A 54,065-nucleotide genomic window follows, 5' to 3' on the forward strand; every position below is an offset into this window, starting at 1 on the left:
GGCCTTTGCCAGTTCCTGCGATCTGGCCAAGTCGGTGCTGTCCAATGCGGGGGTCAGCTATGAGAATGAGGCGGCTCCGGCCGGCACGCTGGCGCAGGTGCGGATCGGCGATGTGGTCATCCCGTCGGTCGAGGGACGCGGTCTGGAGGGCGAAGCGTTGGCGGCAGCCCGGGCGGATGTCGAGACGCGGGTCAAGGCCGCCCTGGTCGAGGCCGGCTATCCGTCGAAGGCCGATCCGGCGCGGATCAACATGCCGCTGGTGATCGGCATCCTGATGGTCTTCATCGTCGCGGCGACGGCCCTTTATGGTCCGCAGGCCGCCGCCCTGGTCGAGCTATTCCCGACGCGGGTGCGCTATACGGCGATGAGCCTGCCCTACCATATCGGTACGGGCTGGATCGGGGGCCTGTTGCCGGCGGCCAGTTTCGCCCTGGTGGCCTGGTCAGGGAATATCTATTTCGGTCTGTGGTATTCGGTGGTCTTCACCCTGATTGCCGTGATCGTCAGCCTGATCTGGTTGCCCGAGACGAAGGGCCGTGATCTGGATACCATCGGCGACTGACGCGTTTTTCCGCGCATCTCCTCCCCCCGACTGAAAGGCCCTTCCATGTCCCATTCCGCCCGTGACGCCGGTCTGAAACTGCTGCGCGAGCACGCCTTCATCGACGGCAAGGCGGTGACGGGCAGCGGAGCGACGATCGCGGTCGATGATCCCGCGACCGGCGACATCCTCGGGACCGTGCCCGATCTGGGCGAGGCCGAGACGCAGCAGGCGATCGACGCGGCCGACCGTGCCTTTGACGCCTGGTCCGGCAAACGCCCGGACGAGCGCGCGGCCTTCCTGCGCGAGTGGGCCCGCCTGATCGACGAGAATGCCGAGGGGCTCGCAGGGCTGATGGCACTGGAAAACGGCAAGCCGCTGGAGGAGGCGAAGGGCGAGGTCGCCTATGCCAACGGCTTTCTGAAATGGTTCGCGGGTGAGGCCGAGCGCATGCTGGGCGAGACCCAGGACAGCCCTCTGGGCCATGTCATCCTGACCTTCCGCAAGGCCGTGGGCCCCTGCGCCCTCATCACCCCGTGGAATTTCCCGGCCGCCATGCTGACGCGCAAGCTGGGCCCCGCCTTTGCCGCGGGCTGCACCGCCGTGGTCAAGCCGGCCAGCCAGACGCCCTTTACCGCCATCGCGCTCGTCGAACTGGCGCATCAGGCGGGCCTGCCCAAAGGGGTGCTCAATCTGGTGACGGGCGATGCGGCGACCATCGGCGGCGTGCTGACGGCCTCGCCGGTGATCCGCAAGCTCAGCTTCACCGGCTCGACGCCCGTGGGCCGCAAGCTGGCCGAACAGTGCGCGCCGACGCTCAAGCGGGTGTCGATGGAGTTGGGTGGCGCCGCGCCTCTGATCGTGTTCGCCGACGCGGATCTCGACCAGGCCGTGGCCGAGACCATCAAGGGCAAGTTCCGAAATTCGGGCCAGACCTGCGTCTGTCCGAACCGCATCTATGTCGAACGGTCGGTGGCGCGGGACTATGCCGACAAGCTGGCGGCCGAGGTGTCAAAGCTCAAGGTCGGCAATGCCTTCGATGACGGGGTCAAGGTCGGTCCCCTGATCGAGGACAAGGGCATCGACAAGGTCGAGGAGCATGTCCGCAAGGTGAAGGCGGCGGGCGGCGAAGTGCTGACCGGCGGCGCCCGTCACGATCTGGGCGGGCGGTTCTTTACGCCGACCGTGACCTTCGGCGGCGACGACGCCCTGTTCCGCGAGGAAGAGACCTTTGGCCCGCTGGTGCCCGTGTTTGCCTTCGACAGCGAGGACGAGGTGCTGGACAAGGCCAATGACAGCGATCTGGGGCTGGCCTCCTATCTGTTTACGCGCGACCTCGATCGGGCCATCCGCATCGGCCGGCGGATCGAGGCGGGCATGTGCGGCATCAACACCGGCCTGATGTCGACCCCGGTCGCCCCGTTCGGCGGCGTCAAACAGTCCGGCTATGGCCGCGAGGGCTCGACCCACGGCATCGACGACTATCTGGACATCAAGACCCTGACGCTGAAGCTGGGCTAGGTTAGACCGCCCACGCCGACTCACAGTCTTCCGGCGGCGGGGTGCGCAGCCGGATCAGAGTAGTTCTCACGGCACGGCGACCGCGCCGGTACAGGACGCGGATTGGCACCCGTACGCCGAAGCTTTGGACACGGGCCTTGATGGCCTTGAAGCGGGCATTGGCCGCCATCAGGCTGACGGCCACGAGAAGCTCGACATAGGCCAGCACGTCCCCCGCGATCAGCACCGCCAGCTCCAGTCCGACCAGCTGGAAGATCAGCGCAGCGCCGAGGGTGATGAGGCCCGCCCGAAGCACGCCACCGGACACCGCCCAGTGCGCCGTCTCGATAACCCGGTCATGTATCGGGCGATGCACCGCCGCCACCAGGGCTGTCAGCCCGATGAACAGGCCGAGGCCCGATCCCGCCAACGCCGCCGGTGCCGCGATCAGGGCCAGGGTCAACCAGGCCCCTGCGGGGTGCCGAACAGGCATGGGCGTCTCTCCAGTGGTCGAGACGTTTGAGATAGGAAGGCGGGACGGGGCCGCCAGTACCTCAGGGTTCGAGATCGTCCTTCACCTCGGCCAGAAACCCGACGGCCCGGCGGGCATAGTCGCCGATCCAGCGGTCGTGCACCGCCTTGATCGGCAGGGGGTTGAGGTGGTTCCACCGCTCCCGCCCGCGACGTTCCACCATCACCAGATCGGCGGCCTCCAGAACTTTCAGATGCTGCATCACGGTGCAGCGGTCGAGCGGCGCCAGCGCCTCGCACAGCGCCCCTGTGGTCAGCGGCGCGTCCTTGAGCCGGTCCAGCAACTGCCGCCGCGTACCCGACGCCAGCGCCCGAAACACCCGGTCCTGATTCGACTCGCTTGACATGTTATAATATTATAACATTAATGCGATCAGGCAAGGCATGGGAGGATGTCATGGAGCTGAAGTTCAGGGTGTCTGCGCGCATCGCGCGCCCGGTAGAGGAGGTGTTCGAGGCGGTGGCCGATCCGGCGCGACTGTCGAAATATTTCACCACCGGCGGGGCGGTCGGGCGGCTGGAGACCGGCAAGACGGTCCAGTGGGACTTCGCCGACTTTCCCGGCGCCTTTCCGGTCCAGGTGGTCGAGGTCGAGACCAACCGCCGCATCGTCATCCGCTGGGGGGCGAACGACAAGTCGCCCCCGGACGGTCAGCCCTATGAAACCACGACGGTCTTCACCTTCTCCCCGCTGGAGGACGGTCGTACCCTGGTGACGGTCGAGGAGAGCGGCTGGCCCGAGACGGAGACCGGCGTGAAGGCCGCTTTCGGCAACTGTCAGGGCTGGAGCCAGATGCTGGACGCGCTCAAGGCCTGGGTCGAGCACGGCATCAATCTGCGCGAGGGCATGTACGTCTGAGCGGTTACACCGGCAGCGCGCCGCGCTTGACCACGGTGCGCATGGCGACGCTGGACGAGACGCGGGTGACGCCGGGGATGCGGGTCAACTCGTGCGAATGGACCCGTTCCAGATCGTCGACGTCGCGCACCACCAGCCGCAGCAGATAGTCCGACCCGCCGGTCATCAGATAGCATTCGACCACCTCGGGCACGGTGGCCACGGCCGTCTCGAAGGCGGTCAGGGCGCTTTCGGCCTGGGATGACAGGGTGACGGTGACGAACACACTGATCGGCAGCCCCACGGCACGCTCATTGATGATGGCGGCGTAGCGACTGATGACGCCCTCGGTCTCGAGCGCCCGCAGACGCCTGAGGCAGGCGCTCTCGGACAGGTTCACCGTCCGGGCCAGATCGGCGTTCGAGATGCGACCGTTCTCCTGCAGGGCGCGCAACATCTTGCGATCGATGGCATCGAGGGTGACAGCAGAAACGGTCTTCATGGGGGCTCTCAGCGCAATGTTCTGCGACTTTACGCCGTTCACTCAGCAAAATGAACAGGAACCTGCGCCGCCGCCCCCGCTAGATTGCGCGCCGAACCGGGTCCGCACGGGCCCGTCCGCCATACAGAGGAAACGGTCATGCGCGTCGGTGTCCCCCAGGAAATCAAGAAGAACGAACACCGTATCGGCCTGACGCCGACGGCCGTGCGCGAATATGTGGCCCATGGTCATACGGTGCTGGTCCAGACCGGCGCGGGCGACGGCGCGGGCTTCACCGATGCCGAATACAAGCTGGCGGGCGCGAAGATCGCTCCCGACGCCAAAACCGTCTTTGCCGACAGCGACATGATCGTGAAGGTCAAGGAGCCCCAGAAGGTCGAGTGGGAGATGCTGCGCGAGGACCAGATCCTCTACACCTATCTGCACCTGGCGCCCGATCCCGAGCAGACCAAGGGCCTGCTGGCCTCCAAGTGCGCGGCCATCGCCTATGAGACGGTGACTGATCGCAACGGCGGCCTGCCGCTGCTGGCGCCGATGTCGGAAGTCGCCGGCCGGATCGCCGTCTTCTCGGCCGCAGAGACCCTGCTGAAGCACAACGGCGGCATGGGCCTGCTGTTCTGCGGCGTGCCCGGTGTGGCCCCGGCCCGCGTGGCGGTGCTGGGCGGCGGCGTGGTCGGCTTCAACTCGGCCCGCATGGCGCTGGGTCTCGGCGCCGAGGTCGTGGTGCTGGAACGCTCCATCCCCCGCATGCGCGAAATCGATGAACTGACCGACGGTCGGGTCATCACCCGCTATTCCTCGATCAACGCCATCGAGGAAGAAATCGTCAAGGCCGATGTGGTGATCGGCGCGGTTCTGGTGCACGGGGCCGCAGCGCCCAAGCTGGTCAAGCGCGAGCACCTGAAGCAGATGAAGAACGGCTCTGTGCTGGTCGACGTGGCCATCGACCAGGGCGGCTGTTTCGAAACCTCGCGCGCCACCACCCACGAAGATCCCACCTATGAGATCGACGGCGTGGTCCACTATTGCGTGGCCAACATGCCGGGTGCCGCCCCGCGCACGTCTTCGGAAGCCCTGAACAATGCCACCCTGCCGTTCGGCCTGGCGCTGGCCGACCACGGGCTGGACGCGCTGAAGAAGGACCCGCACCTGGCGCGCGGCCTGAATGTCATGGGTGGCCAGATCACCTATCCCGCCGTGGCCGAGGCCATGGGCATGGAATGGTCCGACCCCTACGGCGTCTGGGGCAAGTAGGGCTCTAGACGCGGATCGAGACGGCGGGGCCGGATGCGGCCCTGTCGATCTCGCGCTCAAGGTCGGCCTGATCGCGATCGGCGGCCTTCCAGTCCTCTTCCGTCGGCGGGTTGAGCGCGGTGATGGCCTCGCCCCGAATGTCCTGACGGGCCTTCTTCAGGCCCGCGACAATCCGTTTGACCTCTTCGAAGAAGCCATGGTCGGCCATGGCGTCTTCCTCGCGCAGGCCGAGGTGCTTGAGCTGCGCGTCCATGCTCGTGGTGTCGATGCCGGCCTCCGCGGCGGCATCCCGCGCCTCCAGGGCGTCAGCGGCCTGTTTGCGGATCAGGGCGAGGTCGCCGGTCGAGACGTTGCGCCCGCCCGCCTCGGCATAGGCCTTGACCGCCCCCTTCATTTCCCGCGCCAGCTCGGCCGCCAGTTTCAGGGCCGTCTTCGGGTCGATCTTCGCCATCAGCTTGAGCGCGTCCATGCGCGCCTTGGCCCGCTCCAGCCGCTTCCAGGCCAGATCCCGGGCCTGCGCCTTGCCCGAGTTCGCCTTGATTTCGGGGGGCTTTTCCACCGTATCGGCCGCCCTGGTCGCGCCAGGCGACGACGGGGAGGCTTCAGGCCCGGCACGGGCAAGCCGCAGGGCCGGGGAGGGGGCTTCGGGCAGTCGGAAGGCGGTCGAGATCATTCTGATCCCCTGTGTCGGACGGGCGGAGACTGGCAGCGACCGCTTTCAATCCGCTTAAAGACGCCTGTAATTTGCCGCCCTCATGGGCCATAAGCCGGGCATGAAGTTCCTCGACCAGGCCAAGATCTATATTCGCGCAGGCAACGGCGGGGCGGGCTCCGTCTCGTTCCGGCGCGAGAAATTCATTCCGAACGGCGGCCCCGACGGCGGTGACGGCGGTCGCGGCGGCGACGTCTGGATCGAGGCCGTCGAGGGGCTGAACACCCTGATCGACTATCGCTACCAGCAGCATTTCAAGGCGCAGACCGGCCATCACGGCCAGGGCCGCCAGATGCACGGCGGCAAGGGCGAGGATGTGGTGCTCAAGGTTCCGGTCGGCACCCAGGTGCTGGACGAGGACAAGGAGACGGTCCTGCTTGACATGGACACCGTCGGCATGCGCGAGCGGCTGCTGCGCGGCGGCAACGGCGGCTGGGGCAATGTGCATTTCAAGGGGCCGGTCAATCAGGCCCCGCGCCACGCCAATCCGGGCCAGGAGGGCGGCGAACGCTGGATCTGGCTGCGGCTGAAACTTATCGCCGACATCGGTCTGGCGGGCCTGCCCAACGCCGGAAAGTCGACCTTCCTGGCGGCGGCCTCTGCCGCCCGGCCCAAGATCGCCGACTATCCCTTCACCACCCTGACCCCCAATCTGGGGGTGGTCGACCTCAGCCCCAGCGAGCGGTTCGTCATCGCTGACATCCCCGGACTGATCGAGGGGGCCAGCGAGGGCGCGGGTCTGGGCACGCGGTTCCTCGGCCATGTCGAGCGCTCCGCCAGCCTGATCCATCTGATCGACGGCACCCAGGACGATGTGGTCGGCGCCTATCACACCATCCGCCGAGAGCTGGACGCCTATGGCGAGGGGCTGGAGGACAAGGTCGAACTGGTGGCGCTGAACAAGATCGACGCCCTCTCGCCCGAGCTGCGCGCGGAGAAAACAGCAGAGCTTGCAACCGTTCTTGGCAAAGAGCCGTTCCTTGTGTCAGGCGTGTCCGGAGAGGGCGTGCCCGAACTGCTGCGTGCGGCCTGGGCAGAGGTCCGCCGGACGCGCGGTGAGATCGAGATCGAGGACGACGGCGCCTATGCGCCCCCCACGACGGAGGATTGGACACCTTGACCAAGAAACGGCCTCTCCAGGCCGCGACGACCATTGCCGCAGCGGACCGTATCGTTCTGAAGATCGGCTCGGCCCTGCTGGTAGACCGCAAGACCAATACGGTGGACATGGAGCGCCTCAAGGGGCTGGCCGCCGACATCGCCGACTGGAAGGAAGAGGGCAAGCAGGTGCTGGTCGTCTCGTCCGGGGCGGTGGCGCTGGGGCGTCGGCGATTGGGCTCTCGCGCGCGCGGCGGGGGGCTGGAGAAAAAGCAGGCTTCGGCCGCTGCCGGTCAGTCCATGCTGATGCACGCCTGGGAGTCGGTGTTCGACCCCTATGACATCGTCACGGCCCAGATCCTTCTGACCCGCGACGACACCGAGGTGCGCCGCCGCTGGCTGAATGCGCGTGCCACCGTCGGGGCCCTGCTGGACATGGGCGCGGTGCCGATCGTCAACGAGAATGACACCATCGTCACCGACCAGATTCGCTATGGCGACAACGACCGGCTGGCCGCCCGGGTGGCCCAGCTGATCAGCGCCGACCTGCTGATCCTGCTGTCCGACGTGGACGGGGTCTATACGGCTGACCCGCGACAGAACCCGGATGCCGAGCACATCCCCTTCATCCAGGAACTGACGCCCGAGATCGAGGCCATGGCCACCGGCGCCAATGCGGCGGCGGGCGTGGGCACGGGCGGCATGGCGACCAAGCTGATGGCGGCCCGCATCGCCGGCGAAGCCGGTTGCGCGACCATGATTGCGGCGGGACGGGCCAAGAAACGCGGCGCCCAGACGATCGAGGAGGGGCGCAAATGCACCCTGATCGCGCCCTCGACCACCGTCCGCGCAGCCTACAAGCAGTGGATCGGCGGCTCCCTGGCCGTGCGCGGACAGGTCGTCATCGACTCCGGCTGCCTGAAGGCGCTGGGCCGGGGCAAGTCCCTGCTGGCCGCCGGTGTCGTGACCGCCAACGGCAGTTTCGAAAAGGGCGATCCGGTCGAGGTGCTGGACGAGACCGGGGCCGAGGTGGCCCGGGGTCTGGTCCGCTACGACGCCGCCGATGTGCTGACCATCGCGGGCCTGCGCTCGCCCCAGATCAAGGCGGCGCTTGGCTACGCCGGCGGGCCGGTGGTGATCCACGCCGACGACCTCGCCCTGCGCTGACACAGACCTTCATTGAGCCCGAATACCCCCGTCGGGGGTTGAAACAGACGGAGACGGCCCGACCTTAGAGGAATGACCATGACCCAGACTGCGGAGATCGCACCCGACCGCCCGACCGAAGCCACCCTTGAAGCCGACATGCTGGCTCTGGGCCAAAAGGCCCGCGCTGCTGCCCGCGACCTGGGCCTGGCCTCAGCCGAGACGCGCACGCGCGCCATCGCCGGCATGGCCAAGGCCCTGAAGGCCCGCTCTGCCAAGGTGCTGGAGGCCAATGCCGCCGACCTCGAGGCTGCCAAGGCCAAGGGTATGGCCTCGGCCATGACGGACCGACTGGCGCTCGACGAAAATCGGCTGGACGGCGTCATTGCGGCGCTCGAAAAGATCGCCGCCATCCCTGATCCGGTCGGCGTGGAAACCGCCCGCTGGACGCCGGACAACGGTCTGGACATCGCCCGGGTGCGCACGCCCATCGGGGTGCTGGCCATCATCTATGAAAGCCGCCCCAATGTGACCGCCGATGCCGCAGCGCTGGCGGTCCGGGCCGGCAATGCCGTCATTCTTCGCGGCGGCTCGGAATGCCTGCGCTCGAATCTGGCCATCCACGGCGCCCTTGCCGAAGGTCTGGAGCAGGCGGGCCTCAGCCCCGATTGCGTGCAGATCGTCACCACGCGCGACCGCGCTGCGGTCGGCCATATCCTGCAGGGGCTGAACGGCTCCATCGACCTGCTGATCCCGCGCGGCGGGCGCTCGCTGGTCGAGCGGGTCCAGACCGAGGCGCGTGTCGCCGTGCTGGGCCATCTGGAAGGCGTCAATCACGTCTATGTCGATGCCAGCGCCGATCCCGACATGGCTCGCGACATTGCGGTCAATGCCAAGATGCGCCGGGTGTCGGTCTGCGGCGCGGCCGAGACCCTGCTGGTCGACAAGGCCGGGGCCGAACGGCTGCTGCCCGGTATCGCGGAGGCGCTCAAGGCCGCCGGCTGCGAACTGCGGGCCGATCCCGCGGCCCGCAAGCTGATGCCGGACGCGACCGAAGCGACCGAGGCCGACTGGCCCACCGAGTATCTGGCGGCCATCCTGTCGGTGAAGCTGGTCGACGGCGTCGATGGCGCGCTGGACCACATCGCCCGCTATGGATCGGGCCACACCGAGGCGATCGTGGCGTCGGACGAGGCCGTTCTGGAGCGCTTCCTCGCACAGGCCGACGCCGGCATCGTCCTGGCCAATGCCTCGACCCAGTATGCGGACGGCGGCGAATTCGGCTTTGGCGGCGAGATCGGCATTTCCACCGACCGCCTTCATGCCCGCGGGCCGGTGGGCGCCGAACAGCTGACCAGCTTCAAATACGTCGTGCGCGGCAAGGGCCACGCCCGCCCCTGACGGCTCGGCATTAAATCGAGACAAGCGGGGACGGGGGTGTTAGGGCACGCGTGAGCATAAGCCCTGCCGAGACCCCGTCCTTGCGCTTTTTCCATGCCGGTCCTGCCCCCCGGACCGCCGGGCCCCGTCCCGGCGGACTGAACGACGGGCTGCTGCTGTATCCCGGCATGCGGGTCGGCCTGTTCGGCGGCTCCTTCAATCCGGCCCATGACGGCCACGCCCATGTGGCCGAGACCGCATTGCGCCGCCTGGGTCTGGACCGGGTTGTCTGGCTGGTCTCGCCCCAGAACCCGCTGAAATCCGATGCTGAAACCGCCCCGCTTGCCGAGCGCATGGCCTCGGCCCGGGAGTGGGCCGACCGGGCTGACGGCGCGCGCCACATGGTCATTTCCGACTTCGAGTCCCGCGTCGGCACGACCCGCACCATCGACACCCTGAGGGCCCTGACCGCCCGCTATCCGGGCGTGAAGTTCGTCTGGCTGATGGGGTCCGACAATCTGGCAAGCTTCCACCGCTGGCGCGGCTGGACGGACCTGCTGTCGCTGATGCCGATGGCGGTCGTGGCGCGTCCGGGCAGCCTGCTGGAAAGCCGCTCGGCGCCCGCCGCCCTGCGCTATCGCCAGTATCGTATCCAGGCGCATGAGGCCCATACACTGGCGGATCGACAGGCCCCGGCCTGGGTCTATCTGACGGCGCCGCTCAACCGGACCTCCTCGACCGCCCTGCGCGCCGAGGCCGCCTCCACGCGACAGTGACCGCCGGGCGGGGATGTGCTAGGCTGCTGCCTGACCTTTTGTCGACTGGAGTATTCCGCTGACCCCCTCGCCCGCGCACGATGCGCACGCTGACGACACCCCCCACGTCGATTCCGACGGCCCGGACAGTGCTGACGCCCGATCCGCCGAGCTTCCGACCGGAAGCACCCCTCTCGAAATCGCCCTTCTGGCCAAGCTGGATGAGGACAAGGCGCAGGACATCGTCCTGATCGACCTCAAGGGCAAAAGCCCGATGTCCGACACCATGATCGTGGCCTCGGGCCGCTCGCACCGCCACGTCAGTGCTCTGGCCGACCACCTGCTGCGCACGCTCAAGGAAAACGGCTTCGGCAAGGCCAAGGTCGAGGGTCTGCCCCATTGTGACTGGGTGCTGATCGACGCCGGTGACGTGATCGTCCATCTGTTCCGGCCCGAGGTGCGGACCTTCTACAACATCGAGAAGATCTGGGCCGTGGACGCGGCGCACCGGACCGCCCGCAACTAGGTTTTGCCTGACGGGGGACCCGCTTCGTGAAGCTGTCGATCGTTGCCATCGGCAGGGCCGGACGGGGGCCCGAGGCGGACCTTGCCAGCGACTATGCCCTGCGCGCCGGTCGCACCGGTCGCGGCATCGGCCTGGGCCCGTGCGAGCTGATTGACGTCGAGACCAAAAAGCCCGGCCCCGGCCCCGAGGGCGTAGCCCTTTTGGCTGCCACCACCGGCGCGCGCCTGATCGCCTGTGACGAGCGCGGCAAGACCTTTTCCTCGCGCGCCTTTGCCGATCTGATCCGCGATATCCGGGACGGGGGCGAACGACATCTGGCCTTTGTCATCGGGGGTGCCGACGGGCTGGACGAGATAGTCCGCGACGCCGCCTCGCTCACGCTCGCCTTCGGCCCCCAGACCTGGCCCCATGCCCTGGCCCGCGCCATGCTGGCCGAGCAGATCTATCGCGCCACCACCCTGCTGGCGGGCACGCCCTATCACCGGGACTGAGGCGGATGCGGCGGACCCTGCTGATGGTGGCCTTGATGTTCGGCATGGTCGGGCCCGTCTCCGGCCAGTCTGCCACCCGGCCCGATCCCGAGGCGGTCGCGCAGACCCAGGCTCAGTATCGCGACGCCGTAATCCGCGCCCGCCGGATCGAGACCGACGTCGCCGCGCTGGATCGCCGGATCGCCTCCACCGAGGCCAGTCTGGAACGTCAGCCCGCTGCCGGTGACGAGACCGTCGTGCTGCAACGCCGGCAGCTGGATGCCGCGGGGCGTCTGGAGGCCCGCGCTCTCGAGGAGCTGGCCCTCGCCAAGGGGCCGCTGACGCGGGTGCTGGGGGCCTTGCAGACCCTGACCCGGCATCCGCCTCCGCCGCTGGTGGTTCCGACGCAGGAGGCGATCGATACCGTCCGTGCCGCCGTGTTGATGAAGGCGCTGGTCGAGCCCCTGACCGATCAGGTCGACCGTGCCGACCGCCGCCGCGCCGCCGTCGTCGCCGAGCGTCGCGCCATCGCGCTGCGAAGTGAACGGCTGTTCGTCAGCGAGAGCCAGACCGGCGACCGACAGGCGACCCTGCAGTCGCGGCTGGTCTCGGACCGCGCCCGCCGCGCCACCCTGCGGGCCGAGGCGCAGCGTGCCCGCCGCGAGGTGGCGGCGCTCGAATCCCGGCTGCGCGCCGCCGGGGCGGCTGTGCCGGATGTTCCCGTCAGCCAGACCCCTGCGCTCCGGCTGCCCAATGGACGCGATACCCTTCTGGCTCCGGTCGAGGGGCCGCCCTCGGCCCGGTTCGGCAAGGGCTCGACCGGCTGGCAGTGGCGCGCGCCGGGCCAGGCGGTGGTCGCGCCGCTCGAGGCCGAGGTCATCCATGCGGGGCCGCTGGACGGCTGGGGGCAGGTGGTGATCCTGGATGCCGGACCCGGCTGGCGGGTTGTTCTGTCGGGGCTGGCCGCGCGCGATATCGCCACCGGCGACAGGGTTCAGGCCGGTCAGCGGCTGGGCCTTGGCCATGACAGCTTGCCGGTCATGCTGGAGCTGAGACGCGAAGAACTGGCTGTCGACCCGTCACCATGGCTGGACTGAACGCCGCTGCCCGGGTGAAGCTGACACAGAATTTATATCGTAGCTGGGGTTTCGCCTCGATTTGGTCCTGCCTTCCACTATTTGATAGGGCAGATGACGGATGCGGGCTTGCCCCCTCAAGGGCCGGGCCCGGCCACAAGGAAAGACAAACGTATGCGTAGACTGTTGCTCGTCGGATGTGCGGCCCTGGCGCTCGGGGCGGGGGCTGCGGCCATGGCCCAGCAGAACGTCCGCAACAACGAGACCTTCCGCATGCTGGAGCTGTTCGGCGATGTGCTCGCCGTGGTGAAGCAGGCCTATGTGGTGCCGGTCGATGACCGCAAGCTGATCGAGGCATCCCTCAGCGGCATGATGACCGCGCTCGACCCCCATTCCAGCTACCTGGCTCCGGCGGGCTTCGGCGAGCTGCGCGAGCGGACCGAGGGGCAGTATTCAGGCGTCGGCCTGACCATTTCGGCCGAAGGCGGCTTTGTGAAGGTCATCTCGCCCATGGACGGCGGTCCTGCGGCCCGCGCCGGGGTCCAGGCCGGCGACGTCATCTCGGCCATCGAAGGCGCCACTGCGGCGGGCCTGTCGGTCTCCGAGGTCTCTGAAAAGCTGCGCGGCGCGGCCGGCACCGATGTGCGGGTCACCTTCCTGCGAGACGGCTCTGATCCCCTCGAGGTCACCCTGACGCGCGAGATCATCAAGATCGAATCGGTCACCGGCCGGGTCGAGGGCGACTTCGGCTATGTCCGCATCTCGACCTTCAACGAGAATACCGGCCGCGAGCTGAACGAGGTCATGGCCCGGCTGCAGTCCGAGAACCCCGGCATCAAGGGCTATGTCGTCGACCTGCGCAACAATGGGGGGGGGCTGCTGTCGGCGGCGATCGCCGTGTCGGATGCCTTTCTCGAGCGCGGCGAGATCGTCAGCCAGCGGGGCCGCAAGCCCGATCAGATCGAGCGCTATTCGGCCCGGCCCGGCGACCTGGCCAATGGCCTGCCGATCGTCGTGCTGGTCAACTATGGTTCGGCCTCGGCCTCGGAAATCGTCGCCGGCGCGCTGCAGGATCACGAGCGGGCGACCGTCGTCGGCCTGACCAGCTTCGGCAAGGGCTCGGTCCAGACCGTCATTCCGCTGCGCGGGGGCGAGGACGGGGCCCTGTCGATCACCACGGCCCGCTACTACACGCCGTCCGGAGCCTCGATCCAGAAGATCGGCATCGAGCCGGATCTCGAGGTCTCGCGCTCCTTCGCCGAGGCCGGCATCGTCGCGCGGTCGAACTTCATCTATTCCGAAGCCGCCTACTCCACGGCGCTGGACGCCTCGATCGGGGCCGAGCGCAAGGGTCCCCACGTGCCGTTCGAGGCGCCGGGCGAGGACTATCCCGAGGACACCGACTATCAGCTGGAGCGCGCGTTCGACGTGCTGCGCGCCGGTGGCGACCTGACCGAACTGGCCGCGGCTCCCGAAGGTATCGTCGTCACGCCGCCGGGCACCGAGCCGGCCGAAATGGCGGCCACGAGCGATCCCGAATAGGGCGCATTCCCGCCCCGGTCGTCATGGTGAATGCGGCGTTAGGCTTTCTTAACCGGCGCCGGGCATTCTGCGTCCAAATGGCCTGAACCGCATGGGCGGCCGGGCCGTGACGCCGTCCGGGTCTGCATGTCCGAGTCCAGTTTCGCCAAACGCCAGTCGCGTCTCGCCGCCAAGGCCGGGTCTCCGCCGCGCCGCGTCGACCTGAGCGCTGTCCGCAAACAGGTCGTGGCCTTCTTCCGCAAGCCGCCGGTCGCCGTGGCCTCGGCCGGTCTGCTGGTGTTGCTCAGCGCCGGTCTGTTCATCGCTGTGCTGGGCGATCCACGCGCCGGCCTGCCGTCGGCCCGCGTGGATCTGAAGCGCGAGGTTGTGGCCGAGCGCGTCCCGACCGGCATGGAGGCCTTCTCCATGGGGGCCGAGGATGCCTGGCTGACCCTCGGCGCCGATCCGGAGGCCGTGGGCGCCGAGGCCATCATCACCCTGCCCGACGGCGCCAGTGTCTCGGGCTCGGGCGAGGGGATCACCGCCCCGCGCATCGCTGCCTCCACCCCCCTGCCGCGCGCGCCGATCGACGGCCTGAGTCGCCCGGGTCCGGCGGGTCCCCTGCCGATCATCGCCAGCGACGGTCGCACGCCCGCCGAGGCCTATGCCCGGCCGTTCCGCCCGAATGGCAAGCCGCGCGTGGCCCTGATCGTCGGCGGACTGGGCCTGAATGCCACCACCACCCGGGCCGCCATCGAACGCCTGCCCCCTGAAATCACCCTCAGCTTCGTGCCCTATGCTGACGACCTGCAGGCCTGGATCGATCTGGCCCGGGCCCATGGGCATGAGGTGATGATCGAGATCCCGATGGAGCCGACCGGCTATCCCGACAATGACCCTGGTCCCTACACCCTGCTGGCCGACGGCGGGGCCGAGGATGTCGGCGGCAAGCTTCCCTGGCTGCTGGGCCGGGCGACCGGCTATTTCGGCGTGACCAACTATCTGGGCGACCGCTTCATGACCTCTGACGCCGCCTTCGGCGCCATGCTGGGCACCCTGCGCACCCATGGCCTGGCCTTCATCGACGACGGTCAGGCGCGCCGCCGCCCCGGCGCCTGGTCGCGCGCCACGGCCGACCGGGTGATCGACGAGACCCAGACCCCCGTCGCCATCATGGGCCAGCTGAACGCGATCGAGGCCATGGCCAAACAGCGCGGCGACGCGCTCGGCACCGGCTTCAGCTATCCGGTGACGGTCGAGGCCGTGGCCCGCTGGGCCGCCGGACTGGACGCGCGCGGCCTGCAACTGGCACCCGCCAGTGCCATGACCCGTCGGCCAGGGCGGTAGGTCGCTCATGAGCGCAGGCGACCTCTCCCTCTATCGGCCCAATGTCGGTGTCGTCCTGTTCAACGAGGAGGGCCGCGTCTGGCTGGGCCGCCGCATCGGGACGCCCGATCCCTGGAACTGGCAGTTCCCGCAAGGGGGGGTCGACAAGGGCGAGGATCTGGAAGCCGCCGCCCGCCGCGAACTGTTCGAGGAAACCGGCGTGCGCTCTGTCGAGCTGCTGGGCCAGACCGACGACTGGCTGACCTACGACTTCCCGCCCGAAATCCTGAAGGGTCCCCTCAAGCGCCGGGGCAACATCGGCCAGAAGCAGATGTGGTTCGCCTACAGGTTCACCGGACGGGATGAAGAAGTCGACCTGACGGCCCACGGTGAGCAGGAATTCGACGTCTGGCGCTGGGCCGACCTGTCCGAAGCGCCCGGCCTGATCGTGCCCTTCAAGCGCGGGGTCTATGATCGCGTCTGCGCCGCGTTCGCCCGGTTCGCGGTTTAGGGCTTTGCGCGTAGCGTCAGGATAACGATCTCGGGCGGCGCACGAAACCGCACGGGCAGGATCGAGACGCCCACGCCTCCGGTGACGAACAACTGGCGGCCGCCCTCGTTGTAGAGGCCGCACGGCCAGCGTTCTGACAGGCGCGAGGCATGGATCAGCCGCCCGACGACCGGAAACACCACCTGACCACAATGGGTATGCCCCGCCAGTGTCAGGGCGACCCTGTCGGGCACCTCGGCGAACGGGTCCGGCCAGTGGGTCATCATCAGGACCGGGGCGTCGTCGGTCACCTGCCGCAGGGTATCGCCGATGAGGGGCGGCTGGTCGGAGGCGTGCATGTCGGCAAGCCCCGTGACCCAGAAAGCTCCATCGGGCCGGTCGATCCGTCTCGCCCGATTGTCCATGACCGGAATGCCGGCCTGCTGCAGCGCAGCGGCTACCGTCGCGTCATCGAACCAGGAGTCGTGATTGCCCAGCACCGCCCAGGTGCCGTGCGTGCTGTCCAGCCCTGAGAAGGCGGCCACGCCGGCGAGGATCTTCGCATTCTCTGTCGACGAGCGTTCGCCCTGCGCCAGATGGCCTCCGGCATAGTCCCCCAGCAGCAGGACGATGTCGGGGCGCTCGTCGTTCATGCGGGCAACCAGCCGCTCTACGCGGGCCACGTCCGTATGCGGGGCCGCGACATGGGTGTCCGAGATGATGCCGATCCGCAGCGGCGCCCCTGTCCATTCGGCGCTTTCCACGGTGACGTGCCGCACGGTCAGGGTCGCGGGCTCGACCAGAAAGGCCCAGACGCCCAAGGCCCAGAACAGCAGGCTGATCGTCGCCAGCCCCCAGCCCATACGAAAACGGCGGCTCACGAAGAGCCGCCGGATCGCGATAAAACAGATCAGCGGACCGAAGATCGCTCCGCACCAGGCCAGGACCATGATCAGGTCCGGACCGGTCATGCCCTAGCCAACCGCCACTTCCGCAGCGCGTTCGGCCAGGATGGTCAGGCCGGCGGGGGTGACGTCGGCAAACCCGCCCTCGACCTGGAACTGGCGCCGGCTGCTGCCGTCCATGACGGTGATCACGCCTTCGCGCAGGGCCGTCATGAAGGGGGCGTGATCGGCCAGCACGCCGAAGTCACCTTCGACGCCGGGCGCATCCACCTGATCCACGAGGCCCGAAAAGACCTCGCGTTCCGGCGAGACGAGGGAGAAGGACAGTTTGCCAGCCATGATTACGCGGCGTCCGCGGCCAGCTTCTGGGCCTTCTCGACGGCTTCCTCGATGGTGCCGACCATGTAGAAGGCGGCTTCGGGCAGGTGATCGTATTCACCGGCGACGATGCCCTTGAAGCTGCGGATGGTGTCTTCCAGCGCGACGAACTTGCCCGGCGCGTTGGTGAACTGCTCGGCCACGAAGAAGGGCTGCGACAGGAAGCGCTGGATCTTGCGGGCGCGCGAAACGACCAGCTTGTCCTCTTCCGACAGCTCGTCCATGCCGAGGATGGCGATGATGTCCTTCAGGCCCTTGTACTGCTGCAGGACTTCCTGAACCGAGCGGGCGACCTGGTAGTGTTCGTCGCCGATCACCAGCGGGTCCATGATCCGGCTGGTGGAGTCCAGCGGGTCCACGGCCGGATAGATGCCCTTTTCGGCGATGGAGCGGTTCAGAACCGTCGTCGCGTCGAGGTGGGCAAAGGTGGTGGCCGGGGCCGGGTCGGTCAGGTCGTCGGCAGGCACGTAGATGGCCTGGACCGAGGTGATCGAGCCCTTCTTGGTCGAGGTGATGCGCTCCTGCAGATTGCCCATCTCGGTGGCCAGCGTCGGCTGATAGCCCACGGCCGAGGGGATGCGGCCCAGCAGGGCGGACACTTCCGAACCGGCCTGCGTGAAGCGGAAGATGTTGTCGACGAACAGCAGCACGTCCTTGCCTTCCTCGTCGCGGAAGTACTCGGCCTGGGCCAGGCCGGTCAGGGCGACGCGGGCGCGGGCGCCGGGAGGCTCGTTCATCTGGCCGTAGACGAGGGCGCACTTGGAGCCTTCGGTCGACCCACCGTTCTTGGCCGGGTCGACGTTCACGTTCGACTCGATCATCTCGTGATACAGGTCGTTGCCTTCGCGGGTGCGCTCACCCACGCCGGCCAGAACCGAATAGCCGCCGTAGGCCTTGGCGATGTTGTTGATCAGTTCCTGCATGGTCACGGTCTTGCCGACGCCGGCGCCGCCGAACAGGCCGATCTTGCCGCCCTTGGTGTAGGGGCACATCAGGTCGATGACCTTGATGCCCGTGACCAGGATTTCCGAGCTGGTCGACTGATCCTCGAAGCTGGGGGCCTCGCGGTGGATCGGGCGATACATGGTGGTCTTGATCGGGCCCTGTTCGTCGATCGGCGCACCGACCACGTTCATGATCCGGCCGAGCGTGCCCGGTCCGACCGGCGCCTGGATGGAGCCGCCGGTGTCGCTGACGGCCTGGCCGCGGGTCAGACCCTCGGTGGTGTCCATCGAGATGGTGCGGACCATGTTCTCACCCAGGTGCTGGGCGACTTCGAGAACCAGGGTGAAGGGCTCGCCCGTCTTCTGGTCGACGTTCTGGGTTTCCAGCGCGTTCAGGATGGCCGGCAGCTGGCCTTCGAACTCCACGTCGACCACGGCGCCGATGACCTGGGCGATCTTGCCCGTGCCGGTTCCGGCAACGATCTTCGGCGCAGCCGTGGTGGCAGCGGCGCGCGGGGCGGCCGGCTTTTTGGCGGCGGGGGCCTTCTTGGCGGCGGGCTTCTTGGGGGCGGTGGTGTCGGTCATGGGTCGGTCCGTATCGGAAAGGGCGTTCAGGGGCAGATCAGAGGGCTTCCGCGCCCGCGATGATCTCGATCAGTTCGGTGGTGATCTGGGCCTGGCGTTTGCGGTTGTACTGCAGGGTCAGGCTGTTGATCAGGTCACCGGCGTTGCGGGTGGCGTTGTCCATGGCGCCCATCTGGGCCCCGAAGAAGCTGGCCTGGTTCTCGTACAGGGCGGCCAGGATCTGGGTGGTGATGTTGCGCGGCAGAAGCGTCTCGAGGATTTCCTCCTCCGAGGGCTCATACTCATAGACGGCGCCGTTCAGATTGACGGGCGGCGCGTCCTCGGCAACCTCGGCCGGGATCAGCTTCTTCGGCGTCGGCACCTGCGAGATGACCGACTGGAAGCGGCTGTAGAACAGGGTCACGACGTCGGCGCGGCCGGCCTCGAACTCTTCGGCGACCAGGTCGGCGATCGGCTCGGCAACCGGCAGGCCAATCACCTTGTGACCCCCCATTTCGAAGGTGTGCACCAGCTTGTCGCCATACAGGCGGGCCAGACCGTCACGCGACTTCTTGCCGACGGCGATGATGCGCACATCCTTGCCGCCCTTGATCAGGGTGTTGATCCGCTCGCGCGCGGCGCGGATGACGTTGGTGTTGAACCCCCCCGCCAGACCCTTGTCGCCGGTGGCGACGATGATCAGGTGCTTTTGCTCCGAGCCGGTGCCGGCCAGCAGCTTGGGCGCGTCGTCACCCGACACCCCGGCCGCCAGATTGGCGATCACCGAGGCCATCTTCTGCGCATAGGGACGGGCGCTTTCGGCCTGGTCCTGGGCACGCTTCAGCTTGGCCGCCGCGACCATGTTCAGGGCTTTCGTGATCTTCTGCGTGGACTTCACGCTTCCGATCCGATTGCGCATTTCCTTGAGGCTGGCCATGGACCTAGGTTCCTTCGACTGGCGAAGCGGCGCAGAGCTTGATGGCAGCGTCCACGGCAAGCGCAACTCTGATGCGGCGCAGGTTCTCGTCGTGTTGTTCTCTGGCCGGTCCGGCAGGCGGGCGAGGCCCGACCGTCATCAACGGCACATTCGGATGTTCCTGCACGGCCCGATCAACGACGCATGCACGATCTGCATCCTCCGGAAGACCGCGCTCATCGACAAAGGTCTCGATCTGAGCGCGCAGGCTGGCGTCCTGGCTCGCGGCCACGGGGACCGCGAAACCGATAACAGCACAGAGCGTCAGAAGAAGAACGGAAATCTTCATGGCGATCAGGCGAAGGTCTTGGCGAAGGATTCGATGGCGTCCTTCAGTTCGGCTTCCAGTTCCGGCGACAGGGCCTTCTTGGTGCGGATGGCGTCGAGGATGCCGGCATGCTTGGAGTGCATGCGCGCCAGCAGTTCGCGTTCGAAGCGACCCACGTCCGAAACGGCGATGGCATCCAGATAGCCGCGCGTCCCGGCGTAGATGGAGACGACCTGCTCCTCGACCGCCAGCGGCGAATACTGCGGCTGCTTCAGCAGCTCGGTCAGACGGGCGCCGCGGGCCAGCAGCTTCTGGGTCGAGGCGTCCAGGTCCGAACCGAACTTGGCGAAGGCGGCCATTTCCCGGTACTGGGCCAGCTCGCCCTTGATGGAACCGGCCACCTGCTTCATCGCCTTGATCTGGGCCGAAGAGCCCACGCGCGACACCGAGATGCCGACGTTCACGGCCGGGCGGATGCCCTGGTAGAACAGGTCCGATTCCAGGAAGATCTGGCCGTCGGTGATCGAGATCACGTTCGTCGGGATATAGGCCGACACGTCGTTGGCCTGGGTTTCGATGATCGGCAGGGCGGTCATGGAGCCCGAGCCATAGTCGCTGTTCAGCTTGGCCGAACGCTCCAGCAGGCGGCTGTGCAGATAGAAGACGTCCCCCGGATAGGCTTCGCGGCCCGGCGGACGGCGCAGCAGCAGCGACATCTGGCGATAGGCGACGGCCTGCTTCGACAGGTCGTCATAGACGATCAGGGCGTGCATGCCGTTGTCGCGGAAGAACTCGCCCATGGCCGTGCCCGAGAACGGGGCCAGGAACTGCAGCGGGGCCGGCTCCGAGGCCGTGGCGGCGACGACGATGGTGTAGTCCAGGGCGCCGCGCTCCTCGAGCGTCTTGACGATCTGGGCGACGGTCGAGCGCTTCTGGCCGATGGCGACGTAGATGCAGTAAAGCTTCTCGCCTTCCGACGTCGCATTCGCGTTGACGTTCTTCTGGTTCAGGATGGTGTCGACGGCCACGGCGCTCTTGCCGACCTGACGGTCACCGATGATCAGCTCGCGCTGGCCACGACCGACCGGGATCAGGGTGTCGATGGCCTTCAGGCCGGTCTGCATCGGCTCGTGCACCGACTTGCGCGGGATGATGCCCGGCGCCTTCACGTCGACGCGGCGACGCTCGGTGAACTGGATCGGGCCCTTGCCGTCGATCGGCTCGCCCAGCGGGTTGACGACGCGGCCCAGCAGGCCCTTGCCGACCGGCACATCCACGATCTCGCCCAGACGGCGGACTTCGTCGCCCTCGGCGATTTCATTGTCCTGACCGAAGATAACGGCGCCGACGTTGTCGACTTCCAGGTTCAGGGCCATGCCCTTCACGCCGGCCTTGGGGAATTCGATCATCTCGCCGGCCTGGACATTGTCCAGACCGTGGATGCGCGCGATGCCGTCGCCGACCGACAGCACCTGGCCGACGTCCGAGACATCGGCTTCCACGCCGAAAGCGGCGATCTGCGACTTGAGGATGGCCGAAATCTCGGCGGCGCGGATGTCCATGTGGGGCTCTTCTTGGCTTAACGTTCAGTCTGTGGGGCGGAGCGGAAGCGGCTTGTCAGCCTATCCGGCCCGTTTGAGGGCGAATTTCATCTGGTCGAGCTTGGTCTTCAGCGAGGCGTCGTACAGGCGCGAGCCGACCTTGACCTTCAGGCCGCCCAGCAGGGCCGGATCGACGCGGGCTTCCAGCTCGGGATCCTTGCCCAACGCCTTGCGCAGCGAGGCCTTGATGGCGTTCATCTGCGCCGCATCCAGCGGCGCGGCGGACACAACCTCGGCCGAGACCAGTCCGGTGCGGATGGCGTACAGTTTGTCGAAGCCGGCGATCACGGCGGTCAGGTCGCCCGACCGGCCGTTCTGGGCCAGCAGCCCCAGGAATTTGCGCGTCAGGCTGTTGAAGCCCGCCTTGTCGGCGATGGCGGTCAGGCCCTTGACCTGATCCTCATTGCTGATCACCGGCGAGGTGGCCAGCCGGCGCAGGTCCGCGCTCTCGCCCCAAGCCTTGCGCAGCGACTTCAGATCGGCGCGAACGGCGTCCAGCGCCCCGCCTTCATCGGCGAGGTCGAAAAGGGCCTGCGCGTAACGTGCGCCGACAGTCGTAGTCCTGAAATCGTCAGCCACTCGTCAAGGTCCGCGATCAAAAAGCGTTTGGGTCGCAACCGGCGGTGACGGATCACCCCGATCAAAGGCTTGAAATGCTTGAAAAAAGCACAACGGGTCCCTGTCTTGCGACAGAGGTCCCGGTTCAGCCGGGCGCCTGATAGCACGGGGTCTTCCCCCCCGCAACCGAGGCGGTGCGCCACAGGCGGGCGGCTTGTCGCAGGCCCGGGAGTCTCTATAGATCGGCGAAACCCTCCTCTCCGGACCGAGACCTCATGTTCGACAGCATCACGCCCCTTCTTTCCGATCCCGCGGCCTGGGCGGCCCTCGTCACCCTGATCGTCATGGAAGTGGTGCTGGGGATCGACAATCTGATCTTCATCTCGATCCTGTCGAACAAGCTGCCCGAGCATCAGCGGTCGCGCGTGCGGCGAATCGGTATCTCGCTGGCCCTGGTCATGCGCCTCGCCCTGCTGTCGATGATCGCGTGGATCGTGGGCCTGACCGCGCCGGTCTTCACCGTCATGGGCAATGAGTTCTCCTGGAAGGACATCATCCTGATCGCCGGGGGCCTGTTCCTGGTCTGGAAGGCCACCAAGGAAATCCACCACACGGTCGATCCCACACCGTCGCATGACGTGCTGGACAAGAAGGATGTGGTCATCTCGAACGCCGGGGCCGCCATCTTCCAGATCATCCTGCTGGACCTGGTCTTCTCGGTCGATTCGATCCTGACGGCGGTCGGCATGACCGAGCACCTGCCGATCATGGTCGTGGCCGTCCTGGTCGCCATCACCGTCATGCTGCTGGCCGCAGACCCGCTGGCCAACTTCATCAACAAGAACCCGACCGTGGTCATGCTGGCCCTCGGCTTCCTGCTGATGATCGGCATGGTGCTGATCGCCGAGGGCTTCGGCGCCCATGTGCCCAAGGGCTATATCTACGCCGCCATGGCCTTCTCCGCCGGGGTCGAGCTGCTCAACATGTGGAGCCGCAAGGCCTCAACCAAGCGCGAGAGCGCCCAGCAACTCCGGGCCCAGGCTGATCAGGCCGAGGCCCGCGCCCGGGCCGCAGAGGCTGAGGCCGACGCCGCCGAGGGCCGGGCCTGAACCGTCAGTGACCCCTACAGGAAGCTGTAGGGGTCCACGTCGACCGACAGCCGCACCGATGACGGCAGCTTGACCCGCGCCAGCCACGCCCGGAGGAAGGCCTGGATGTCGACATCCCGGTCGGCCCGGACCAGCAGCCGCTTGCGCCGACGGCCCCGCACCATCGCCAGAGGCGCATCGGCCGGGCCATAGACTTCCAGCCGCTCGGCATTGGGGATGGCCCCGGCCAGCAGCTGGGCGGCTTTTTCGACGGCGTCTGCCTTGTCGCCCGACAGGATCAGCGCCGCCAGCCGTCCGAACGGCGGCAGGGCGGCCATCCGGCGCTCTTCGGATTCGGTGGCGAGGAAGCTGTCGCGGTCGCCGGCAGCCAGCGCCTGCAGCACCGGATGCTCGGGCGTCCAGGTCTGCAGCAGGGCTCGACCCGGCCGCTCGGCCCGACCCGCCCGACCCGTGGCTTGCATGAGCAGCTGGAAGGTGCGCTCGGCCGCCCGCAGGTCGCCGCCCCTCAGCCCCAGATCGGCGTCGACCACCCCGACCAGGGTCAGGTTGGGGAAGTTGTGGCCCTTGGCCGCCCCCTGGGTCGCCACCAGAATGTCGATCTCGCCGCGCTCCATCGACTCGACCAGGTCACGGGCCGAACGCCCGTCCGGCGTCGTGTCCGACGAGAAGATCGCTGTGCGCGCCTCGGGGAACAGGCTGCGGACCTCCTCCTCGACCCGTTCGACCCCGGGGCCGACCGGCACCAGACTGTCCTTGGCCCCGCACGACGGGCAGGTGTCGGGCCGGGCCATGGAAAAGCCGGTCAGGTGACAGACCAGCCGCCCGGTGTAGCGATGCTCCACCAGCCATGAATCCGTGTCCGGCGCCGTCATCCGGTGACCGCAGGCCCGGCACAGCACCACAGGGGCATAACCTCGCCGGTTCAGGAACAGCAGGGTCTGCTCGCCGCGCGCCAGCGTCTCGGCCATGGCGGCACGCAGCGGCGGGCTCAGCCAGGTCTGGGGCTCGGGCGGATTGGCGCGCAGGTCCAGCAGGGTGATGTCGGGCAGCACGGCCGTCCCGTGCCGCGCCGTCAGCCTCAGCTCGCGATACCGCCCCTGCCGCGCATTGCCGAGCGTCTCCAGCGAGGGCGTGGCCGAGGCCAGCACCACGGCGGCGCTCTCGAACCGGGCCCGGGCCACGGCCAGATCCCGCCCCTGATAGATCAGGCCGTCTTCCTGTTTGTAGGAGCCGTCGTGTTCCTCATCGACAACGATCAGCCGCAGGTTCGGGAAGGGCAGGAACAGGGCCGAGCGCGCGCCCACCACGATGCGACAGTCGCCCGAGACCACGGCATCCCATATCTGTCGCCGGCGCGGTCCGGTCAGTCCCGAATGCCATTCCGCAGGGGCCGCCCCGAACCGAGCGGTGATGCGGGCGATGACCGCCTGGGTCAGGGCGATCTCGGGCAGCAGGATCAGCGCCTGCGCCTTCGGGTCCCCCTCGATCAGCCGGGCCACCGCCTCCAGATAGGCTTCGGTCTTGCCCGAGCCCGTCACCCCGTCCAGCAGGAAGGCCACGAAGTCCCCCGACAGGGACGCCTCACCGATCTGGCCGGCGGCCTCGGCCTGGTCCGGATTCAGCTCGACCCGGGCATGGTGCGGATCCGGTGCCGCAAACGGATTGCCGGTTTCTGCGACCCGGGTGGTGATCACCCCCTCATCGACCAGTCCCTTGACCACCCCTGCCGACATCCCCGCCGCCCGTCCCAGCTCCGCAGCGCTGGCGACCGCCGGCCCGTCGTCGAGCGCCTGCAGAACGGCTGCCCGCGCCGGGGTCACGCGCACAGGCGCCTTGCCCGCCACCCGGTGCAGGCGCAGGGGCGGCTTCGGCGGCGCGTGGCGCAGGGCCTTCAGCGACAGGGCCGCCATCTCGCCGGGGGGCGACAGGGTCCAGCGTGCCGCCCATTCCAGGAAATCGAGCGTTTCCGGGGGCAGGGCGGGCAGCTCCAGCCGGGCCACAATCTCCTTCAGCCGCCGGTTGGTCGCCGGAATCTCGCGGACCTCGGACACGACGCCCGTCATCTGGCGGGGTCCCAGTGGCACGGTGACAAGGTCGCCCCGTGCCAGCGCCATATCCTCGGGCACGACATAGTCGAACGGTTCGTCGACCGGCAGGGGAATCAGAACGGCGGCGACTTTCACCGGCGCGCCCCGTGGTCTAGAACCCCCGGCATGAAACTGTTTCTCGATACCGCTGACGTCGCCGTCATCAAGGACATGCTGCCCACCGGAATGGTGGACGGCGTGACCACCAATCCGTCCCTGATCGCCAAGTCTGGTCGCAACATCGCTGAGGTCATCGCCGAGATTTGCGCCCTCGTCGAGGGGCCCATTTCGGCCGAGGCCGTCGCGACCGACTTCGAGACCATGGTCAAGGAGGGTGAGAAGCTGGCCGGCATCGCCCCGAACGTCGTGGTCAAACTGCCCCTGACCTGGGATGGCCTCCGCGCCACGCGGGCCTTTTCGGACAAGGGCATCCGCACCAATGTGACCCTGTGCTTCTCGGCCGCCCAGGCCATGCTCGCGGCCAAGGCCGGGGCCAGCTTCATCTCGCCCTTCGTCGGGCGGCTGGAGGACCACGGCGCCGACGGAATCGTCCTGCTGGAGGAAATCCGCGCCATCTACGACATCCACGGTTTCGAGACCGAGGTGCTGGCTGCCTCGTTGCGCAATCCCGGCCATGTCTCGGCTGCGGCGCTGGCCGGCGCCGATGCGGCGACCCTGCCGATCGACACCTTCAAGGCGCTGGTCAAGCACCCGTTAACCGACAAGGGGCTTGATGCCTTCCTGGCCGACTGGGGCAAGACCGGCCAGAGCATTCTGTAAGACGGCGCGCCGGTGACCCGGTCGGTCGCGCCGAACCGGGGCCAACCGTGACCGAGACCGCCGACCTGTTCCACGACGACCCTGCGGACGAGGGCCCCCGCTGGCCTGAGGTGCGCGCCTGGCTGCAGAGCCATGCCGCGACCCTGGTCGAGGATCGCGCCCTGCTGCAGGAACTGGGTCTGCGCCCGCACGGCCCCAATGTCGTGGATTTCGGCGCCGCCGCCCTGTCCCGGGTCGAGGCCGTCGCCGCGCGCGAGGCCGGCGCCCGCAAGGCCATCGAGGGCGTCGCCCGCGCCAATTTCGCCGCCCAGGCCCAGACCCACGTCGCCGTCCTCGACCTGATGGAGGCGCGCAATCCCTCCGATCTCGCCCGACGGCTGGATGCCGCCGCCCAGGCGCGCTTCGGCCTGGCCGGCGCGTCGATCGTGCTGGAAAAGCCGGGCGGCATTCCCTTTGGCTGGCGCGGGCTGGAGCCCGGCGGCGTCGACGGCCTGCTGGGCCGCAACGGCCTGCACCGCCTGGGCACAGGCGGACAGGGGCTGGGCCTGTTCGGCGCGGCCGAGGACGAGGTCCGCTCGGTCGCCCTGGTCCGCATGGCCCCGCATGTCGGCCCCAACGGCACCACACGCCCCGGCCTGTGCGCTTTCGGCTCGCCCGACCCCGAGGGCTTCACGCCCGAGATGGGATGTGAACTGGCGGCCTTCCTCACCCGGGTGATTGAACGGATGGCCGAGCGATGGCCGATTCTCAGTTGACCCTTCCGCAGCCGGACGCGCCTGCAGAGACAGCGTTGGATTCGTGGCTGCACCATCTGACGCACGAGCGCCGCCTGTCACCGCGCACCCTCGAAGCCTATGGCCACGCCGGACGTCGCTATCTGGGCTTTCTGGCCGGGCACCGGGGCGGAGCCCTGACGGTCCGCGACCTCGCCGATATCACCGCGTCCGACCTCCGCGCCCATCTGGCCGAGCGCCGCTCGGGCCCCCATCCCCTGTCGGCCCGCTCCCTCAGTCAGGCCCTGTCGGCCATCCGCGCCTTTCACCGCTTTCTGGAACGACGGCTGGGGATCGAGGCCCCGGAACTGGCGCTGGTGCGGGGCCCGCGCATCAAGCCCTCCCTGCCGCGCGCCCTGCATATCGATCAGGCGCTGGAACTGATGGACGCCACCGGCGACGATGCCGAAACCCCGCCATGGGAAGCCGCGCGCGATCGGGCGGTGCTGATGCTGCTGTACGGGTGTGGCCTGCGCATCTCCGAGGCGCTCAGCCTGACCGATGCCGATGTCCCGATGGGCGAGACCCTGCGCATCACCGGCAAGGGCGCCAAGACCCGCATTGTGCCGGTCCTGCCCCAGGTGGCCGAGGCCGTGGCCGCCTATCGCGAGCTCCGGCCCTGGACCGAGGGCCCCGACCGCGCCCTGTTCCTCGCGAGACGCGGCGGCAAGCTCAGCCCGCGTCAGGTCCAGGCCGCCGTCCAGACCCTGCGCCGCCGCCTCGGCCTGCCCGAGAGCACCACGCCCCACGCCCTGCGCCACAGCTTCGCCACCCATCTGCTGGGTGCCGGAGCGGACCTGCGCAGCCTGCAGGACCTGCTGGGCCACGCCAGCCTGTCGACCACCCAGAAATACACCGCCGTCGACGCCGCCCGGCTGATGGGCGTCTATTCATCCGCCCACCCGAGGGGTTAGGGCGCCGGCCTCGTCAGGACTGCATCGTCCAGCCCTCGACGCCCATGGCCGCCTGACGCACGGCTTCCGAGCGGGTCGGGTGGGCGTGGCAGGTGCGGGCGATGTCCTCGGACGAGCCGCCGAACGCCATGGCCATGGCGGCCTCATGGATCATCTCACCGGCCTGCGGTCCCATGATGTGGACCCCCAGCACCTTGTCGGTCTCGGCGTCGGCAAGCACTTTGGCATAGCCGTCGGTCTCATGATTGATCTTGGCGCGGCTGTTGGCGGTGAACGGGAATTTTCCGACCTTGTAGGCGACGCCCGCCGCCTTCAGCTGGTCCTCGGTCTGGCCGACCCAGGCCACTTCCGGGCTGGTGTAGACCACGCCCGGCACCAGGTTGTAGTCCACATGCCCGGCCTTGCCGGCGATGGTCTCGACGGCCGCGACCGCGTCCTCCTCGGCCTTGTGGGCCAGCATCGGGCCGTGCGTCACATCGCCGATCACCCAGATGCCGTCCGTGCCGGTCCTGAAGTGGTCGTTGTCGAGGAAGCCGCGTTTGTCCGTCGACAGGCCGACCGTCTCCAGTCCCAGACCCTCGGTGTAGGGGCGGCGCCCGATGGCGACCAGCACCACATCGCCCTTCAGGGTCTCGGCCTCGCCACCCTTGGCCGGTTCGACCGTCAGCTCGACGCCGGACTTGGAGGTCTTGGCACCCGTCACCTTGGCGCCCAGCTTGAACTTCATGCCCTGCTTGGTCAGGACGCGCTGGAAGGCAGTGGCGACATCGCTGTCCACGCCCGGGGTGATGCGGTCCAGATATTCCACAACGGTCACCTCGGCGCCCAGACGCCGCCAGACCGAGCCCAGCTCCAGCCCGATGATGCCGGCCCCGACCACGATCATCTTTTCGGGGACCTTGTCGAGCGCCAGCGCCCCGGTGGAATCGATCACCTTGCCGGCCTCGAAGGTCACGCCGGGCAGGGGGGTGGGCTCGGACCCCGTGGCGATCACGACATTGGCCGTGTTCAGCGTGGTGGTCGTGCCGTCGGCGGCCTCGACCTCGACCACGCCCTTGCCCTTCAGTCGGCCGCGGCCCTTCACCCAATCGACCTTGTTCTTCTTGAACAGGAATTCGATGCCCTTGGTCAGGGCGGTGACGCTTTCCTGCTTCTGCTTCATCATCTGGCCGAGGTTCAGGGTCGGCGACACCTCAATGCCCAGTCCGGCGAACTCGCGCCCGGCGGCTTCATACATCTCCGAGGCATGCAGCAGGGCCTTGGAGGGCATGCAGCCCACGTTCAGACAGGTGCCGCCCAGGGTCTCGCGCATCTCGATGCAGGCGACCTTCAGCCCCAGCTGGCCGGCGCGGATGGCGGCATTATAGCCCCCGGGGCCCCCGCCGATGATAACGACGTCATAGGGGGTGTCGGATGCAGCAGCCTGGGCCATGGGTGTCCTCGGTCGGGTCGGAAACGCGGCAGACGGCCGGGGAGGGCCGCGCCAGATCGGTCGATCGCCGGTCTAGCGCCCCTGACGCGGGAATCAACCGGCAAGGCTCATGTGGGGACGGCAGCCTCAGACGGAAAGCTGGCCCGGGGTCCTTTTGCGGCGGCGCGCCCGGGTGACCACCACGATCAGTATGCCGACCACGACCAGGGCGCCCAGCACCAGCCAGGTGGGGTCGACGCCGAGGTCGGCGCCCAGGCCGCCCGGCGCCGCTGCGGGACCGCCTTCGGTGATCGTCGACTGCATGGAGGGCGCATTCGGATCGACCTTGCCGCCCGCGTCACTGCCGCTCCCGAATCCGCCGCGGTCGATGGCGAGGCGCAGCACGGCATCGGCCATGAAGCCGAGGAAATAGGCGACGGCCGCCCGGGAATTTCCGGATCCCAGAAGGGCTGCAGCGACCAGATACAGCACCACGGCCCCGACCCACAGGGCGATCACCGGCAGGTCCATGCCGACCTGGGCCTCGGCCCCGGCACGGGTTGTGGCGGCGTCCATGCCCGCCCCTTCGAGGAAGGGGGACAGGAAGGGCCAGGCCAGCCAGCCAGCATAGGCCAGCACGGCCAGAACGAGCACGATACGCAGGAGCTTCATGGGATGTCCTTTCGCATGACGGCGTTAACCCTATACCGAAAATCCGCGATTACCGAGAGTGCGGCCGTGCTTGACCCCGCCGGCCGGATGGCGTTGGCATGGCGCGAACGTTCTGGAGTTTCGTGATGCGTCTGATCCTGTCCGCGCTGGCCGTTCTGGCCCTGGCCGCCTGTTCGCCCGAGGCGGAGGCCCCGCCGCCGGTCGAGCCTCCGACGCCGGTGCTGGAACTGGGCGGGGTCCCGCTGGACCAGCCCCTGCGTGCGATCGGCACCGAACCCTTCTGGGGCTTGGACGTGACCGCCGACGCCTTGGTCTATTCCGGTGTCGATCGCCCGGAAAAGCGGGCCACGCACGACGGGGTCGAGCTGATGGGCACGGTGGCCAGCTGGCGCGGCACCACGTCGGACGGTGCGCCGATGGACCTGATCCTGATGGCCACCGAGTGCTCGGACGGCATGAGCGACCGCACCTATCCGCTGACGGCCCGCCTCGAGGTCGATGGCGAGACGCTGAACGGCTGTGCGGCAACGGTCTCGGCCATCATGAGCGCCGGTGAATCCGGCCTCGTGGTCGATGCCCCGGCGGATGCCGCCGCCACGCCCGCCTCTTAACGGTTCTCACATCGGCGGTATGGCAGGGTTTCCGCCATGACCGCCACACCGCCCGAACTCCACGGCCCCGCCGATCTGCGTCCGCTGACGGCGCTGCGCTTTCTGGCTGCGGCCTGGGTGGTGGTCTATGCCTTCTGGCCTGACCTCGATGTCGGCGTCCTGCCCCATGCGGTGGCCAAGGGCTATCTGGGGGTCGAGGTCTTCTTCGTCCTTTCGGGCTTCATCCTGTGCCACGTCTATCTCGAGGCGTTCGGCATGCGTCGGTCTGACTACGGCGGCTTCCTCTGGGCGCGGCTGGCGCGGGTTTATCCGCTGCACCTGTTCACCCTGTTCGGCGTGATGGCGCTGGGGCTGGCGGCCACGGTCGCCGGCATGTCGCTGAATGCCAGTGTGCTCGATTGGGCCTCGCTGCCCGCCAACCTGGCCATGGTTCACGCCTGGGGCCTGGCGCCCGAGGCCGCCTTCAACCACCCCTCCTGGTCGATCTCGGCGGAATGGTTCGCCTATCTGACCTTCCCCCTCTTCGCCGCCGTTGCCTGGCGTATGCGCGACCGCCCGTGGATCGCCCTCGGGATCACCGCAGCCTTCATCCCGGCGATCTACCTCGTGTTTCAGGCCCTGGCAGGCTTCCCCCTGACCCAGGCCACCATCCAGTGGGGCGCGCTCCGGATCGTGCCGTGTTTCGCCTATGGCTGTGCCCTCTACCTGCTGTATCGCCGAGCGCCGATGGCCCGGCCGGCAGCCCTTGCGGCGGTCTCCGCGCTGGCCCTCGCGGCTTCGGCAGCCCTCAACGCCCCCGATGCCCTGATTGTCGTGCTGGCAGGGCTGATGATCCTCGGGCTGGCGGGCATCCCCAACGGCCGCGCGGGCATCATGGCCTCGGCCCCCGCCGTCTATCTGGGAGAGATCAGCTACTCGGTCTATATGGTCTGCATCCCGGTCAAGCTGGTCGCGGTCAATGTCGCCGCTCGCCTGACCGGCGCGGGCGAAGCAGGCCTGTGGTGGCCGGTGTGGCTGGCGCTGGTGCTGACCGTGCCGGTGGTGGCCGCGGGCACCTATCATCTGGTCGAAAGACCGGCCCGGGGCTGGCTCCGCGCTCGCAGGCCCGGCCGGGCAAGGGCAGCGTCGCCCACAGCAAATTCCCCTGCTGAGGGGTTTCAGGGCTCGAAAACTATCGTATAGGCCGAAGCAGTCTCAACAGCGCACAGTGCTCCGCATGCTGAAACGCCTCTCCGCCCTTATGGTTGCCGCCACCCTTGGTCTCAGCCTGTTCGCCGTCTCTCCGGGACGGACCCAGGATGTCTACTGGCAGTGTGTCACCTTTGTGCGGTTGGCGTCGGGCATCGAGATCTACGGCGATGCCTGGACCTGGTGGCGTCAGGGGACGCAGCAGTTCCGCACCGGCAACCAGCCCGAAACCGGCGCGGTTCTGGTGTTCCAGCCCCACGGACGCATGACCCGCGGTCACGTCGCCATGGTCTCCGAAGTGCTGACCGATCGCGTGATCCGCGTCACCCACGCCAACTGGGGCGGCAGCCGCGGCAAGATCGAGGAAAACGTCACCGTGGTGGACGTCTCCGACGCCGGTGACTGGAGTGCGGTCAAGGTCTGGTACGCCCCGATCAACGACCTCGGCTCCAGCGTCTATCCGATCTACGGCTTTGTTTATAAGGAGCCGCTGACCAGCTCGGCGCCCCTGCGTCAGGCCGCCTTGCCGGAGACCGCTGCGGAGTTCGGCTTCGGCCAGCCGTGAGGCCGGCATGACCCGACCCATCACCTATGCCGGCTATCTGGCGCTGGATGACCTTCTGGCCTGCCAGCACCCCCTGTCGGACCAGCATGACGAAATGCTGTTCGTCATCATCCACCAGACCAAGGAACTGTGGCTCAAGCAGATCCTGCACGAGCTGGCCCTGGCCCAGCTCCTGGTGCGCGGCGGCGATCTGGTCCCCGCCTACAAGAGCATGGCCCGGATCAGCCGCATCCAGGCGGTCATGACCCAGAGCTGGGACATCCTCGCCACCCTGACCCCGGCCGACTATCTGCGCTTCCGCGGCGTGCTGGGCCCCAGCTCGGGCTTCCAGAGCGACCAGTTCCGCCGGGTCGAGGCCATGCTGGGTCTCAAGGACGCCCGCTTCCTCGCCCATCACGAAGACCGGCCCGCAGCCCACGCCGCCCTCAAGGCCGCGATAGAGGCCCCCAGCCTTTATGACGATGCCCTGCACCAGCTGGCGCGCGCCGGGCTGGACCTGCCGTCCGAGGTGCTGGAGCGCGACATCAGCGCCCCCTACGAACCCCACCCGGCGGTCGAGGCCGCCTGGCTGACAGTTTACCGCGAGTCCGAACGCTATTGGTCCCTCTACCAGCTTGCCGAGAAGCTGGTCGATCTGGACGACGCCCTGCTGACCTGGCGGCACAAGCACGTCGTGACCGTCGAGCGCATCATCGGCCGCAAGACCGGCACGGGCGGCACCGACGGCGTCGGCTATCTGACCGAAACACTCAAGCGTCGCTGCTTCCCCGAGCTCTGGTCCCTCCGTACCCGTTTGTGATCCCCCGTCGGCAACCCGGCCTCCCGTCCATGCATTTTCCCTTCAAGGGAGAGGTGTTGGAGCAGGAGGTCACCATGACCCAACTGGATATCACCGAGGCACACCGGCACGATATCGGTGTGCTCAACCGCCTGATCGAGGTGACGCTCGACAGCGCCAAGGGCTATCGGGACGCTGCTGTAGACAGCCGCGATCCCGGCCGCAAGCTGGCCTACGGCCGCCGGGCCGAACAGCGCGATGCCGTCGTGGAGTCCCTCCAGCAGGCCCTCCGCGACCTCGGCGGTCAGCCCGGGGACACCGGCTCCTTGCTGGGCAAGGCGCACCGCGCCTTCATGGACGTCAAACACGCCCTGCTGCGCGACGACGAGACGCTCGACGGCTCGATCCGCAACGGCGAATCCTGGCTCATCGACAACTATGAGGTCGCGCTCAATGACCCCGATCTCGGCGAGCCGACGCGGGAAGTCATCCGCCGCGCGTTCGAGGTGGTCGATCCGCAGCCCGGTGACCGGGAAGAGCACCTGCTGCCGCCCGAGGACGGTGCCCGGGCCGGAGTTTGATGCTCGCGAAAAAGGGCTCCGGCGCGAACCGGAGCCCTTTCTGCGTTTGCAGGGCAGTGGATTACTGCTCGAGAATCCACTCGCGATAGACGGCGATGATGTCGGTCAGGTTGTCGCCGACTTCGCTGTCCTCGGGGATCACGCCGTCGCAGGCGATGGCCTTGAAGGTCGCGTTGTTGCTGTCCGGGGCCACCGGCTGCCAGGGCTCGTCGTCGTCGATGGCGCCCATAAAGCCGCCATCCACGTCATAGGCGGCGGCGCCCGGCGTACGATAGGTCGAGTTCGCGCAGTTGAACTCATAGGCCATGTCCAGCCGGGCGATGCCGCTTTCGGCCACCTGATCCGGGTGGGCGCCCATGACGACGGTCATGCTGGCGATGTTGCCCGACTTGCGGAGCGACCCGCCAGAAGCGATGGCGAGGGCGCTGTCGCCGGCGTCGACGATGTAATAGGGGGCCGAGGCCGGGGGAGCCGACTGGGCCTGGGCGGCGGAAATGCCGAAGGAAGCGGCCGCCAGGGTACCGGCAGCGAGGGCAAGGGCGAGGCGCATGATGATCTCCTGAACAGGCGTCTGATCGAATGCATAACCCGGCTTTTTGAAATGCAACAGGGGCCGGGGGCCTCGCGTCAGGTTCGGTCATGCGGGGCGGGACCGGTGACAGGAACCCTACTGCTCGATGATGAACTGACGGTACTGGGTGACGATCGTCTGAACATCGCCCTCCAACTCGCTGTCTGCGGGGATGGTGCCGTTGCAGGCCAGGTCCATGACGATGGCAGACGGCGCCTGCGGGTTGACCGCTTCCCAGTCCGCGTCATCCGTGAGGGCGCCCATCAACTCGCCCCCCGCGCCATAGCCGGCAAAGCTCGGGGTCTTGAAGGTCGAGTTTCGGCAATCGAACTGGTACCGCATGTCCAGACGCCCGAAGTCCGTCTCGGCGAGGGTTTGCGGTGAAGAGCCTGTGATAACGGTGATGCTGGCGATATTCCCGGATTTCTGCACGGTCCCGCCGGCGGCAAAGATCAACGACTCTCGCGTGATATCGATCAGATAATAGGGCCCCGAGATCGCCGGGGCGTCCTGAGCGCGGGGCGCGGACACGCCGAGGGTCGCGGCGGCAAGGGCGGCGGTAGCGAGGGTGACGGCGAGGCGCATGGCAGGCTCCGGGGTTATGATCAGGCCACCTTAGCCGCAGGCGTCGGCACGGCAACCGTCCGTTCCTGACGTCCCCTGACGGCCACCCGACACGGCACAGCAAAAAAGGCCCCGGATCGCTCCGGGGCCTTTCGCGTCCTTGCGGACCTGTGTCTTACGCTTCGGCTTCGGGGGTCTCGGCCTTGCCGGTTTCCGGCACGGCGACGCCCTTGACCGGGCGCACCGTCTGGCGCTCGGCGATCCGGGCCGACTTGCCGCGACGATCACGCAGATAATAGAGCTTGGCGCGCCGCACGACGCCGCGACGCTTGACCTCGATGGATTCGATGTTCGGCGACAGGATCGGGAATTTCCGCTCCACGCCTTCGCCGAAGCTGATCTTGCGGACCGTGAAGGTCTCGTTCACGCCGCCACCCGAGCGGGCGATGCAGACGCCTTCAAAGGCCTGGACGCGTTCGCGCTCGCCTTCCTTGATCCGCACATTGACGCGCAGGGTGTCGCCGGGCTGGAAAACCGGGATCTCACGGGCTTCGAGCAGGCGGGCTTTTTCTTCGGCAGCAAGCTGCTGGACGATATTCATGGTCACTCTCCGTCGGGCTTTGCGCCCTTTAGCTGTCAATTGGCGGGGCTAGCCCCGCGGGGTCGTCTTTGCGAGGCCTCAGCCCCGCGGGGTGGTATTGTCCGCAAATGCGGCCCACAGATCGGGACGCCGCTCACGGGTGGTCTTCTCCCTTTGCTCCTCGCGCCACCGTGCGACCTTTTGATGGTCACCCGACAGCAGGACCTCGGGAATGTCGTGCCCCTCGAACGTCCGCGGTCTCGTGTACTGCGGATGCTCCAGAAGCCCGTCCTCGAAACTCTCACTCTCCAGACTGGCCGCCTGGCCGAGGACGCCGGGCAACAGTCTCACGCACGCCTCGATCGCCACCATCGCCGCCGCCTCGCCACCGGCAAGGACCGCGTCGCCGACCGCGACCTCCTCGAACCCGCGCGCGTCGAGCACACGCTGGTCCACCCCCTCGAACCGGCCGCACAGCACGACGAGACCGTCGGCTGTGGCCCAGTCCTTCACCCGCGCCTGGGTCAGGGGCCGTCCCCGGGCGCTCATGTACAGAAGGGGTCGTTTGGGGCCATCCAGGCTGTCGAGAGCCCGGGCGACCACATCGGCCTTCAGCACAGCTCCGGGCCCGCCACCCGCAGGGGTGTCGTCCAGGAAGCCGCGCCTATCGTCGCTAAAGGCCCGGATGTCAACCGTTTCGAGGCTCCAGAGCCCCCGCTCACGCCACGCCGTGCCGATCAGCGACACGCCGAGCGGCCCCGGAAACGCCTCCGGAAACATGGTCAGAACGGTAACGGGGTAAGGCATGGGGTCGGCCTCTTACAGCAAACAGGTCGAGGCGGCGAGGTGGCCGTCCACCTGCCCTCAAGCCAAATTTGACATGACGGGCGCCGGCCCCTGAACTGTTCGACAAGAACAGGGGATAGTCATGCGCGTCATCTTCATAGCTGCGGTGATCGCAGGACTCGGTGCCTGTGCCAAACCTGAAGCGGTCCATATTGCGCGCATGCCGCTCGAAATCCTGCGGGCCGAGGGCGAAGCGCCGCGCATGGGCGAGGTCTACCTTGAGGCAGGCGGTTTCGACCCGGGGTCGCGTTTTGCGTTCCAGATATGGATTGATCCTGAGGGCGATGAAATCGGCACGCTTCGGGGTGTCACATGGACCGTCAAATTCCCTGACTACTGCCGGGATCAAGCAACCTGGGTCCAGTCTGTCTTGATCGGGCCGTCCGGCCAGGTCTGGCGGGGTTACCGAACCTATGTTCCAGCCGGGCCTGACCGGCATCAGGACTGGTCTTCCGGCGGCTCGGGTGCTGAACGCCATGGTGGGCCCGCCACTCCCGGCCTTCTCGAAGCAGCGGCCGAAGGCGGTCGGTTCACGATCGGCCTCGAGGACAATACGGGGCAGCGCATTTACGAAGAGGTCATCGATACCCTGACCCCGGCGCGGCGTGAGCAGTTGTTTGCCGCCAATGTCGAAGCCGTTCGAAATGCCGATCCCGCAATGCCGGTCGCGGGCGAACGGCTGTATAGTGTGGTGAATCCTGCGCTTCCGGCCCTGCCCAACCCCCCTCGGCCCTGCCCCTGAGGGGGCGCCGGGATCATCACCGCGTGTCTCGATATGGCCCGCGCAAAAGCTATGGGCGGCGATGGGTGCGGACTGCGGCGCCCCTACCCCTACCCCTTCCGCATCCCGCTGATCGTGCGGTTGGGGGCGATGTCCTCGGCCGAGGTGATCAGGTGGATCAGGGCGGGCACGCCTTGCTCGCGCGCCGCCTTCCGCGCCGTCTCCAGCGCGCCTGCAAAATCCTCGGTGGTCTCGCAACGCACCCCGAACGCGCCGAACGCCTCGGCCCATTTGACGAAGTCCGGGTTCTTCAGGTCGGTGGCGATCACCCGTTCCGCGCCGGGGTAGTGCCCCTCCTGATGCATGCGGATGGTGCCATAGGTCGAGTTGTCGACCACGATCACCACGGGGTTCAGGCCGTGCTGGACGGCGGTGGCCATCTCCTGCCCGGTCATCATGAAGTCGCCGTCGCCGGCCACGCAGACCACATCGCGGTCGGGGTGGACGGCCTTGGCCGCCAGCGCTGCCGGCCAGCCATAGCCCATGGCCCCCGACGTCGGGGCCAACTGGGTCCGGCACGCCCGGTGGCGATAGAAGCGGTGCAGCCAGGCGGCGAAGTTTCCGGCGCCGTTGGTGACGATGGCATCGGCGGGCATGACCTCGCCCAGATGCTTCATGCACAGGCTCATATTGACCGCGCCGGTGACCTCGACGGGGGTCGAGAACGCCTCGAAATGGGCATGGGCGGCCTCGCCCTGGTCGTGCCAGGTGCGGCCCGGCTCCATCTGCGAGAGGGCCAGCGCCGCCAGACTGTTGTCGGCCACGGCGGACGTCAGCGTCGGCCACACCCGGCCCAGTTCCTCGGGCCCCGGGTGGATGTGCACCAGCACCCGGGCTGTATGCTCCCGGTCAAACAGGGTGTAGCCCTGCGTCGGGTTCTCCCCCAGCCGCGCCCCGATGGCGATGATCAAGTCGGCGTTCTTCGCGCGGGCCATCAGCTTCGGATTACAGCCCAGCCCCAGATCCCCGGCATAGTTCGGACGGTCGTTGGCGATGATGTCCTTGCGACGGAACGAGCCGGAGATCGGCAGGCCCAGCGCCTCCGACCAGGCCGCCAGCGTATGCGCCGCCTCGTGCGTCCAGCCCGAGCCGCCGACGATCAGCAGCGGGCGTTCCGCCTTGGCCAGTCGCGCCTCGATCTCGCGGCCAATCGCCGGGTCCAGCGCCGAGCGCGCCGGGGTCACGGGCTTGACCGGGGCGGGACCGCCGTCGTCATGCAGGATGTCTTCGGGCAGGGCGATGACCACCGGCCCCATCCGTCCCTGCAGGGCCGTGGCGATACCACGCTCGACGATCTCGACCGTGCGGGCCGGGCTCTCGATCTCGGTCGCCCACTTGGCCAGGCCGCCGAACACCTCGCGGTAGTCGACCTCCTGAAAGGCCCCGCGTCCCCGGTCGGTCAGGGCGATCTGGCCGACAAACAGGATCATCGGCGTGGAATCCTGATGCGCCGTATGCACGCCGATCGAGGCGTGGGTCGCACCCGGCCCGCGCGTCACCATGCAGACGCCGGGCTTCCCGGTCAGCTTGCCGTACGCCTCGGCCATATTGGCGGCGCCCGCCTCGTGCCGGCAGGTGATGACCCGGATCTGGTCGCGCACATCGGCCAGCGCATCCAGCACCGCCAGATAGCTCTCTCCCGGAACGCAAAAGACGGTGTCGATGCCGTTGACGACCAGGGTCTGGACCAGCCGGTGGGCGGCGCTTGTGCGGGCGGTGTGTGCGGTTTGGCTCATGCTCTGCTGCTAGCAGATCAGCCCCTGCCTTGGCCATCGACCTGCCATGCAACCCGCAGGCCCCGCCCGCGTTAGAGCTTGGCCATAAAGGAGTCCCCCATGCGCAAGATCATCACCCTGGCCCTCATCGCCTCGGCTCTCGCCGTCTCGGCCTGCAACACCATTTCCGGCGTCGGCCGTGACGTCGAAGCCGTCGGCGACGCCGTCACCACCACGGCCGAAGAAGCGAAAAACTAGGCTTCGGTCTCGTAATCGACCCGGTCGAGGTACAGTCCCTCGGCCGGGGCCACGGGCCCGCAGGCGGCCCGGTCACGCGCCTCCAGCACGCGCGCCACGTCCTCCACCGCCCAGCGGCCCAGCCCAACCTGCACCAGCGTCCCGGTCATCGAGCGCACCTGCCGGTGCAGGAAACTGCGCGCCGCAAACACCAGCTGCACCTCCTCACCGACCCGCCCGACCCGGGCCACGTCCAGCGTCTTGAGGGGTGAGGCCGACTGGCAGTTCACATCCCGGAACGTCGTAAAGTCGTGCAGACCGACCAGCGCCTGCGCGGCCCGGTCCATGGCCTCCGCATTCAGCGGCTGTTTCACATGCCAGACCCGCTGGCGATCCAGCGCCGGCGGCGCCGGGCGATTCAGGATCCGGTACAGATAGCCCCGGCCGGTCGCTGAAAACCGCGCATGCCAGTCGTCCGACACCTTGCGAGCGTCCAGCACCGCGACCGGCTCATGGATCATATGGGCGTTCATGGCATTCATGACCGTCCGCTCGGGCCAGTCGCGCGCCAGGTCCACATGCACCGTCTGGGCCGTGGCATGGACGCCTGTATCGGTGCGCCCGGCCGCCGCAATTCGAAGCGTCTCGCCGCTGAAGGCCTGGATGGCGCGCTCCAGCGTCCCCTGCACCGTCGGCAGACTGGCCTGGGCCTGGAAGCCGCAATAGCCCGACCCATCATATTCCACCGTCAGCCGGTAGCGGGGCATGGTCGTCTCCCCTACCGCTCGCCGCGCGGCGGCTCGCTACTTGAGGGGAGGCGTGTGCCTGCAGGAATGGCGAAGCCGCGCAGCATGTCGTCCGCACTCTGGGCCGCCTTGCCCGGGCGCTGCACCCGCTCCAGCCGCACCGCGTCGCTTCCGCAGGCAATCGTCAGGGCGTCATCCAGAACCGTGCCCGGCGCGCCGGACCCTTCCACAAGGCCCGACATCAGCGCCTTGATCCGCACCGGCCCGTCGTCACCCGCCACCTCGAACCAGGCCCCGGGAAAGGGCGACAGGCCCCGGATATGGGCATCCACTTCGGTCGCCGGGCGGGTCCAGTCGATCCGGGCCTCGGCGGGGGTGATCTTCTTCGCATAGGTGGGCTCGCCGACCTGTTCGACCGGCTGGCCGCCACCGCGCTCCATCGCCGCCAGCGCCCGGGGCCACAGGCCTGCGCCGATGTGCGCCATCCGCTCCGACAGGGTGGCCGCCGTATCGCGCGGGCTGATGGCCAGCCGCTCCGACAGCAGCACCGGCCCCTCGTCCAGGCCCTCGGACATCTGCATGATCTGCACGCCGGTCTCGGCATCACCGGCCATGATCGCCCGCTGGATCGGCGCGGCCCCCCGCCAGCGCGGCAGCAGCGACCCGTGCAGGTTCAGACATCCCAGCCGCGGGGCCTCAAGCACCTGACGCTTCAGGATCTGGCCATAGGCGACCACGCAGGCGGCATCCAGGTCGAGGCTGCGGAAGGTCTCGATGGCCTCGGCCGCCTTCATGCTTTCCGGGGTAAACACCGGCAGGCCCAGCGTCTCGGCAAATTCCTGAACGGGGGAGGGGGTCAGCTTCAAGCCCCGCCCGCGCGGCTTCGGTGGTTGGGCATAGACGGCCACCACCTCATGGCCCGACGCCACCAGCTCGGCCAGCGAGGGCACCGCAAACGCGGGCGTTCCCATGAAGGCCAGACGCATGAAGAATTACCTCGGGTAAGCCAGACGGGGAGCCGACGGGAGCGGCAGGCCGGGGAGTGTGATCAATCCCAGCGCGTCGAGACGCCGCCGCCCTCGTCCCATTCGCCGCCGGTGTCCAGCGAGTCAAAGTCCAGCAGCCGGTCGATGATCACGCCGGCGATCACACCCAGCGCGCCCACGGCCAGCAGGGTCGCGACACTGCCGATACCGATCTTCTCCGACCGGGTCAGCCGCCGCCGCCCGCTGGGATCGACGATCCGGTCACGCGAGCGCTTCAAGGGGGTACGTTTCGGGGCGCGTCGGGTCATCAGGCAGCCATCCGGGCGAGCTTCTTGACCTTGGCCACGGCCCGCTCGCGCTTCAGCCGTGACAGATGGTCAATGAACAGCACCCCGTTCAGGTGGTCCATCTCGTGCTGGATGCAGACGGCATAGAGGCCATCGACCTCTTCCTCGACGCTCTTTCCGTTGTAGTCGAGATAGCGAATCCGGGCCCGCGCCGGGCGCTGGACCTCGTCGAAATACTCGGGGATCGACAGACAGCCTTCTTCGTAGGGGGCGGTTTCCTCGGAGGTCCACAGGATCTCCGGATTGACGAAACAGCGCGGATTCTTGCGATCCGCATCCTCGGCGTCCTCGGCCACGTCCGGCTTGTCGGCCAGGTCCATGACGATCACCCGGCGCAGCTCGCCGATCTGAACGGCGGCCAGGCCGATGCCCGGCGCGTCGTACATGGTCTCTAGCATGTCATCCATCAGGGAGCGCAGCTCATCCGTCACCGGTCCCTCGACCGGCTCGGACACGCGCTTCAGAACCGCCAGATCAGCGGCATTGTCGATGGTCAGGATACGTCGGATGGCCATGGGGTCGAGGTAGGCGCGATACCCCGAAAGGTCAAGATTTCGGCCGGACATCCGGAGCAGGGTAGAAGCCATTGTAACGATTGTGCGCGATGCTGCGGCGCATGAGTGCTGCGACCCTGCCCTTCCAGTTCTTCGATGCCGTGGCCTCGCACGAGCGGTTTGCATCCGGCCGTCCGGGCGGCCTGCGCCTCATCCTCCGGTTCGGACGTCTGCAAGGGGTCATGTTGCAGCAGCGCGACCTTCGCGGAGCGGACCTGACCGGATGCACCCTCGAGAGCGGCCGGCTCGCCGCCGCCCGCCTCGATGAGGCGACCCTCTATTGCTGCGATCTCAGGCGGGCCGACCTGCGGGCGGCCAACCTCACCAATGCCGATCTGCGGGGTGTCAGCCTCAAGGCGGCCAACCTCTACGGCGCCTGCCTCGACGGGACCGATTTCCGCGACGCCCGGCTGGCCAAGGTGCAGGCCGATGGCCTGTTCAAGGTATGGAGCGCTGACCCGGAGCGCGAGCGACACCGCTTCGGCGCAGACGGCGAGGTCCGGCTGGGGGTCGACTTTCGCCATGCGTCCATGAAACGGGCGCGGCTGGGCGGGGCGCGGCTCCAGGGCGCAGATTTCAGCGGGGCCAATCTGAGCGGGGCGTCGCTCGACGCCGCCGTCCTCGAGGGCGCCGTGTTCAACGACACCATCCTGACCGGGGTCAATCTGGAGCGGGTTCATATCGACCCGGCAGCACTCGTCAGCTGCGTGCGGGACCCCGATGCCGCCGCCCTCGCCCGTTCCGCCCATCTTCGGGAGGCCCTCGACCGGTTCGAGCTCTGGGTCGTGGGGGGCAAGCGCAGCGGCGCCGATGAAGACTTCTCCGGCGAGGACCTTCGCCCGCTCGGGGATGCCCTGTCCGGCCGGAAGCTGGCGGGCCTCTCGGCGCCGGCGGTCCGGGCCATCGACGTTCGCTTCACCGACAGTCTGCTGGCAGGCGCCAATTTCCGGGATGCCGACCTGCGGAGCGCGGACTTCCGCAATTGCGACCTGCGCGGGGTCAACTTCCGCGGTGCCCGGCTGGGCTTTGCAGACTTCCGGGGGGCTGACCTCCGCCCGCTGGTCATGCGTGACGGCCGGCGTCTCGAGACTGAGTTCGAAGGCGCGGCCCTGCTGGGCGCCGCCTTCGGTGAGGGGGCCGCGATCCGGCATGTCGCGGACCGGCCTGTGACGCTCGCCGTCTAGAGCGGGACGTCCGGCAACGGTCGCGGCCGCAGATCATCGCCGATCGCCACATAGGTAAAGATGCCCTCGGTCACCCGTTCCGAGCGGGCATGGGCCTGATTGCGGGGCCGTTTCCAGGCCTCGACCTTGACCCGGATCGAGCTGCGCCCGGTCGAGACGATCTCGGCATAGATCGACACCTCATCGCCCACCGACACCGGCTTGTGGAACACCATGGCGTCCAGGGCGATGGTCACGCACCGCCCCTGCGCCCGCTCGAACGCCGGCGTCGCCCCCGACAGGTCCATATGCGCCAGCAACCAGCCGCCAAAGATATCCCCCTCGGGGTTGGTATCCGCCGGCATGGCAATCACCCGCCCGACCGGCCGGCCAGTGGGAAGCTCGGGAAGGGAGTCCGTCATGGGCGTGTCAGTACAGAAACCGGGCCGGAAGCAAAACGGGGAAGTGGGGGGAGGGCGATGACGACCTGCGGCAGAGTTGGCCCGGATGTGCGCGCCGGCGCAGGGCCGCAGCCTACCGCCGCTAAGATTGCCAGCCACACAACCTCCGGCCATAGTCCGCAGCGGAGGGGCCATGAGGACCACAGTCAAGCTGCCGGAGTTTGCCGAGCGCCTGCGCGAAAGGCTGGTCGACAATCAGCAGGACGTGGTCTGGTTCCTCGGCGCGGGCTGTTCGATCAGCTCGGGCATCAAGGCGGCTGGTGGGCTGGTCGATGACTGGCTGAACAAATTGCACGAGATGCGCGCCCCTGACCACGACCGGAACGACTGGGCAAGGTCAGCCTTCAAGGGGTTCGACCCCAAAAAGCCCGCCCTGCACTATGCGGAGATATTCGAATCCCGGCATCCCAACGCCGCCGATCGGCAACAGGAGATCGAACGCATCTGCGCCGGTGGAGAGGCGGCCTATGGCTATGCCACCCTGGCCCAGATCATCACGGACACCCGGATAGGGCCGCGATGCAATATGGTCCTGACGACCAACTTCGATGACCTGCTGGTCGAGGCGATTTATATGTACGGGGCCCTGCAGGTCCGGCCGCAGATCATCACCCACGAAGCGGTGGTCCACTATGCCCGTGTCAGTCAGACCCGTCCGACCATCATCAAGCTGCACGGCGACGCGCATTTAGACCCCAAAAACCTCCGGCATGAAACAGCCAGACTGGACCCAACCGTATCCGAACACCTTCATGCCCTGGTCAAGAACGCGACTCTGGTTTTTCTGGGTTATGGCGGCAATGACCAGAGCATTGTTCGCTTCCTGACCGACTGCCCGCGGCCGACCCTGCCCCAGCCGGTCTATTGGGTTGGCACCGACGACCCCTCTGCCGAAATGAGCCAGTGGCTGGATGACCGCGAGGCGGTTCGCGTCAACCACCGCGATTTCGACGACGCCATGCATCTGGTCAGACTCAGGCTGGAAATTCCTCATCCCGAGGAATCCCGCTGGACCCGGGCAAGGGATCGTTATCTCGACGCCCTGAAATCCTACACCACCGATAAAAAAGCCGACCGCGACCCCGAAACCCGCAAGGCCTTGAAGGAAGCCACCGAACAATCGTCCCAGTCTACACCTGCTTCGGCATGGGCCTTTATGATCAGCGCCCTGGAAGCCCACGACGACCCGGACCGGGCCGAAGCGATCTATAAAGAGGGCATCGGAAGGTTTGGCGACGACGCGAATCTGCTCGGCACCTACGCCCTCTTCCTGATCAAGGTCCGCAAGGACATGGACGGGGCCGAGGCCCTTTACAAACGGGCCCTCGACGCTGAACCCGACGACGCCGACACTCTCGGCGACTACGCCCTCTTCCTGAAACAGGTCCGAAAGGACATGGACGGTGCCGAGGCCCTGTATAAACGGGCCCTCGAAGCTGAGCCCGATCACACAAACAATCTGAGAAACTACGCCCTCTTCCTGTGGCAGGTCCGCAAGGACATGGACGGTGCCGAAGCCCCTTACAAACGGGCCCTCGACGCTGAACCCGACAACGCCGACACCCTCAGCGACTACGCCCTCTTCCTGAAACAGGTCCGCAAGGACATGGACGGGGCGGTAGTGGGTCAGTTTGAAAATCAGGCCGCCGGGATGCGGTGTAGGTCTATGAACATGACCGGCTGATCTCGGTCCCTGTTCGCCACCGTGTTGATCGTCGTGAATCCACAGCGCTCGTAAAATCCGATGGATTGCTGTTTTGAGTCGACCACTACGAACCGACATCCGACGGCTGGGCAGATCTGGTTCTTGGCCACACCAAGGGAGAATTCGACCAGCTGCCGTCCCAGACCCAGCCCGCCCCGGTGTCTTCGGTCGACCGCCAGCCTCGCAATCTTAATCGCGGGATAGCTGTCGTAGGTGAAGCCATCCTGCGCGTCACGAATGTCATCGCAGGAGCTAACCTCGCCGCAAACGAGCGTCACGTATGCTACGATTTTGCGGCCCGCGAAGACCCCATACGTTCGGCCTAGGTTTCGCCCCTGAAACCTTTTGGCGTCTCGCTGGAGGAATGTTTTGAGGGGCTGAAAGGCCTCATCCCCAAGCGAAAGCCCGGTGAGAGTGTCACCGGGCTCCACAAGCCTGAGTTCATATTCAGTCTGGTCTGCAGGCAATCATCGACTCGGGTTAGCGCGAAGCGTCACTTTCCCAGTCTGCTGAAGCTCACGAGAGAGCACAACTCCCCGTTTTACACTTTCAACCGCAGCCGCTTTCGGGCGACCATGAGTGACCTGGCTGACAAACTTACGCGCATCCTCGCCGGTTAGCTTTACGCGACCGAACGCGCTCGACTGGATAGCCATAGCTACCTCCGACAAAATGACGATCACATTGATCGTGACACCATCTAACGCACCATCAGGCGCTTGTATGCAATCTGGTGGATTAAAAATACGACACCAGTGATCTGTGAGCCGCACTATCCGCGCTTCTTGTAGGGGCCACGCTTTTTCGGAGCTTCCTCAGCCGCCTCAAGCACGGCGACCAGATCGGCCATCTCCCACAGCCTGTCGGTGACACCAGCTGCCATGGCCGGGGTAACACGCAGCGTCTTATGGATGCGGACAAAGTTGTAATAGGCGAAGTGCAACGAGACGGCGTTGGCGTGGTTCTCGACCTTCTTTGAGAAGCCGTTGGTCAGCCGAGTGAAGCGCCGCATGTGCATCCGCATTGTCAGGTTCTGGCGCTCAACGTAGGACGTGCTGACGTGAGCCGGGTCAGGCCGCCCCTCAATGCGCGTCTTGCGGGCCCCCAACATGGGGGCCGGGCTGTAGCGGCCCTTGAAGGCCTCCGGTGCAGAACCGTAAATCTTCACGAGCTGGGCGAAGTCCACGTCGATGCCGAAAATGTCGCGCACAGCGTTGATGTATGCTCCTAAGCCGTCGGATGTCAGTTGGACGCGGTTTGCGAGGCGACCATAAACGTCCTCAATGAACTCGTAGGCCGAGCCCGCATCGCGGGAGCCGACCAGCCACGACATAACCAGCTTGGAGTCCGCGCAGATCGCCGTCCACGTCCACGTGTCGCCAGCACCCTCAGGGGCCGATACGGCACCGGCCACGTTCTTTTGTTTGGCGTAAGTGAATGACCAGATTTCATCGACCTGAACACGGCGACACTGCAGATCGCGAAACACTCGGTCTTGGTAATCGCCCAGCGCCCTGCCTGCGTCATTCAGGAGCCGCGTCACGGTGTTCTTGCTGGCACCCGTGGTGCGCGTCACAGCGCGGATAGACATGCCCTCGCAGAGAAGGTGCAGAATGTGAGCGCGTTCTTCGGCTGAGAGCTTGTTCATGCCCTCAGTTATAATGACCCTTATGCTTGACCGTCAAGCAGAAAAGGTCATCTTGAATCCGCTTCCGGGCAGGACGGGGCGAGACGTGTAAGGCAGTTTCAGTTGATCCTGTCCGGCGGACGGGGTCACGCGCTCCAGTCGCTCCATCTCCTCGAAAAACGGCTTCATCCGACTGGCGTGCTCTTCCAGCCGGGCCGCTGCGCGCTGATCGTTCATGCCGCTCTCCTCATTCTCAGGCGGGTGTGAATAGCTGCACTCATACCGGTTGTCTGCATAAAATCACTCAAGAGTCCGTGGTAGTGGGTTATATTCGCGTTAAGAGCCTCATCCTCGCCAAAATCCTCAACCTTTAAACCAATCTTCTCGCTTCCGAGTTCCGACATCGTGATGCCTCGGCCATGGCTATGCCAGTGCTCAGCATCTCCGAGTATTTTTGCGATCTTCTTGGCTCTCTCAACCTTATATTCGGGCGTTACCTTTTTGCCCGAAGTGGTCTTTTTCCAGTTCCTAAACTTATAAACCGGCAGCCACGCCTCTACCAATTCCTGCGAATGGCGAATTGATTGCTCTATATGGAATAGCTGAGCTTGGTCGAACTGCTTAATTAGCAGAGACATCTCGGCCCGCACGCTTCCGACATTATCATCGGACACGCTGTTTATTTTCTGAAGGAGCTCGTTATACTTTGCAATATACCCCAAGCCGGGCACTGATCGACCATTCTCAGTCTGAAATTGCGGATCGATTGGGCCAACCACTGAGTAGTAGTTCATGTATATCTCGTCACCCGAGAGCGCCAGCACCGTTCCCGCGCTGTATGCGTAGTTGGGGACTATATATACGACTTCTTTGTAGTGTTTCCTAAAAACACTTACGATGCGTTCCACAACCTCAATGTATCCGCCAGTCGTTTCTAGAACAACGGCCAGTCGATCAGGGCTGTCGTCTTCTTCATTGAGATTTTCAATCTCGTTCTTAACCAGTCCGTCCAGCCCAAACATCATCGGCGCTGAAATTGCGATGACATCTGCCTTGAGGATGCCGCCGAGATGCTTACATCCGCTACTCAGTGTCTGCAGAACAAGCTCTTCAGCCTTGATTGCGTCCATCTTTCCTCCACCGCGCCGCAGCCGCCTTTGCGGCGATCTCTGCACGTCTTTCGGGGGAGAGACTATCAGCGCGAGCGCGCCCCCCCTTGAGCCCCCCCATGCGCCCAAGCGTTGCTGCTTCGGACGTTGCACCAGTTTCAGATGAGTCTGCAATATCGCCGGTTGCTATGTCGGCAATGAGCTTCGCTAGCTCGTTGGTGTCGCGGGGGCGTTTCGGTGGTCTGGTCATGGGGTGATTATGGCACACGAACGCGATTCCGGGGACATGGCCTCTCGATGCGTCTATAATTCAAACTGACCCACTACCGACGGGGCCGAAGCCCTTTACAAACGGGCCCTCGACGCTGAACCCGACGACGCCGACACCCTCAGCGACTACGCCCTCTTCCTGTGGCAGGTCCGTAAGGAGATGGACGGGGCCGAGGCCCTGTATAAACGGGCCCTCGACGCTGAGCCCGATCACACAAACAATCTGAGAAACTACGCCCTCTTCCTGTGGCAGGTCCGCAAGGACATGGACGGGGCCGAGGCAATTTACAAACGGGCCCTCGACGCTGAACCCGACAACGCCGACACCCTCAGTGACTACGCCGTCTTCCTGTGGCAGGTGCGCAAGGACATGGACGGGGCCGAGACCCTCCACAAACGGGCCCTCGACGCGGATTCCGATAACGCCAAAACTCGCGGCAATTATGCCGACTTCCTGTCGGAGGTCCGCAAGGACATGGATGGGGCAGAGGAGCTCTACAAGCGCGCTCTCGCCGCTGCCTCGGACGATGCCAACACTCTCGGCAGCTACGCCATCTTCCTGCAGCACGTCCGCGAGGACATGAACGGGGCCGAGTCCTTCTACAAGCGGGCCATCGACGCGGACCCCGCTGACGCCAACGTCCTCGGTAACTATGCCCAGTTGCTGTTGGCACAGGGCCGAGAGAACGGACTGGACCATCTGGATCAGGCCATCGCCGCCCTGCCGAACGAAGCGCCAGACGTTCAATCAAGCCTGGGCGTTGAGCTGGCCGTCTATGCCTATGCCCACGATGTGCGCCGCCCCATTGATGAACGGCTGAAGGCGATCAAAGCCCGTATTCTGGAGGGCGGGAGAGCCCCCGGTTGGGATTTTTCGGCCAATATCGAACAGGCCGAGCGCGAGAAACATCCCAACCTGAAGCTGCTCAGGGCCATTGTCGCCGTTGTTTCGGACGGGGCGGACGTCTCAACGCTCGATGCCTTCCCCCAATGGCGGAAGGCCTGACCCTCACGCCTCCTCGCCCTCTCCCCCCTCCGGCCTGACCCACTCCTTGCGATAGGGCAGGCCCTTCTGGCCGCGCATCTGGTTGCGCACGCTGACCCACCAGCCGTCGAAAATCTCGTCCAGCGTCTTCAGACTGCCGTCCGCATTCCAATAGCGGCAGGGTCGGCCGTCGTCGCGGCGATGGCGGACGAAATCCAGCGCCGCGCATTCGGGCCCCAGGTTCTCGGCGCGCCAGTGCAGGGCCAGCGCCCCCAGCAGGTCCGGCGGCGTGTCCAGGTCCGACAGCATGCGCCGCGCCGTTTCATCGGCCCGGCTCAGGATGTGGCTCTCCAGCTCGGCGCGCAGGCGGTACAGGTCTTCCTCGGCGGCGATGTCGTCCACGGGGGCCTCCGGGGGCGCGGCGGTGGCGTGTTCCTCCCGGCTTGCTTCCGGAGCGGGGCTGCCGATGCGGCGGTCCAGCGCCTCGGCCGCCTTCAGCAGGGCGCTGGCCTCGGCGGCCCGCCCTCGCGCCAGCAGCGAGGCCGCCCGCCGCGTCGCCGCCTCCAGTGCCTCGTGCACGTCTTCTGGCGGGACGGGGGCCTCGGGGGGCAGGGGCAGGGGCGTCTCGACATCGGCCTGTCCGGCCAGACGCCGGTCCTCGGCCTCCGCCTCCTGTTCGGCGGCGGCCATCACCGCCTTGCGGGTCCAGCCCTCGGCATTCGCCTTGAAGCGCAGATTGCCAAGGCCCACGTCGAACCGCCGCGCGACCGAAGCCGCCGGCTCCCCGGCCAGGTAGGCCTCTTTCACCCGCGCCCAGACGGCGGGGGATCGCTGTTTGATGATGCGTCGCTCGGTCATGGACGCAGCCTGACATAGGCCTGCGTCAAATCCGGACGTGGCGTTGGCAGGGTTGGTCAGTTCGACGGTGCCGGTTGACCGGTTTGGTCAGGCCCATTGACCGGTTTGATCACCCGGTTCGACAGCCCTGTTGCCTGATGCCGGCGTCAGCTGTCCAGGAAGCTCCGCAGCTTCCGCGACCGCGACGGGTGTTTCAGCTTGCGCAGGGCCTTGGCCTCGATCTGGCGGATGCGTTCGCGGGTGACCGAGAACTGCTGGCCGACCTCTTCCAGGGTGTGGTCGGTGTTCATGCCGATGCCGAAGCGCATGCGCAGCACGCGTTCCTCGCGCGGTGTCAGCGAGGCCAGCACGCGGGTGGTGGTCTCGCGCAGATTGCTCTGGATCGCCGCATCGATGGGCAGGATGGCGTTCTTGTCCTCGATGAAGTCGCCCAGGTGGCTGTCTTCCTCGTCGCCGATCGGCGTTTCGAGGCTGATCGGCTCCTTGGCGATCTTCAGGACCTTGCGCACCTTCTCCAGCGGCATGGCCAGCTTTTCGGCCAGTTCTTCCGGGGTCGGCTCGCGGCCGATCTCATGCAGCATCTGGCGGCTGGTGCGAACGATCTTGTTGATGGTCTCGATCATGTGCACCGGGATGCGGATGGTCCGCGCCTGGTCGGCGATCGAGCGGGTGATGGCCTGACGGATCCACCAGGTGGCATAGGTCGAGAATTTGTAGCCGCGGCGGTATTCGAACTTGTCGACCGCCTTCATCAGGCCGATGTTGCCTTCCTGAATAAGATCAAGGAATTGCAGGCCGCGGTTCGTGTATTTCTTGGCAATCGAGATGACCAGGCGCAGGTTGGCCTCGACCATTTCCTTCTTGGCCTGACGGGCCTCGCGCTCGCCCTTCTGCACCTTCTGGACGATGCGGCGATAGTCGTCGATCGGCAGGCCAGCTTCGGAGGCCACGGCGGCGACGTCGCCGCGGATCTGTGCGATCTGGGCCTGTTCATTCTCGCTGAACTTGGTCCAGCGCACGCCCATGTCCTTGACCCGCTCGCTCCAATCGGGGTCCAGTTCGGCGCCGAAATAGGCCTTCAGGAACTCGGGGCGCGAGATGCCATAGCTGTCGGCCAGGCGCAGCAGCCGCCCTTCCAGCGAGATCAGACGCTTGTTGATCGCATACAGTTGCTCGACCAGGGCCTCGATGCGGTTGTTGTTCAACTTCATCGACTTCAGGCGATCCGAGATCGATTTGGACAGGGCCTCATAGGCCTTCTGGTCCTTGGCCGAGAGGGCTTCGCCCTTCAGCCGCGCCTCGACCAGCTTGTCCTGCAGCCGCCGGAAGCCACCGAAGTCGTTGGCGACCGCGTCCAGCACTTCCATGACGCCATCGCGCAGCTCGGCTTCGAGCGCCGAGATCGACATGCCGCCGCCGTCGTCGAAATCGTCCTCGTCCTCATCCTCTTCCGCTTCCTTCTCCGCTTCCTCAGCGGTGCGGGGCGGCTTGGGCTGGCCGGGGATCGGCTGCGGCGGCTGGTTGTGCGGCAGGCTGGCGGGGTTCAGCACGCCATAGGTGGCGTCCAGGTCGATGACCTCGCGCAGCAGGATGCGGTTGTTCAGCAGTTCGTCGCGCCACACCATGATGGCCTCGAACGTCAGGGCGCTTTCGCACAGGCCCGAGATCATGGCGTCGCGGCCCGCCTCGATGCGCTTGGCGATGGCGATTTCGCCCTCGCGGCTCAGCAGCTCGACCGAGCCCATCTCGCGCAGATACATCCGCACGGGGTCGTCGGTACGGTCATAGGTCGGCTTGGCGTCGGTCTCGGAGACCGAGGTCTCGGCCTTTTCGGCCACGTCGGTGCCCTGGGCGGCCTCGCCGTCCTCTTCGGCCTCGACGACGTTGACGCCCATCTCCGACAGCATGGCCAGGGTGTCCTCGATCTGATCGGGCGTGACCTCTTCCGAGGGCAGCACCTTGTTCAGATCTTCCATCGTCACATAGCCGCGCGTCTTGGCCTGCTTGATAAACTTTTTGACTCCGGCATCGGTCAGATCGAGCAGGGGCCCGTCGTTCGGGGCGTCATTGTCCTGCGTGTCCGTCTGCGCACTCATCCCGTTTTCCGTCTCCGACCCGCCGCAGCCTGTGGCTATCCGGCACTACATTAACAGGAAAACGTCCGCGGCCCCGTTAGGCTCCTGCGGCATCTTCCCAAAGGCTTCCCGACTTGATCGCACGCCGCAGGGCATCACGCTCCGCCTTCAACTGGGTGAAGGCAGAGCTGTCGAACGCCCGATGGGCCTCCGACTTCGCCATGGCCAGCGCCCGCTCCAACGCGGCAATGCGCGTCAGGGCGTCAAACGCCTGCGACCACAGGGTCCGTGCCTCGCCGAGGGGCAGATCTTCTGCCAGGAAGGGCGCACCGGACTTTGCCGCCGCCTTCTCGACCTCGTGCAACAGGGCCTCGTAACCCGATTGGGCCAGATGGCGACGAAGCGCGACAGAGTCAAGGGATGCGTCACCGCCAAGGCGCTGCTGGACCAGCGTCTGGGCAAGGCCGTCCAGCGCGGGATCGCCGAATCCGGTTCCGGCGACTGTCTCCAGGTGGACGTCCAGCCGCTCTATGTCGTCCAGCGCCGCCAGCGCCAGGGCGGCGGCCATCGGCTCGATGGACCGGTTGAAGGCATGCAGGGCCTCTGCCCCTTCGGGCGTCTGGCCGGCCAGAGGCGGCGGGCCGCCCCTTTTCCACCCGCCGGCGGGGCGGCCGTCGTTGCGCGGGGCATATTTCGCGCCCCGTCCCGGCATGACGGCATCAAACCGTTCGAACAGGTCGCGCCGGTACTGTTCGGCCAGATCGCGGTCGGTGATGGCCTCGGTGGCCTGGCGCAGGCGCGCCTTCAACCCCGCCCGCCGCTCGGGCGTGTCGAGGGTTTCCGCCTCGGCTTCCTTCTGGAACAGGACCTCGACGAACGGCCGCGTGCGGGACAGGGCCTCGCGCAGGGCCGGGGCGCCAGCGTCCCGCAGCATGTCGTCGGGGTCGCGCCCGTCCGTCAGCAGACAGAAGCGGAAGCTCCGCCCCGGCTTCAGCAGGGGCAGGGCGCGTTCGACCGCGCGGCCGGCGGCGCGCTGACCGGCGGCGTCGCCGTCAAAGCACAGGATCGGCTCGGGCGTGACCCGCCACAGCCGCGCCATCTGGTCCTCGGTCAGGGCCGTGCCCATGGGGGCGACGGCCGGAATGCCCGCCCTCTGACAGGCGATCACATCCATATAGCCCTCGACCACCACCAGGCTGGCCTGTTTCGAAGTGCCCAGCAGCTTGCGGGCCTCCGGCATGCCGTAGAGCGTCGCCCCCTTGTGAAACAGGGGGCTTTCCGGGCCATTCAGATATTTGGCCCGGTCGTCGGGGTTCATGGCCCGGCCGCCAAAGCTGACCACCCGGCCGCGGTCGTCCAGAATGGGGAAGATCAGCCGGTCGCGGAACCGGTCATAGGGGGCGCCGCCGCCCTCGGGCGAGATCAACAGCCCCGCCTCGACCAGATCCCCGGGCGTGGCGCCCTTCTGGATAAGGGCCGTCTTCAGGCCGTCGCGGTCATTGGGGGCATAGCCGAGGCCGAACCGCTCCCATTGATCCTCGGGCAGTCCGCGCTTCTTCAGATAGTCGCGTGTGCTGGCGCCGACCGACCGGCGCAGATTGGCCGAGAACCACTTCATGGCCAGCTCGGTCCAGTCGAACAGGGTGGTGCGGCGTTGCTCGCGGGCCGCGGCCTGCGGGTCCTCGGCCGGCAGGGCCATCCCCGCCTCATTGGCAAGCCGCTGGACCGCCTCGACGAAGCTGAGGCGCTCGGTCTCCTGCAGGAAGCTGATGATGTCGCCGTGCTTGCCCGAGCTGAAGTCGTGGAAGAAGCCCTTCTCGTCATTGACGAAGAAGGACGGACTCTTCTCCTTGGTGAAGGGCGACAGGCCGGCGAACTCGCGACCCTGACGCTTCAGCTTCACCGTGCGGCCGATCACGTCCGACGGCCGCAGCCGGGATTTCAGCTCCTCGATGAAGCGCTCGTCAAACTTCACCTTGCCCTGCCTTCGAACCGGAATGGCGCCGTATCAGCGGCGCATCATCTCGGCAAAGCGCCCGAAAAGATACAGGCTGTCGGTGGGGCCGGGGCTGGCCTCGGGGTGGTGCTGGACGCTGAACACCGGCTTGTCCTTGAGCGCGATGCCGCAATTGGTGCCGTCAAACAGGCTGACATGGGTCTCGGTCACGGCATCCGGCAGGCTGTCGCGATCAACCGTAAAGCCATGATTCATGGACACGATTTCGACCTTGCCGGTGGTCAGGTCCTTGACCGGGTGATTGGCGCCGTGGTGCCCCTGATCCATCTTGATGGTCTTCGCGCCCATGGCCAGAGCCAGCATCTGGTGGCCCAGGCAGATGCCCATCAGCGGCGTGCCGGAGGCAACCAGCTTCTTGATCTCCGGCACCGCATACTCGCCGGTGGCGGCCGGATCGCCCGGACCGTTCGACAGGACCACGCCGTCCGGCTTGCGCGCCAGAATGTCCTCGGCCGAGGTGGTGGCGGGCACGACGGTGATCTTTGCACCGGTCGAGGCCAGCGCCCGCAGGATGTTCTTCTTGACGCCATAGTCGATGA

The 54,065-nt window shown here is 66.9% G+C and carries 60 protein-coding genes and 1 pseudogene (2 of these 61 only partly in view); 29 read left to right on the plus strand and 32 right to left on the minus strand.

Annotated elements, in window-relative coordinates; all coding sequences use genetic code 11:
• Both V7672_RS09210 and V7672_RS09215 read left to right on the plus strand, forming a co-directional pair.
• Positions 1-562: the final stretch of an MFS transporter gene (locus tag V7672_RS09210; protein WP_335624295.1), read on the plus strand. It extends 1,112 nt beyond the left edge of the window; only the last 562 of its 1,674 coding nucleotides appear in the window; its start codon lies beyond the left edge, outside the window; the stop codon is at positions 560-562.
• A gap of 45 nt (positions 563-607) precedes the next feature.
• The gene (locus V7672_RS09215) at positions 608-2,062 is read left to right on the plus strand and encodes an NAD-dependent succinate-semialdehyde dehydrogenase (protein ID WP_335624296.1); all 1,455 of its coding nucleotides are present in this window, start codon (positions 608-610) and stop codon (positions 2,060-2,062) included.
• A gap of 1 nt (position 2,063) precedes the next feature.
• On the opposite strand, the gene V7672_RS09220 is transcribed toward V7672_RS09215, so the two are convergent.
• Together V7672_RS09220 and V7672_RS09225 are read right to left on the minus strand one after the other, a co-directional pair.
• Entirely contained in the window at positions 2,064-2,534 is a 471-nt protein-coding gene (locus V7672_RS09220) for a hypothetical protein (protein ID WP_335624297.1), read from the minus strand.
• A gap of 61 nt (positions 2,535-2,595) precedes the next feature.
• Positions 2,596-2,919, minus strand: a complete 324-nt coding sequence (locus V7672_RS09225) for an ArsR/SmtB family transcription factor (protein ID WP_335624298.1) — start codon at positions 2,917-2,919, stop codon at positions 2,596-2,598.
• A 50-nt stretch (positions 2,920-2,969) separates the two neighbouring features.
• Here V7672_RS09225 and V7672_RS09230 point away from each other — a divergent pair, with 50 nt between their 5' ends.
• Complete coding sequence (locus V7672_RS09230) at positions 2,970-3,431, plus strand: SRPBCC family protein (RefSeq protein WP_335624299.1); 462 nt, start codon at positions 2,970-2,972, stop codon at positions 3,429-3,431.
• A gap of 4 nt (positions 3,432-3,435) precedes the next feature.
• On the opposite strand, the gene V7672_RS09235 is transcribed toward V7672_RS09230, so the two are convergent.
• Positions 3,436-3,912: an Lrp/AsnC family transcriptional regulator gene (locus V7672_RS09235; protein ID WP_286693319.1), complete on the minus strand. Its 477-nt coding sequence runs from the start codon at positions 3,910-3,912 to the stop codon at positions 3,436-3,438.
• A 138-nt stretch (positions 3,913-4,050) separates the two neighbouring features.
• Between V7672_RS09235 and ald the strand changes: the two genes are divergently transcribed.
• Positions 4,051-5,166, plus strand: coding sequence for an alanine dehydrogenase (gene ald / locus V7672_RS09240; protein ID WP_335624300.1), 1,116 nt, complete (start codon positions 4,051-4,053; stop codon positions 5,164-5,166).
• Between the two features lie 4 nt (positions 5,167-5,170).
• Here the strand turns inward: ald and V7672_RS09245 are convergent, their stop codons facing one another.
• The gene (locus V7672_RS09245) at positions 5,171-5,839 is read right to left on the minus strand and encodes a hypothetical protein (RefSeq protein WP_335624301.1); all 669 of its coding nucleotides are present in this window, start codon (positions 5,837-5,839) and stop codon (positions 5,171-5,173) included.
• A 100-nt stretch (positions 5,840-5,939) separates the two neighbouring features.
• On the opposite strand from V7672_RS09245, the gene obgE reads away from it, so the two are divergent.
• The 10 genes from obgE (at position 5,940) to V7672_RS09295 (ending at position 15,687) form a co-directional block, all read left to right on the plus strand.
• On the plus strand, positions 5,940-6,998 hold the full coding sequence (obgE, locus tag V7672_RS09250) for a GTPase ObgE (RefSeq protein ID WP_335624302.1): 1,059 nt from the start codon (positions 5,940-5,942) through the stop codon (positions 6,996-6,998).
• Positions 6,995-8,143, plus strand: coding sequence for a glutamate 5-kinase (gene proB, locus V7672_RS09255; protein ID WP_335624303.1), 1,149 nt, complete (start codon positions 6,995-6,997; stop codon positions 8,141-8,143). The genes obgE and proB overlap by 4 nt, the downstream gene beginning before the upstream one ends.
• 78 nt (positions 8,144-8,221) lie before the next feature.
• Positions 8,222-9,523 carry a glutamate-5-semialdehyde dehydrogenase gene (locus tag V7672_RS09260; RefSeq protein WP_335624304.1) on the plus strand — a complete coding sequence of 434 codons (1,302 nt, stop codon included), beginning with the start codon at positions 8,222-8,224 and terminating at the stop codon, positions 9,521-9,523.
• A 50-nt stretch (positions 9,524-9,573) separates the two neighbouring features.
• Entirely contained in the window at positions 9,574-10,278 is a 705-nt protein-coding gene (locus tag V7672_RS09265) for a nicotinate-nucleotide adenylyltransferase (protein WP_442889179.1), read from the plus strand.
• A 58-nt stretch (positions 10,279-10,336) separates the two neighbouring features.
• Positions 10,337-10,783 carry a ribosome silencing factor gene (gene rsfS, locus V7672_RS09270; protein WP_335624416.1) on the plus strand — a complete coding sequence of 149 codons (447 nt, stop codon included), beginning with the start codon at positions 10,337-10,339 and terminating at the stop codon, positions 10,781-10,783.
• Positions 10,784-10,809: 26 nt separating this feature from the next.
• Entirely contained in the window at positions 10,810-11,274 is a 465-nt protein-coding gene (gene rlmH, locus V7672_RS09275) for a 23S rRNA (pseudouridine(1915)-N(3))-methyltransferase RlmH (protein WP_335624305.1), read from the plus strand.
• A 5-nt stretch (positions 11,275-11,279) separates the two neighbouring features.
• Positions 11,280-12,350 carry a murein hydrolase activator EnvC family protein gene (locus V7672_RS09280; RefSeq protein ID WP_335624306.1) on the plus strand — a complete coding sequence of 357 codons (1,071 nt, stop codon included), beginning with the start codon at positions 11,280-11,282 and terminating at the stop codon, positions 12,348-12,350.
• Between the two features lie 153 nt (positions 12,351-12,503).
• Positions 12,504-13,871, plus strand: coding sequence for a S41 family peptidase (locus V7672_RS09285; protein WP_335624307.1), 1,368 nt, complete (start codon positions 12,504-12,506; stop codon positions 13,869-13,871).
• 126 nt (positions 13,872-13,997) lie between these two features.
• Positions 13,998-15,197, plus strand: a complete 1,200-nt coding sequence (locus V7672_RS09290; RefSeq protein WP_335624308.1) for a divergent polysaccharide deacetylase family protein — start codon at positions 13,998-14,000, stop codon at positions 15,195-15,197.
• A gap of 7 nt (positions 15,198-15,204) precedes the next feature.
• Complete coding sequence (locus tag V7672_RS09295) at positions 15,205-15,687, plus strand: RNA pyrophosphohydrolase (RefSeq protein ID WP_335624309.1); 483 nt, start codon at positions 15,205-15,207, stop codon at positions 15,685-15,687.
• On the opposite strand, the gene V7672_RS09300 is transcribed toward V7672_RS09295, so the two are convergent.
• From V7672_RS09300 to V7672_RS09330, 7 genes are read right to left on the minus strand one after another with little or no spacing between them, the layout of a single operon-like run.
• Positions 15,684-16,637, minus strand: a complete 954-nt coding sequence (locus V7672_RS09300; protein ID WP_335624310.1) for a metallophosphoesterase — start codon at positions 16,635-16,637, stop codon at positions 15,684-15,686. The genes V7672_RS09295 and V7672_RS09300 overlap by 4 nt on opposite strands.
• A gap of 3 nt (positions 16,638-16,640) precedes the next feature.
• Positions 16,641-16,910: an ATP synthase F1 subunit epsilon gene (locus tag V7672_RS09305; RefSeq protein ID WP_335624311.1), complete on the minus strand. Its 270-nt coding sequence runs from the start codon at positions 16,908-16,910 to the stop codon at positions 16,641-16,643.
• Positions 16,911-16,912: 2 nt separating this feature from the next.
• A complete protein-coding gene (gene atpD / locus V7672_RS09310; RefSeq protein ID WP_335624312.1) occupies positions 16,913-18,478 on the minus strand; it encodes a F0F1 ATP synthase subunit beta in 1,566 nt (521 codons plus the stop codon).
• Between the two features lie 37 nt (positions 18,479-18,515).
• Positions 18,516-19,394, minus strand: coding sequence for a F0F1 ATP synthase subunit gamma (locus V7672_RS09315; RefSeq protein ID WP_335624313.1), 879 nt, complete (start codon positions 19,392-19,394; stop codon positions 18,516-18,518).
• A 4-nt stretch (positions 19,395-19,398) separates the two neighbouring features.
• Positions 19,399-19,722 (minus strand): hypothetical protein, encoded by a 324-nt coding sequence (locus V7672_RS09320; protein WP_335624314.1) that lies wholly within the window; start codon positions 19,720-19,722, stop codon positions 19,399-19,401.
• Between the two features lie 5 nt (positions 19,723-19,727).
• Positions 19,728-21,263 carry a F0F1 ATP synthase subunit alpha gene (gene atpA, locus V7672_RS09325; RefSeq protein ID WP_335624315.1) on the minus strand — a complete coding sequence of 512 codons (1,536 nt, stop codon included), beginning with the start codon at positions 21,261-21,263 and terminating at the stop codon, positions 19,728-19,730.
• Between the two features lie 60 nt (positions 21,264-21,323).
• Positions 21,324-21,881 (minus strand): F0F1 ATP synthase subunit delta, encoded by a 558-nt coding sequence (locus V7672_RS09330; protein ID WP_335624316.1) that lies wholly within the window; start codon positions 21,879-21,881, stop codon positions 21,324-21,326.
• Positions 21,882-22,135: 254 nt separating this feature from the next.
• Here V7672_RS09330 and V7672_RS09335 point away from each other — a divergent pair, with 254 nt between their 5' ends.
• On the plus strand, positions 22,136-22,969 hold the full coding sequence (locus V7672_RS09335) for a TerC family protein (protein WP_335624317.1): 834 nt from the start codon (positions 22,136-22,138) through the stop codon (positions 22,967-22,969).
• A gap of 14 nt (positions 22,970-22,983) precedes the next feature.
• On the opposite strand, the gene V7672_RS09340 is transcribed toward V7672_RS09335, so the two are convergent.
• A complete protein-coding gene (locus V7672_RS09340) occupies positions 22,984-25,152 on the minus strand; it encodes a primosomal protein N' (protein ID WP_335624318.1) in 2,169 nt (722 codons plus the stop codon).
• 30 nt (positions 25,153-25,182) lie between these two features.
• Here V7672_RS09340 and fsa point away from each other — a divergent pair, with 30 nt between their 5' ends.
• From fsa to V7672_RS09355, 3 genes are read left to right on the plus strand one after another with little or no spacing between them, the layout of a single operon-like run.
• Complete coding sequence (gene fsa, locus V7672_RS09345) at positions 25,183-25,836, plus strand: fructose-6-phosphate aldolase (RefSeq protein WP_335624319.1); 654 nt, start codon at positions 25,183-25,185, stop codon at positions 25,834-25,836.
• 47 nt (positions 25,837-25,883) lie between these two features.
• Entirely contained in the window at positions 25,884-26,591 is a 708-nt protein-coding gene (locus V7672_RS09350) for a DUF484 family protein (protein WP_335624320.1), read from the plus strand.
• Positions 26,573-27,523, plus strand: coding sequence for a tyrosine recombinase XerC (locus tag V7672_RS09355; protein ID WP_335624321.1), 951 nt, complete (start codon positions 26,573-26,575; stop codon positions 27,521-27,523). Before V7672_RS09350 ends, V7672_RS09355 begins: the two co-directional genes overlap by 19 nt.
• Positions 27,524-27,536: 13 nt before the next feature.
• Here V7672_RS09355 and lpdA read toward each other — a convergent pair whose 3' ends face one another.
• Together lpdA and V7672_RS09365 are read right to left on the minus strand one after the other, a co-directional pair.
• Complete coding sequence (lpdA, locus tag V7672_RS09360; protein ID WP_335624322.1) at positions 27,537-28,955, minus strand: dihydrolipoyl dehydrogenase; 1,419 nt, start codon at positions 28,953-28,955, stop codon at positions 27,537-27,539.
• 126 nt (positions 28,956-29,081) lie between these two features.
• Entirely contained in the window at positions 29,082-29,606 is a 525-nt protein-coding gene (locus V7672_RS09365) for a hypothetical protein (RefSeq protein WP_335624323.1), read from the minus strand.
• 125 nt (positions 29,607-29,731) lie between these two features.
• Here V7672_RS09365 and V7672_RS09370 point away from each other — a divergent pair, with 125 nt between their 5' ends.
• The 5 genes from V7672_RS09370 to V7672_RS09390 all read left to right on the plus strand — a co-directional run bounded on the left by V7672_RS09370 (position 29,732) and on the right by V7672_RS09390 (position 33,329).
• Positions 29,732-30,217 (plus strand): COG3650 family protein, encoded by a 486-nt coding sequence (locus tag V7672_RS09370; RefSeq protein ID WP_335624324.1) that lies wholly within the window; start codon positions 29,732-29,734, stop codon positions 30,215-30,217.
• A 36-nt stretch (positions 30,218-30,253) separates the two neighbouring features.
• Positions 30,254-31,399, plus strand: a complete 1,146-nt coding sequence (locus V7672_RS09375) for an acyltransferase family protein (protein WP_335624325.1) — start codon at positions 30,254-30,256, stop codon at positions 31,397-31,399.
• Positions 31,400-31,433: 34 nt separating this feature from the next.
• On the plus strand, positions 31,434-31,970 hold the full coding sequence (locus V7672_RS09380) for a CHAP domain-containing protein (RefSeq protein WP_335624326.1): 537 nt from the start codon (positions 31,434-31,436) through the stop codon (positions 31,968-31,970).
• 7 nt (positions 31,971-31,977) lie between these two features.
• A complete protein-coding gene (locus V7672_RS09385; RefSeq protein WP_335624327.1) occupies positions 31,978-32,769 on the plus strand; it encodes a tryptophan 2,3-dioxygenase in 792 nt (263 codons plus the stop codon).
• 74 nt (positions 32,770-32,843) lie between these two features.
• Positions 32,844-33,329: a PA2169 family four-helix-bundle protein gene (locus V7672_RS09390; RefSeq protein WP_335624328.1), complete on the plus strand. Its 486-nt coding sequence runs from the start codon at positions 32,844-32,846 to the stop codon at positions 33,327-33,329.
• A 61-nt stretch (positions 33,330-33,390) separates the two neighbouring features.
• On the opposite strand, the gene V7672_RS09395 is transcribed toward V7672_RS09390, so the two are convergent.
• The 4 genes from V7672_RS09395 to trmD form a co-directional block, all read right to left on the minus strand.
• Positions 33,391-33,879: a surface-adhesin E family protein gene (locus tag V7672_RS09395; RefSeq protein WP_335624329.1), complete on the minus strand. Its 489-nt coding sequence runs from the start codon at positions 33,877-33,879 to the stop codon at positions 33,391-33,393.
• Between the two features lie 117 nt (positions 33,880-33,996).
• On the minus strand, positions 33,997-34,485 hold the full coding sequence (locus tag V7672_RS09400) for a surface-adhesin E family protein (protein WP_335624330.1): 489 nt from the start codon (positions 34,483-34,485) through the stop codon (positions 33,997-33,999).
• A 154-nt stretch (positions 34,486-34,639) separates the two neighbouring features.
• Entirely contained in the window at positions 34,640-35,065 is a 426-nt protein-coding gene (rplS, locus tag V7672_RS09405) for a 50S ribosomal protein L19 (protein ID WP_335624331.1), read from the minus strand.
• Positions 35,066-35,143: 78 nt separating this feature from the next.
• Positions 35,144-35,851, minus strand: a complete 708-nt coding sequence (trmD, locus tag V7672_RS09410) for a tRNA (guanosine(37)-N1)-methyltransferase TrmD (protein ID WP_335624332.1) — start codon at positions 35,849-35,851, stop codon at positions 35,144-35,146.
• 121 nt (positions 35,852-35,972) lie between these two features.
• On the opposite strand from trmD, the gene V7672_RS09415 reads away from it, so the two are divergent.
• Entirely contained in the window at positions 35,973-36,632 is a 660-nt protein-coding gene (locus V7672_RS09415; protein ID WP_335624333.1) for a hypothetical protein, read from the plus strand.
• An 89-nt stretch (positions 36,633-36,721) separates the two neighbouring features.
• Here V7672_RS09415 and V7672_RS09420 read toward each other — a convergent pair whose 3' ends face one another.
• Complete coding sequence (locus V7672_RS09420; protein ID WP_335624334.1) at positions 36,722-38,407, minus strand: thiamine pyrophosphate-binding protein; 1,686 nt, start codon at positions 38,405-38,407, stop codon at positions 36,722-36,724.
• 99 nt (positions 38,408-38,506) lie between these two features.
• On the opposite strand from V7672_RS09420, the gene V7672_RS09425 reads away from it, so the two are divergent.
• Positions 38,507-38,644, plus strand: coding sequence for an entericidin A/B family lipoprotein (locus V7672_RS09425; protein ID WP_335624335.1), 138 nt, complete (start codon positions 38,507-38,509; stop codon positions 38,642-38,644).
• On the opposite strand, the gene truA is transcribed toward V7672_RS09425, so the two are convergent.
• The 4 genes from truA to def form a co-directional block, all read right to left on the minus strand.
• The gene (gene truA / locus V7672_RS09430) at positions 38,641-39,390 is read right to left on the minus strand and encodes a tRNA pseudouridine(38-40) synthase TruA (protein WP_335624336.1); all 750 of its coding nucleotides are present in this window, start codon (positions 39,388-39,390) and stop codon (positions 38,641-38,643) included. The genes V7672_RS09425 and truA overlap by 4 nt on opposite strands.
• Before the next feature lie 11 nt (positions 39,391-39,401).
• Positions 39,402-40,355, minus strand: coding sequence for a methionyl-tRNA formyltransferase (gene fmt, locus V7672_RS09435; RefSeq protein WP_335624337.1), 954 nt, complete (start codon positions 40,353-40,355; stop codon positions 39,402-39,404).
• Positions 40,356-40,417: 62 nt separating this feature from the next.
• Positions 40,418-40,663, minus strand: a complete 246-nt coding sequence (locus tag V7672_RS09440) for a hypothetical protein (RefSeq protein WP_335624338.1) — start codon at positions 40,661-40,663, stop codon at positions 40,418-40,420.
• Complete coding sequence (gene def, locus V7672_RS09445; protein ID WP_335624339.1) at positions 40,663-41,217, minus strand: peptide deformylase; 555 nt, start codon at positions 41,215-41,217, stop codon at positions 40,663-40,665. The genes V7672_RS09440 and def overlap by 1 nt, the downstream gene beginning before the upstream one ends.
• A gap of 101 nt (positions 41,218-41,318) precedes the next feature.
• On the opposite strand from def, the gene V7672_RS09450 reads away from it, so the two are divergent.
• A complete protein-coding gene (locus V7672_RS09450; protein ID WP_335624340.1) occupies positions 41,319-42,440 on the plus strand; it encodes a pentapeptide repeat-containing protein in 1,122 nt (373 codons plus the stop codon).
• On the opposite strand, the gene V7672_RS09455 is transcribed toward V7672_RS09450, so the two are convergent.
• The gene (locus V7672_RS09455) at positions 42,437-42,841 is read right to left on the minus strand and encodes an acyl-CoA thioesterase (RefSeq protein ID WP_335624341.1); all 405 of its coding nucleotides are present in this window, start codon (positions 42,839-42,841) and stop codon (positions 42,437-42,439) included. The genes V7672_RS09450 and V7672_RS09455 overlap by 4 nt on opposite strands.
• Before the next feature lie 172 nt (positions 42,842-43,013).
• Between V7672_RS09455 and V7672_RS09460 the strand changes: the two genes are divergently transcribed.
• Positions 43,014-44,564 carry an SIR2 family protein gene (locus V7672_RS09460; protein ID WP_335624342.1) on the plus strand — a complete coding sequence of 517 codons (1,551 nt, stop codon included), beginning with the start codon at positions 43,014-43,016 and terminating at the stop codon, positions 44,562-44,564.
• Here the strand turns inward: V7672_RS09460 and V7672_RS09465 are convergent.
• The 4 genes from V7672_RS09465 to V7672_RS09480 form a co-directional block, all read right to left on the minus strand.
• The gene (locus V7672_RS09465; RefSeq protein ID WP_335624343.1) at positions 44,519-45,052 is read right to left on the minus strand and encodes a GNAT family N-acetyltransferase; all 534 of its coding nucleotides are present in this window, start codon (positions 45,050-45,052) and stop codon (positions 44,519-44,521) included. The two genes, V7672_RS09460 and V7672_RS09465, sit on opposite strands and share 46 nt — an antisense overlap.
• Before the next feature lie 305 nt (positions 45,053-45,357).
• The gene (locus tag V7672_RS09470; protein WP_335624344.1) at positions 45,358-46,233 is read right to left on the minus strand and encodes a helix-turn-helix domain-containing protein; all 876 of its coding nucleotides are present in this window, start codon (positions 46,231-46,233) and stop codon (positions 45,358-45,360) included.
• Between the two features lie 33 nt (positions 46,234-46,266).
• Positions 46,267-46,449 (minus strand): hypothetical protein, encoded by a 183-nt coding sequence (locus tag V7672_RS09475; protein WP_335624345.1) that lies wholly within the window; start codon positions 46,447-46,449, stop codon positions 46,267-46,269.
• Positions 46,446-47,342: an SDH family Clp fold serine proteinase gene (locus V7672_RS09480; RefSeq protein ID WP_335624346.1), complete on the minus strand. Its 897-nt coding sequence runs from the start codon at positions 47,340-47,342 to the stop codon at positions 46,446-46,448. The genes V7672_RS09475 and V7672_RS09480 overlap by 4 nt, the downstream gene beginning before the upstream one ends.
• Positions 47,343-47,661: 319 nt before the next feature.
• On the opposite strand from V7672_RS09480, the pseudogene V7672_RS09485 reads away from it, so the two are divergent.
• A pseudogene (locus tag V7672_RS09485) lies at positions 47,662-47,790 on the plus strand (hypothetical protein); the annotation flags it as partial.
• Positions 47,770-48,597 (plus strand): tetratricopeptide repeat protein, encoded by an 828-nt coding sequence (locus tag V7672_RS09490; RefSeq protein ID WP_442889218.1) that lies wholly within the window; start codon positions 47,770-47,772, stop codon positions 48,595-48,597. The pseudogene V7672_RS09485 and the gene V7672_RS09490, both read left to right, overlap by 21 nt.
• A gap of 3 nt (positions 48,598-48,600) precedes the next feature.
• On the opposite strand, the gene V7672_RS09495 is transcribed toward V7672_RS09490, so the two are convergent.
• From V7672_RS09495 to carA, 4 genes are all read right to left on the minus strand, one after another.
• Positions 48,601-49,434 (minus strand): hypothetical protein, encoded by an 834-nt coding sequence (locus V7672_RS09495; RefSeq protein ID WP_335624347.1) that lies wholly within the window; start codon positions 49,432-49,434, stop codon positions 48,601-48,603.
• 146 nt (positions 49,435-49,580) lie between these two features.
• Complete coding sequence (gene rpoD / locus V7672_RS09500) at positions 49,581-51,530, minus strand: RNA polymerase sigma factor RpoD (RefSeq protein WP_335624348.1); 1,950 nt, start codon at positions 51,528-51,530, stop codon at positions 49,581-49,583.
• A 76-nt stretch (positions 51,531-51,606) separates the two neighbouring features.
• Complete coding sequence (gene dnaG / locus V7672_RS09505; protein WP_335624349.1) at positions 51,607-53,484, minus strand: DNA primase; 1,878 nt, start codon at positions 53,482-53,484, stop codon at positions 51,607-51,609.
• Positions 53,485-53,517: 33 nt separating this feature from the next.
• Positions 53,518-54,065 carry the 3' end of a glutamine-hydrolyzing carbamoyl-phosphate synthase small subunit gene (gene carA / locus V7672_RS09510; RefSeq protein WP_335624350.1) on the minus strand. Its footprint extends 610 nt past the window's final position, so only the last 548 of its 1,158 coding nucleotides appear in the window; its start codon lies beyond the right edge, outside the window; its stop codon occupies positions 53,518-53,520.

This window comes from Brevundimonas sp. (assembly GCF_036963785.1).
Taxonomy (GTDB): Bacteria; Pseudomonadota; Alphaproteobacteria; order Caulobacterales; family Caulobacteraceae; genus Brevundimonas.

Coding starts and splice junctions, on each gene's coding strand:
- V7672_RS09260 (WP_335624304.1), top strand. CDS start 8,222: ATGACCCAGACTGCGGAGATCGCACCCGACCGCCCGACCGAAGCCACC.
- atpA (WP_335624315.1), bottom strand. CDS start 21,263: ATGGACATCCGCGCCGCCGAGATTTCGGCCATCCTCAAGTCGCAGATC.
- truA (WP_335624336.1), bottom strand. CDS start 39,390: ATGCCCCGCTACCGGCTGACGGTGGAATATGATGGGTCGGGCTATTGC.
- V7672_RS09460 (WP_335624342.1), top strand. CDS start 43,014: ATGAGGACCACAGTCAAGCTGCCGGAGTTTGCCGAGCGCCTGCGCGAA.
- trmD (WP_335624332.1), bottom strand. CDS start 35,851: ATGCCTTACCCCGTTACCGTTCTGACCATGTTTCCGGAGGCGTTTCCG.
- obgE (WP_335624302.1), top strand. CDS start 5,940: ATGAAGTTCCTCGACCAGGCCAAGATCTATATTCGCGCAGGCAACGGC.
- V7672_RS09425 (WP_335624335.1), top strand. CDS start 38,507: ATGCGCAAGATCATCACCCTGGCCCTCATCGCCTCGGCTCTCGCCGTC.
- V7672_RS09215 (WP_335624296.1), top strand. CDS start 608: ATGTCCCATTCCGCCCGTGACGCCGGTCTGAAACTGCTGCGCGAGCAC.
- atpD (WP_335624312.1), bottom strand. CDS start 18,478: ATGACCGACACCACCGCCCCCAAGAAGCCCGCCGCCAAGAAGGCCCCC.
- def (WP_335624339.1), bottom strand. CDS start 41,217: ATGGCCATCCGACGTATCCTGACCATCGACAATGCCGCTGATCTGGCG.
- V7672_RS09480 (WP_335624346.1), bottom strand. CDS start 47,342: ATGGACGCAATCAAGGCTGAAGAGCTTGTTCTGCAGACACTGAGTAGC.
- V7672_RS09230 (WP_335624299.1), top strand. CDS start 2,970: ATGGAGCTGAAGTTCAGGGTGTCTGCGCGCATCGCGCGCCCGGTAGAG.
- V7672_RS09355 (WP_335624321.1), top strand. CDS start 26,573: ATGGCCGATTCTCAGTTGACCCTTCCGCAGCCGGACGCGCCTGCAGAG.
- V7672_RS09335 (WP_335624317.1), top strand. CDS start 22,136: ATGTTCGACAGCATCACGCCCCTTCTTTCCGATCCCGCGGCCTGGGCG.
- rpoD (WP_335624348.1), bottom strand. CDS start 51,530: ATGAGTGCGCAGACGGACACGCAGGACAATGACGCCCCGAACGACGGG.
- V7672_RS09280 (WP_335624306.1), top strand. CDS start 11,280: ATGCGGCGGACCCTGCTGATGGTGGCCTTGATGTTCGGCATGGTCGGG.
- V7672_RS09400 (WP_335624330.1), bottom strand. CDS start 34,485: ATGCGCCTCGCCGTCACCCTCGCTACCGCCGCCCTTGCCGCCGCGACC.
- V7672_RS09495 (WP_335624347.1), bottom strand. CDS start 49,434: ATGACCGAGCGACGCATCATCAAACAGCGATCCCCCGCCGTCTGGGCG.
- rplS (WP_335624331.1), bottom strand. CDS start 35,065: ATGAATATCGTCCAGCAGCTTGCTGCCGAAGAAAAAGCCCGCCTGCTC.
- V7672_RS09440 (WP_335624338.1), bottom strand. CDS start 40,663: ATGACCCGACGCGCCCCGAAACGTACCCCCTTGAAGCGCTCGCGTGAC.
- V7672_RS09470 (WP_335624344.1), bottom strand. CDS start 46,233: ATGAACAAGCTCTCAGCCGAAGAACGCGCTCACATTCTGCACCTTCTC.
- V7672_RS09395 (WP_335624329.1), bottom strand. CDS start 33,879: ATGCGCCTCGCCCTTGCCCTCGCTGCCGGTACCCTGGCGGCCGCTTCC.
- V7672_RS09305 (WP_335624311.1), bottom strand. CDS start 16,910: ATGGCTGGCAAACTGTCCTTCTCCCTCGTCTCGCCGGAACGCGAGGTC.
- lpdA (WP_335624322.1), bottom strand. CDS start 28,955: ATGGCCCAGGCTGCTGCATCCGACACCCCCTATGACGTCGTTATCATC.
- V7672_RS09390 (WP_335624328.1), top strand. CDS start 32,844: ATGACCCAACTGGATATCACCGAGGCACACCGGCACGATATCGGTGTG.
- V7672_RS09235 (WP_286693319.1), bottom strand. CDS start 3,912: ATGAAGACCGTTTCTGCTGTCACCCTCGATGCCATCGATCGCAAGATG.
- V7672_RS09295 (WP_335624309.1), top strand. CDS start 15,205: ATGAGCGCAGGCGACCTCTCCCTCTATCGGCCCAATGTCGGTGTCGTC.
- V7672_RS09450 (WP_335624340.1), top strand. CDS start 41,319: ATGAGTGCTGCGACCCTGCCCTTCCAGTTCTTCGATGCCGTGGCCTCG.
- V7672_RS09315 (WP_335624313.1), bottom strand. CDS start 19,394: ATGGCCAGCCTCAAGGAAATGCGCAATCGGATCGGAAGCGTGAAGTCC.
- V7672_RS09455 (WP_335624341.1), bottom strand. CDS start 42,841: ATGACGGACTCCCTTCCCGAGCTTCCCACTGGCCGGCCGGTCGGGCGG.
- V7672_RS09320 (WP_335624314.1), bottom strand. CDS start 19,722: ATGAAGATTTCCGTTCTTCTTCTGACGCTCTGTGCTGTTATCGGTTTC.
- V7672_RS09380 (WP_335624326.1), top strand. CDS start 31,434: ATGCTGAAACGCCTCTCCGCCCTTATGGTTGCCGCCACCCTTGGTCTC.
- V7672_RS09225 (WP_335624298.1), bottom strand. CDS start 2,919: ATGTCAAGCGAGTCGAATCAGGACCGGGTGTTTCGGGCGCTGGCGTCG.
- V7672_RS09385 (WP_335624327.1), top strand. CDS start 31,978: ATGACCCGACCCATCACCTATGCCGGCTATCTGGCGCTGGATGACCTT.
- V7672_RS09245 (WP_335624301.1), bottom strand. CDS start 5,839: ATGATCTCGACCGCCTTCCGACTGCCCGAAGCCCCCTCCCCGGCCCTG.
- V7672_RS09420 (WP_335624334.1), bottom strand. CDS start 38,407: ATGAGCCAAACCGCACACACCGCCCGCACAAGCGCCGCCCACCGGCTG.
- V7672_RS09300 (WP_335624310.1), bottom strand. CDS start 16,637: ATGACCGGTCCGGACCTGATCATGGTCCTGGCCTGGTGCGGAGCGATC.
- V7672_RS09220 (WP_335624297.1), bottom strand. CDS start 2,534: ATGCCTGTTCGGCACCCCGCAGGGGCCTGGTTGACCCTGGCCCTGATC.
- V7672_RS09415 (WP_335624333.1), top strand. CDS start 35,973: ATGCGCGTCATCTTCATAGCTGCGGTGATCGCAGGACTCGGTGCCTGT.
- fmt (WP_335624337.1), bottom strand. CDS start 40,355: ATGCGTCTGGCCTTCATGGGAACGCCCGCGTTTGCGGTGCCCTCGCTG.
- V7672_RS09375 (WP_335624325.1), top strand. CDS start 30,254: ATGACCGCCACACCGCCCGAACTCCACGGCCCCGCCGATCTGCGTCCG.
- V7672_RS09370 (WP_335624324.1), top strand. CDS start 29,732: ATGCGTCTGATCCTGTCCGCGCTGGCCGTTCTGGCCCTGGCCGCCTGT.
- V7672_RS09475 (WP_335624345.1), bottom strand. CDS start 46,449: ATGAACGATCAGCGCGCAGCGGCCCGGCTGGAAGAGCACGCCAGTCGG.
- ald (WP_335624300.1), top strand. CDS start 4,051: ATGCGCGTCGGTGTCCCCCAGGAAATCAAGAAGAACGAACACCGTATC.
- V7672_RS09285 (WP_335624307.1), top strand. CDS start 12,504: ATGCGTAGACTGTTGCTCGTCGGATGTGCGGCCCTGGCGCTCGGGGCG.
- V7672_RS09365 (WP_335624323.1), bottom strand. CDS start 29,606: ATGAAGCTCCTGCGTATCGTGCTCGTTCTGGCCGTGCTGGCCTATGCT.
- V7672_RS09290 (WP_335624308.1), top strand. CDS start 13,998: ATGTCCGAGTCCAGTTTCGCCAAACGCCAGTCGCGTCTCGCCGCCAAG.
- fsa (WP_335624319.1), top strand. CDS start 25,183: ATGAAACTGTTTCTCGATACCGCTGACGTCGCCGTCATCAAGGACATG.